44 protein-coding genes and 2 pseudogenes are annotated in these 48,117 nt (G+C 70.1%); 23 read left to right on the forward strand and 23 right to left on the reverse strand.

The window, feature by feature from the left end; all coding sequences use genetic code 11:
- Positions 1-165: 165 nt before the first annotated feature.
- Positions 166-1,704, reverse strand: coding sequence for an amino acid permease (locus tag JWP54_RS12625; protein ID WP_297372610.1), 1,539 nt, complete (start codon positions 1,702-1,704; stop codon positions 166-168).
- 129 nt (positions 1,705-1,833) lie between these two features.
- Positions 1,834-2,238: a hypothetical protein gene (locus JWP54_RS12630; protein WP_297372612.1), complete on the reverse strand. Its 405-nt coding sequence runs from the start codon at positions 2,236-2,238 to the stop codon at positions 1,834-1,836.
- A gap of 183 nt (positions 2,239-2,421) precedes the next feature.
- Here JWP54_RS12630 and JWP54_RS12635 point away from each other — a divergent pair, with 183 nt between their 5' ends.
- The 4 genes from JWP54_RS12635 (at position 2,422) to JWP54_RS12650 (ending at position 6,827) form a co-directional block, all read left to right on the forward strand.
- On the forward strand, positions 2,422-3,114 hold the full coding sequence (locus tag JWP54_RS12635) for a response regulator transcription factor (RefSeq protein ID WP_297372614.1): 693 nt from the start codon (positions 2,422-2,424) through the stop codon (positions 3,112-3,114).
- A 34-nt stretch (positions 3,115-3,148) separates the two neighbouring features.
- Positions 3,149-5,218 (forward strand): histidine kinase, encoded by a 2,070-nt coding sequence (locus tag JWP54_RS12640; RefSeq protein WP_297372616.1) that lies wholly within the window; start codon positions 3,149-3,151, stop codon positions 5,216-5,218.
- Between the two features lie 112 nt (positions 5,219-5,330).
- Positions 5,331-6,092, forward strand: coding sequence for an SDR family NAD(P)-dependent oxidoreductase (locus JWP54_RS12645; protein ID WP_297372617.1), 762 nt, complete (start codon positions 5,331-5,333; stop codon positions 6,090-6,092).
- A gap of 180 nt (positions 6,093-6,272) precedes the next feature.
- Positions 6,273-6,827 (forward strand): type 1 glutamine amidotransferase domain-containing protein, encoded by a 555-nt coding sequence (locus JWP54_RS12650; RefSeq protein ID WP_297372619.1) that lies wholly within the window; start codon positions 6,273-6,275, stop codon positions 6,825-6,827.
- Between the two features lie 166 nt (positions 6,828-6,993).
- On the opposite strand, the gene JWP54_RS12655 is transcribed toward JWP54_RS12650, so the two are convergent.
- The gene (locus JWP54_RS12655; protein ID WP_297372622.1) at positions 6,994-7,794 is read right to left on the reverse strand and encodes a fructosamine kinase family protein; all 801 of its coding nucleotides are present in this window, start codon (positions 7,792-7,794) and stop codon (positions 6,994-6,996) included.
- 394 nt (positions 7,795-8,188) lie between these two features.
- Between JWP54_RS12655 and JWP54_RS12660 the strand changes: the two genes are divergently transcribed.
- Positions 8,189-8,452 (forward strand): hypothetical protein, encoded by a 264-nt coding sequence (locus JWP54_RS12660; RefSeq protein ID WP_297372623.1) that lies wholly within the window; start codon positions 8,189-8,191, stop codon positions 8,450-8,452.
- Positions 8,453-8,552: 100 nt separating this feature from the next.
- Here the strand turns inward: JWP54_RS12660 and rpsO are convergent, their stop codons facing one another.
- Positions 8,553-8,822 (reverse strand): 30S ribosomal protein S15, encoded by a 270-nt coding sequence (gene rpsO, locus JWP54_RS12665; RefSeq protein ID WP_066594293.1) that lies wholly within the window; start codon positions 8,820-8,822, stop codon positions 8,553-8,555.
- Positions 8,823-9,095: 273 nt separating this feature from the next.
- On the opposite strand from rpsO, the gene JWP54_RS12670 reads away from it, so the two are divergent.
- Together JWP54_RS12670 and JWP54_RS12675 are read left to right on the forward strand one after the other, a co-directional pair.
- Complete coding sequence (locus JWP54_RS12670; protein WP_297372627.1) at positions 9,096-9,524, forward strand: hypothetical protein; 429 nt, start codon at positions 9,096-9,098, stop codon at positions 9,522-9,524.
- A 30-nt stretch (positions 9,525-9,554) separates the two neighbouring features.
- Positions 9,555-14,594 carry a DUF4011 domain-containing protein gene (locus JWP54_RS12675; RefSeq protein WP_297372629.1) on the forward strand — a complete coding sequence of 1,680 codons (5,040 nt, stop codon included), beginning with the start codon at positions 9,555-9,557 and terminating at the stop codon, positions 14,592-14,594.
- A gap of 102 nt (positions 14,595-14,696) precedes the next feature.
- Here JWP54_RS12675 and JWP54_RS12680 read toward each other — a convergent pair whose 3' ends face one another.
- The 5 genes from JWP54_RS12680 to JWP54_RS12700 all read right to left on the reverse strand — a co-directional run bounded on the left by JWP54_RS12680 (position 14,697) and on the right by JWP54_RS12700 (position 19,040).
- The gene (locus tag JWP54_RS12680) at positions 14,697-15,374 is read right to left on the reverse strand and encodes a maleylpyruvate isomerase N-terminal domain-containing protein (RefSeq protein ID WP_297372631.1); all 678 of its coding nucleotides are present in this window, start codon (positions 15,372-15,374) and stop codon (positions 14,697-14,699) included.
- A 248-nt stretch (positions 15,375-15,622) separates the two neighbouring features.
- Positions 15,623-16,618 (reverse strand): dihydroxyacetone kinase subunit DhaK, encoded by a 996-nt coding sequence (gene dhaK / locus JWP54_RS12685; protein ID WP_297372633.1) that lies wholly within the window; start codon positions 16,616-16,618, stop codon positions 15,623-15,625.
- Between the two features lie 40 nt (positions 16,619-16,658).
- Positions 16,659-17,357 carry a dihydroxyacetone kinase subunit DhaL gene (dhaL, locus tag JWP54_RS12690; protein ID WP_297372635.1) on the reverse strand — a complete coding sequence of 233 codons (699 nt, stop codon included), beginning with the start codon at positions 17,355-17,357 and terminating at the stop codon, positions 16,659-16,661.
- Positions 17,354-18,181 (reverse strand): HAD-IA family hydrolase, encoded by an 828-nt coding sequence (locus JWP54_RS12695; RefSeq protein ID WP_297372636.1) that lies wholly within the window; start codon positions 18,179-18,181, stop codon positions 17,354-17,356. Before JWP54_RS12695 ends, dhaL begins: the two co-directional genes overlap by 4 nt.
- Before the next feature lies 1 nt (position 18,182).
- Complete coding sequence (locus tag JWP54_RS12700; RefSeq protein ID WP_297372638.1) at positions 18,183-19,040, reverse strand: class II fructose-bisphosphate aldolase; 858 nt, start codon at positions 19,038-19,040, stop codon at positions 18,183-18,185.
- A gap of 164 nt (positions 19,041-19,204) precedes the next feature.
- Between JWP54_RS12700 and JWP54_RS12705 the strand changes: the two genes are divergently transcribed.
- Positions 19,205-20,785 (forward strand): Na+/H+ antiporter, encoded by a 1,581-nt coding sequence (locus JWP54_RS12705; protein ID WP_297372639.1) that lies wholly within the window; start codon positions 19,205-19,207, stop codon positions 20,783-20,785.
- Between the two features lie 102 nt (positions 20,786-20,887).
- Here the strand turns inward: JWP54_RS12705 and JWP54_RS12710 are convergent, their stop codons facing one another.
- Complete coding sequence (locus JWP54_RS12710) at positions 20,888-22,009, reverse strand: AI-2E family transporter (protein WP_297372641.1); 1,122 nt, start codon at positions 22,007-22,009, stop codon at positions 20,888-20,890.
- Between the two features lie 273 nt (positions 22,010-22,282).
- Here JWP54_RS12710 and fdhA point away from each other — a divergent pair, with 273 nt between their 5' ends.
- The 3 genes from fdhA (at position 22,283) to JWP54_RS12725 (ending at position 25,827) form a co-directional block, all read left to right on the forward strand.
- Entirely contained in the window at positions 22,283-23,500 is a 1,218-nt protein-coding gene (fdhA, locus tag JWP54_RS12715) for a formaldehyde dehydrogenase, glutathione-independent (protein ID WP_297372643.1), read from the forward strand.
- Positions 23,501-23,716: 216 nt separating this feature from the next.
- Positions 23,717-24,481, forward strand: coding sequence for an NTP transferase domain-containing protein (locus tag JWP54_RS12720; RefSeq protein ID WP_297372645.1), 765 nt, complete (start codon positions 23,717-23,719; stop codon positions 24,479-24,481).
- Between the two features lie 152 nt (positions 24,482-24,633).
- Positions 24,634-25,827 (forward strand): molybdopterin molybdotransferase MoeA, encoded by a 1,194-nt coding sequence (locus JWP54_RS12725; protein WP_297372647.1) that lies wholly within the window; start codon positions 24,634-24,636, stop codon positions 25,825-25,827.
- A gap of 20 nt (positions 25,828-25,847) precedes the next feature.
- Here the strand turns inward: JWP54_RS12725 and JWP54_RS12730 are convergent, their stop codons facing one another.
- From JWP54_RS12730 to JWP54_RS12740, 3 genes are all read right to left on the reverse strand, one after another.
- Complete coding sequence (locus tag JWP54_RS12730; RefSeq protein ID WP_297372649.1) at positions 25,848-26,384, reverse strand: 2'-5' RNA ligase family protein; 537 nt, start codon at positions 26,382-26,384, stop codon at positions 25,848-25,850.
- 98 nt (positions 26,385-26,482) lie between these two features.
- Positions 26,483-27,292, reverse strand: a complete 810-nt coding sequence (locus JWP54_RS12735; RefSeq protein WP_297372651.1) for an HNH endonuclease signature motif containing protein — start codon at positions 27,290-27,292, stop codon at positions 26,483-26,485.
- On the reverse strand, positions 27,195-27,779 hold the full coding sequence (locus tag JWP54_RS12740; protein WP_297372653.1) for a hypothetical protein: 585 nt from the start codon (positions 27,777-27,779) through the stop codon (positions 27,195-27,197). Before JWP54_RS12740 ends, JWP54_RS12735 begins: the two co-directional genes overlap by 98 nt.
- 209 nt (positions 27,780-27,988) lie before the next feature.
- Here JWP54_RS12740 and JWP54_RS12745 point away from each other — a divergent pair, with 209 nt between their 5' ends.
- Complete coding sequence (locus JWP54_RS12745; protein WP_297372655.1) at positions 27,989-28,303, forward strand: DUF6457 domain-containing protein; 315 nt, start codon at positions 27,989-27,991, stop codon at positions 28,301-28,303.
- A gap of 94 nt (positions 28,304-28,397) precedes the next feature.
- Here the strand turns inward: JWP54_RS12745 and JWP54_RS12750 are convergent, their stop codons facing one another.
- On the reverse strand, positions 28,398-29,285 hold the full coding sequence (locus JWP54_RS12750; protein ID WP_297372657.1) for an SDR family oxidoreductase: 888 nt from the start codon (positions 29,283-29,285) through the stop codon (positions 28,398-28,400).
- Positions 29,282-29,731, reverse strand: coding sequence for a nuclear transport factor 2 family protein (locus tag JWP54_RS12755; RefSeq protein ID WP_297372658.1), 450 nt, complete (start codon positions 29,729-29,731; stop codon positions 29,282-29,284). Before JWP54_RS12755 ends, JWP54_RS12750 begins: the two co-directional genes overlap by 4 nt.
- 66 nt (positions 29,732-29,797) lie before the next feature.
- On the opposite strand from JWP54_RS12755, the gene JWP54_RS12760 reads away from it, so the two are divergent.
- Positions 29,798-30,436, forward strand: coding sequence for a TetR/AcrR family transcriptional regulator (locus tag JWP54_RS12760; RefSeq protein ID WP_297372660.1), 639 nt, complete (start codon positions 29,798-29,800; stop codon positions 30,434-30,436).
- Between the two features lie 6 nt (positions 30,437-30,442).
- Here the strand turns inward: JWP54_RS12760 and JWP54_RS12765 are convergent, their stop codons facing one another.
- The 3 genes and pseudogenes from JWP54_RS12765 to JWP54_RS12775 all read right to left on the reverse strand — a co-directional run.
- Positions 30,443-32,806, reverse strand: a complete 2,364-nt coding sequence (locus JWP54_RS12765) for an FdhF/YdeP family oxidoreductase (protein WP_297372663.1) — start codon at positions 32,804-32,806, stop codon at positions 30,443-30,445.
- 173 nt (positions 32,807-32,979) lie between these two features.
- Complete coding sequence (locus tag JWP54_RS12770) at positions 32,980-34,848, reverse strand: FAD-dependent oxidoreductase (protein WP_297372665.1); 1,869 nt, start codon at positions 34,846-34,848, stop codon at positions 32,980-32,982.
- A pseudogene (locus JWP54_RS12775) lies at positions 34,841-35,821 on the reverse strand (molybdopterin oxidoreductase family protein); the annotation flags it as partial. The pseudogene JWP54_RS12775 and the gene JWP54_RS12770, both read right to left, overlap by 8 nt.
- On the opposite strand from JWP54_RS12775, the gene JWP54_RS12780 reads away from it, so the two are divergent.
- Complete coding sequence (locus JWP54_RS12780) at positions 35,781-35,984, forward strand: winged helix-turn-helix domain-containing protein (RefSeq protein WP_297372667.1); 204 nt, start codon at positions 35,781-35,783, stop codon at positions 35,982-35,984. The pseudogene JWP54_RS12775 and the gene JWP54_RS12780 sit on opposite strands and share 41 nt — an antisense overlap.
- A gap of 146 nt (positions 35,985-36,130) precedes the next feature.
- Here the strand turns inward: JWP54_RS12780 and JWP54_RS12785 are convergent, their stop codons facing one another.
- A complete protein-coding gene (locus tag JWP54_RS12785; RefSeq protein ID WP_297372669.1) occupies positions 36,131-37,009 on the reverse strand; it encodes an LLM class flavin-dependent oxidoreductase in 879 nt (292 codons plus the stop codon).
- A gap of 268 nt (positions 37,010-37,277) precedes the next feature.
- Here JWP54_RS12785 and JWP54_RS12790 point away from each other — a divergent pair, with 268 nt between their 5' ends.
- The 5 genes from JWP54_RS12790 to JWP54_RS12810 all read left to right on the forward strand — a co-directional run bounded on the left by JWP54_RS12790 (position 37,278) and on the right by JWP54_RS12810 (position 41,350).
- Positions 37,278-37,925: an SDR family oxidoreductase gene (locus JWP54_RS12790; protein ID WP_367274223.1), complete on the forward strand. Its 648-nt coding sequence runs from the start codon at positions 37,278-37,280 to the stop codon at positions 37,923-37,925.
- Positions 37,926-37,981: 56 nt separating this feature from the next.
- Positions 37,982-39,166, forward strand: coding sequence for a M4 family metallopeptidase (locus JWP54_RS12795; protein WP_297372671.1), 1,185 nt, complete (start codon positions 37,982-37,984; stop codon positions 39,164-39,166).
- Positions 39,167-39,270: 104 nt separating this feature from the next.
- Positions 39,271-39,537, forward strand: coding sequence for a protealysin inhibitor emfourin (locus JWP54_RS12800; RefSeq protein WP_297372673.1), 267 nt, complete (start codon positions 39,271-39,273; stop codon positions 39,535-39,537).
- A gap of 67 nt (positions 39,538-39,604) precedes the next feature.
- Positions 39,605-40,852, forward strand: coding sequence for a cobalamin-independent methionine synthase II family protein (locus tag JWP54_RS12805; protein ID WP_297372676.1), 1,248 nt, complete (start codon positions 39,605-39,607; stop codon positions 40,850-40,852).
- Positions 40,853-40,924: 72 nt separating this feature from the next.
- Complete coding sequence (locus JWP54_RS12810; RefSeq protein WP_297372678.1) at positions 40,925-41,350, forward strand: pyridoxamine 5'-phosphate oxidase family protein; 426 nt, start codon at positions 40,925-40,927, stop codon at positions 41,348-41,350.
- 45 nt (positions 41,351-41,395) lie between these two features.
- Here JWP54_RS12810 and JWP54_RS12815 read toward each other — a convergent pair whose 3' ends face one another.
- From JWP54_RS12815 to JWP54_RS12825, 3 genes are all read right to left on the reverse strand, one after another.
- Complete coding sequence (locus JWP54_RS12815) at positions 41,396-41,824, reverse strand: hypothetical protein (RefSeq protein WP_297372680.1); 429 nt, start codon at positions 41,822-41,824, stop codon at positions 41,396-41,398.
- A gap of 238 nt (positions 41,825-42,062) precedes the next feature.
- Positions 42,063-42,434 (reverse strand): FKBP-type peptidyl-prolyl cis-trans isomerase, encoded by a 372-nt coding sequence (locus JWP54_RS12820; RefSeq protein ID WP_297372682.1) that lies wholly within the window; start codon positions 42,432-42,434, stop codon positions 42,063-42,065.
- A gap of 174 nt (positions 42,435-42,608) precedes the next feature.
- Entirely contained in the window at positions 42,609-43,820 is a 1,212-nt protein-coding gene (locus tag JWP54_RS12825; RefSeq protein WP_297372684.1) for a PrsW family intramembrane metalloprotease, read from the reverse strand.
- A 163-nt stretch (positions 43,821-43,983) separates the two neighbouring features.
- Here JWP54_RS12825 and JWP54_RS12830 point away from each other — a divergent pair.
- The 3 genes and pseudogenes from JWP54_RS12830 to JWP54_RS12840 form a co-directional block, all read left to right on the forward strand.
- A pseudogene (locus JWP54_RS12830) lies at positions 43,984-45,546 on the forward strand (DNA-3-methyladenine glycosylase 2 family protein); the annotation flags it as partial.
- Between the two features lie 66 nt (positions 45,547-45,612).
- Entirely contained in the window at positions 45,613-46,488 is an 876-nt protein-coding gene (locus JWP54_RS12835) for a fumarylacetoacetate hydrolase family protein (RefSeq protein WP_297372692.1), read from the forward strand.
- On the forward strand, positions 46,478-47,257 hold the full coding sequence (locus tag JWP54_RS12840; protein ID WP_297372686.1) for a glycosyltransferase family 2 protein: 780 nt from the start codon (positions 46,478-46,480) through the stop codon (positions 47,255-47,257). The genes JWP54_RS12835 and JWP54_RS12840 overlap by 11 nt, the downstream gene beginning before the upstream one ends.
- Positions 47,258-47,294: 37 nt before the next feature.
- On the opposite strand, the gene JWP54_RS12845 is transcribed toward JWP54_RS12840, so the two are convergent.
- Positions 47,295-47,687: a hypothetical protein gene (locus tag JWP54_RS12845; RefSeq protein ID WP_297372689.1), complete on the reverse strand. Its 393-nt coding sequence runs from the start codon at positions 47,685-47,687 to the stop codon at positions 47,295-47,297.
- Positions 47,688-47,930: 243 nt separating this feature from the next.
- On the opposite strand from JWP54_RS12845, the gene JWP54_RS12850 reads away from it, so the two are divergent.
- On the forward strand, positions 47,931-48,117 hold a 187-nt coding region (locus tag JWP54_RS12850), incomplete at its 3' end, for a transposase (protein WP_297372690.1).

The raw sequence follows: 48,117 nt of genomic DNA on the forward strand, positions 1-48,117 counted from the left end.
ACCGTCTCGACCAGTACTGGGCCGAGCACCCCGAACGCTTCAGACGGCGCCCGACCGCACCACAACACCCACTAAAAACCGGAATCAACACCCGCCTGCTGTCTCAGACAGGTTGACAACTTCCGTGCGCCGGACGCAATTGTCCGCAGCGGGAACAGTCGGGGGCTACTCGCCCTCGAGCGCCCGCTTCTCAGCTTCGAGCTCTTCCCGTTCGGTGGCGTCGACTATGCGCTTGGCGTCGATACCCACCAGCGAGTGGCGGCGGCCATAGGCGAAGTAGACGATGAAGCCGAGCAGCAGCCAGACCGCGAATCGCGCCCAGGTGAGGGTCGTGAGGTTGAGCATCAGCCAGAAGCACAGCACAGCCGAGAGGATCGGCAGGAACGGCGACCACGGCACCTGGAAGGAGCGCTTCAGATCGGGCCGCTTCTGGCGCAGCACCACGACGGCGATGCTCACGAGCACGAACGCGGACAGCGTGCCGATGTTGATCATCTCTTCGAGCACACCAACGTCGGTCAGCCCGGCGATCAGGGCCACGGCGGCACCGGTGATGATCTGGATGCGCACCGGCGTGCGCCGCTTCTCCGAGGTGACGCTGAGCCAGCGCGGCAGCAGGCCGTCGCGGCTCATGGCGAAGAGCACCCGCGACAGACCGAGCAGCAGGACCATGATCACCGTGGTGAGGCCCGCCAGGATGCCGATGGAGATGACCTGGGCGGCCCAGCCGGCGCCGACGGCCACGAAGGCGGTGGCGAGCGACGCGTTGGGGTCGTCGGCGAGCACGGTGTACGGCACCATGCCGGTGAGGACCAGGCTCACACCGACGTAGAGCACGGTGACGATGGCCAGGCCGGCGAAGATGCCGCGCGGCAGGGTCTTCTGCGGGTTCTTGACCTCTTCGGCGCTGGTGGCGACCACGTCGAAGCCGATGAACGCGAAGAACACCAGGGAGGCGCCGGCGAGCAGGCCGAAGATGCCGTACTGCGCGGGCGCGGCACCGGTCATGAACGAGAACAGCGACTGGGTCCACACGTCGCTGCCGACGCCATCCGTGGTGGGCACGGACTCGGGGATGAACGGCGTGTAGTTGGCCGGAGTGATGAAGAAGGCGCCGACCACGATGACGAAGAGCACGATCGCCACCTTGATGATGGTGAACACACTGGCCACCCGGGCGGACAACTGGGTGCCCAGCACGAGCAGGGTCGTGAAGATGGCGACGATCACGAAGGCGCCCCAACTCACCTGGAGTCCGGCCACGTCGAGGGTCGACGGGATGTCCCAATTCCAGAGTGCGAAGACGTTGCTGAGGTAGATGCCCCAGTACTTGGCGATCACGGCCGCGGCGGTGAGCATCTCGAGGATCAGGTCCCAGCCGATGATCCAGGCGAGCATCTCGCCGAGGGTGGCGTAGGTAAAGGTGTACGCGGAACCGGCAACGGGCACCGCGGAGGCGAATTCGGCGTAGCACATGATGGCCAGGGCGCAGGTGATCGCGGCGAGCACGAAAGCGAGCGTGACGGATGGTCCGGCATAGCTGCCGGCCGCCTTGGCGCCCACGGAGAAAATGCCGGCACCGACGGCGACGGCGACTCCCATGACCATCAGGTCCCAGGTGCCCAGGGTGCGTTTGAGGCTGTGCCCCTTTTCCAGGGAATCCGCTATCGATGACTCGATGCTCTTCGTACGCCAGAGACTCATGAGGAGGGTTCCGTTCCGTCTAAAGCTCAAGTTTAGGGCGACCCGTTCCCCAGCGGCAGACCAAAAGTCCCTACCGGACTCCCCCTCGCGGTGCAGGGCCCGGCAGAGACTTTCGATGGTGGCCGAGGGTCACCGTACCCCGGCCGGCACCGGCGTACGACCGCGCATCAGGATCAGCACGATCGCGAGCACGGCGAGCGCGATGCCCACCGTCGCTGCGATCACGGCCGCCGCCGGCACCCCCGGCACGAAGAAGGCCGGCAGCGCGGTCAGCGTCGACAGGGCCCGGGTGGCGATGATCGTCCAGCTGGGCCACCCCGCTCCGCGCCAGGCGAACGGCACCAGAACCACGGTGATCGCGCCGAGCCCGATCGCCGTCGCCGCCACCACGACCGGCAGGAGGGCGTCGGAGGCGAGTTGGCTGATGCCCCCGGCGATATCGGCCAGGCCCAGCAGCGCGGCCAGGACCAGGCCCACCTTCGTGGTGGTTCCGGTGGCCCCGGGGGCCTGGGTGTCCAAAGTGTTCGCGTTCATGATCATCCTTCCTGTTGGGGCATCCGCCGGATGCCGATCGGTTACCACCGACTCTCTCCTGCGACGAGCGTTGGACCCACAGGGCCTGCCCGCCTCCGCGCCGGACGAACCGGGAAGAATTGACCGGTACGGATAGGGGCCTGCCCCCACTCGCCGGTACCCCAAGCCGGTCATACTCGCTGCATGATGCACACAGAGGCCGGTGCGGCGGCGGGGGCAGACGAGGGCGCTCACCCGCAGGCGAAGCCCATCCGCGTGTTACTCGCTGACGACCATCCGATGATCCGGCGGGGTCTGATGTCGCTGCTGTCGACCCTGCCCGGCGTGGTGGTGGTCGGGCAGGCGGGGAACGGCCGTGAGGTGCTGCGCGAGGCGGCGGTGGCCCGGCCGGATGTCGTGGTCATGGACCTCCGGATGCCTGGAGTGGATGGCGTGGAGACGACCAGGCTGCTCGCCCGCGACCACCCCGACGTCGCCGTGCTGGTGCTCACCATGTTCGACGAGGACCAGCTGATCAGCGAGGCGCTCGCCGCGGGCGCGCGTGGCTATCTGCTGAAGGGCGCGGAGCAGGACGAGATCGAACGGGCCATCCGCGCGGTCGCGGCGGGCGACGTGATCTTCAGTGCCACCGTCGCCGACCGTGTCCTGCGCAGCGCGACAGCCCCTGCGCCGGCGCTGCCCGCCCTGAGTCACCGCGAGGGTCAGGTGCTCGACCTCATCGCCTCCGGGCTCGGCAACGACGCGATCGCCCGCCGGCTCTCACTCGCGCCGAAGACCGTGGGCAACCACATCTCGTCCATCTTCCTGAAGCTGGGCGTGGCCACTCGCAGCGAGGCCATCGTCCTCGCCCGCGAAGCCGGCCTCGGACGGCGGTGAGCGCCGTGATCGGGCGCGGCCGGATGCTCGCGGGGTGGTCCGCGCTGCGGCGCCCCCGGGCAGCCCGGGCACTGCTACTCGGGCTGATCGGTGTGGGGTCCTGCTGCTGGCCACCGTCGCCGTAGCGGCGCTGGCCCTCGACGCCGACTGGACCGACCTGGTCGACAGCTACACCGTCACCAACGTGGTCTTCGGCCTCGCTTTCGGGGTGTCCGGCGGTTTGATCGCCTGGTCCCGGCCGACGAACGGGGTCGGCTGGATCTTCCTGGCCGGCGCGGTCGGGCATCTGGTCACCGCCGCGGCCGGCGTGGTCATGTTCTACGGCATCGAGTCGGGCTGGCCGGAGGTCGGCAGCCGAATGCTGGCGAGCGTCTACATCGTGGCCTGGCAGGTGGGGATCGCCGGGCTCTTCCCGCTGGCCTTGTTGTTGTTCCCCGACGGCCGGCTGCCCTCGCCGCGCTGGCGCCCGCTGGCCTGGCTGATAGTGCTGTCCATGCTGTTCCAGATGACCACCGGCGTGGTCTCCCGGGACCCGTCCGGTCCGCCCCGTGCCCAGACGTCGATCCTCTCCGTCGGTCTGGTCCTGCCGACGATCGTCGAGGCCGCCGGCGGTATCGTCGCCTCCGGCGTGTTCGTGGCCTGCATCGTGTCCCTGGTGCTCCGCTACCGACGCGGCGACGAGCAGACCCGGATGCAACTGCTGTGGGTCATTCTCGCCATCGTGATCCTGGGCGTGGTCAATGGCCAGCGCTTCGTCACGGGCAACGGGCCGATCCTGTTCCTGCTCACCTCGGTGCTCATCCCCCTGTCCATCGCGATCGCCATCGTGCGACACGGGCTGCTCGACATCCGCCTGGTGCTCTCCCGCACCCTGTTGTACGTGCTGGCCGTGTCGACGCTCGTGGCGGTCTACGCAGGACTCGTCGCCGGTCTCTCGCTCGTGGTGCCGGCCGCCTTCGGGCGCACGGTGGCGATCGGGGCCGCCATCGTGGTGGCGCTGGGCTTCAACCCGCTGCGCCTCTACCTTCGGCGGCTGATCGACCGGGCCTTCTACGGCACGAGGGCCGATCCGACGGCCACCATGGTGTGCCTGGGCGAGGGCCTGCGCTCCACCGGCGACCTCGGCGACGTCATCGAGCATGCCCGGCTGGCCTTGCGGATGCCGTACCTGGCCCTGGTCCCGGCGCTGGGCGACCGGATCTACGAGTCGGGTATGCCGCCGGCCGAGGGGAACACCCGACCGGCCGGCACCGACGGGAGGCCGGGCGGGCCGCACACCGAGGTGCCGTTGACCTACCGCGACCGGGTCGTCGGCCGACTCCTGGTCGGGCTGCGGCGAGGGGAGCGGGTCCTGCACGAGGACGACCGCCGAGCGATCGCCCTCATCGCCGCGCCCCTCGCCGTTGCCCTGCATGCGGTCGGCCTCACCGAGCAGGTGCAGGCCGCTCGCACCGCCGTGGTGGAGGCGCGGGAAGAGGAGCGGGTGCTGCTGCAGCGCGAACTGCACGACGGTTTGGGACCCCTGCTCACCAGTGCCGCGCTGCAGGCCGACGCGACCTCGAACATCCTGCGCACCGACCCGGACACGGCGGAACAGTTACTGCGCACCGTGCGCGAAACCGTGCGGCAGGCCCTCAAGGACGTGCGCCGGGTGGTCTACGGGCTACGCCCCATCGAATTGGACGAACTCGGCCTCGTCGATGCCCTGCGCCAGCGCACCCGGCAACCGGTGATCGTCGGCGAGCGCACCATCGAGTTCGTCGTGCGCGCCGAGGCCTTGCCCCCGCTCACCCCGGCCGTGGAACTGGCCGCCTTCCGGATCGCCATGGAGGCGGTGTCGAATGTGCTGCGGCACTCTGAGGCCACCCGGTGCGTGATCACCGTGAGCGCCTCAGACGAGACGCTGGCCCTCACCGTGACCGACAACGGCATCGCCGGCAACGGCATCGCCGGCAACGGCGGGACCTCGACGCCGGGCGATGCCGGGGTGGGCTTGCGGTCGATGGCCGAACGCGCGGAGGAACTCGGTGGATCGGCCACCGGCGGACCGGCACCGAGCGGCTGGCGGGTGCGGCTGGAAATTCCTATGCCTCCGCCGGCTTGAACGAATCCTCTGAGAGAACAGCAAGAACCCCCGAACGGGGAGTGCGACCGGGTGCTCTGCACGTTCTCTTGCGCGTGTCCCAGCCGGACACGCCATCGAAGAAAGTGTGCGCTTGAACTCCAACGGATTCCAGGACCAGGTCGTCTTCATCACCGGAGGAGCCTCGGGGCTCGGGCTGGCCGCGGCCCGCCGGTTCGCCGCCGAGGGCGCCACGATCGCCATCGCCGACCTCAACACCGAGGCCGCCGAGACTGCCGCAGCGAAGTTCGCCGGCGCGATCGCCATCACGGTCGACGTGTCCAGGCCCGAGCAGGTCGAGGCCGCCTTCCAGACCGCGATGGAGAAGCTCGGCAAGGTCAACGTGATCTTCAACAACGCCGGCATCGACGGCAAGCAGCAGCGCCTGCACGAGATGGACCTGACGAACTGGGACCTCGTTTCCCGCGTCAACGGCGACGGCGCATTCTTCGTGCTCAAGTACGGCATCGCGGCGCTCCTCGCCTCCGGCGGCGGCAACGTGGTCAGCACGGCGTCCACCGTTGGCCTGGCGGCGCAGGAGCACATCTCCCCCTACTCCTTCACCAAGGGCGGCCTGGTGAACCTCACCAAGTCGGCCGCCGTCGAGTACGCCAAGGACAACATCCGCATCAACGCCGTGGCCCCGACCGCGGTGCGTAACCCGCTGGTGGAACACTTCATCGACAGTGCCGAGGACCCCAAGGCCATGCACGAGCTCATGGAGAACTTCAACCCGATCCCCGGCATGCCCACCCCGGATGACGTCGCCGACGCTGTACTGTTCCTCGCGTCGAACGAGGCCACCTGGATCACCGGCCACACCCTCCCGGTCGACGGCGGCTACCTCGCCCGCTGACACCGCTGCCGGCCGAACGTCGGCTGGGTGAACCCTCACGATTTCGTGAGTATCGACGGGCGGCCCTGCGGTCGTGGCTATGGTGTGTCGGGGAGGCCGGTCGGCCTCCCCGACTTTCGTTGGATCGACACCCGACTCCGGATCGACTCCGTTGTCTCGACGCAGAATGAGGAGAACACCATGACGACCACCGAACTTTCCGGCAAGCGCATCGCCTTCCTGCTCACCGACGGTTACGAGGACAGCGAGCTGTCGAGCCCCTGGCAGGCCGTGACGGATGCCGGCGCCACGGCCGTTCTCGTCTCCCCGGCCGCCGAGAGCGTCACGGGAAAGAAGGGCCATTCGCAGTATGTGGACCTGGCCGTCGCCGACGCGAAGGCCGCCGACTTCGACGCCCTCGTGCTACCCGGCGGCGTCGTGAACGCCGACCACCTCCGCACCAATGAGAACGCCGTCGCGTTCACCCGGGCCTTCTTCGAGGCGCACAAGCCGGTATCGGCCATCTGCCACGCCGCCTGGATCCTGATCGAGGCTGGCGTGGTCGATGGGCGCACCCTGACCTCCTATCCGAGCCTGAAAACCGACCTGCGGAACGCGGGCGCGACCTGGGTCGACGAGGAGGTCGTGGTGGATGCCGGCCTGGTCTCCAGCCGCACCCCGGATGACCTGCCCGCGTTCAACGCCAAGGTGATCGAAGAGATCAGCGAAGGCGCGCACGCCGGCCAGACGACGTAGCCATCCGGTCGAGCCGCGAGTTGCCGCAAGTTCCCCGTCACCGGCGCTCAAGGGGCGTTTCTTCGCAACTCGATGGAGGCGCGTCCCGTGACTCGCGCCAAATGACCCCTTCAGGCGCGTCCAAGGGGAAATTCGCGGCAAGTCAGCGGCCGGGCTGGTCCCGCGGCTAGTCCGGGCGGGCGGTCGCGGGCAGTTGGAGGACCGCTTCAGCGGCCTGCTCGAGCGCCCGGCCGTAGGCGGTACCGTGGCCGGCGGCATGCACGGCGAGCGGATGCAGCTGGTACAACGGCGTCCGCGCCCGCCAGCCCGGGCGCAGTGGCGCCGCCGACTCGTAGCCGGCGAGGATCTCATCCAGGAACGGGCAGCCGAACAGGGCCAGCATCGCCAGGTCCGTCTCCCGATGGCCACCGTGCGCGGCAGGGTCGATGAGGACGACCCCGTCCGCCGACCAGAGCACGTTGCCGGTCCAGAGGTCGCCGTGCACCCGGGCGGGCGGGGCGCCGTCGTCGAAGTCACCGGCCCCGATCCGGGCGCAGCCCGCGTGTACGGCCTCGGCTTGCCGGGCCGTGATGCCGCCGACGTCGAGGGCGATGTCCAGGTAGGGCAGCACCCGGTACCGCGCGTAGAAGGCTCCCCAGCTGGGTTCGAACGCGGCCGGAAGACTGCGATTGCCGATGAACAACGGGCCGCTCCAGTTGTCGGGTGGCGCGCCGAACGCGGCGGCACCGGCGGAGTGGGTGACCGACAGCTCGGCACCGAAGGCCCGGGCGGCGGCCGGAGTGGGCGGGACCTCGTCGACGCTCTCAAGCACGATATGGCCGGGCTCCAGATCGAGCACCTGTGCTGTGCGCACTCCCCCGGGCACCGCCAGCCAGGCCAGACCGGCGGCTTCGGCCTCGAAGAAACCGGACGGTGCGCCACTGCGGCGCTTGTCGAAGCCCCGGGGGTCGCCGGCGAACTGGTTCATCCCTCCACTCTTGCCGTTTGCGCGCTCCGGCGCTACCTGCCACCCGGACGGGCCTTTCAAGAAGGACAAAGTTCGCAAATAAGGATCGGATGTCCAATCCCATCCTTTTCCAGTCACTTTTTCCTTTTGAGGGTGCTTTCCAGCCGGCCTCCGCGCCGACCTCGAGGTCGACCCGGATGCATACGTCCGCCTGGTCAGTGCCAGCCGGACAGCGGCGGAGGAAACCAGTCGACTGCTGCGGGACTCGATCAACGGCGCCCGCGCCGCCGGGCACAGCTGGGACGCCATCGGCGGCCTGCTCGGGGTCAGCCGCCAGGCCGCGCAACAACGATTCTCCTCGGCGAGCCAGCCTCCTGCGGCGCCGTCCGGCGAATCGGAGCATCCGCGCCGTAAGGTGCTGAGCCCGGTCACGGCGTTCGATGAGATGGCCCTGCTGGCCATCGAGGGCCGCCGCGGCTGGCACGTCGTGGACTACGGCACGATGTACCACGTGCTGGAGTCATCCGACCGGCCGTGGGAGCACCGCAGGCTGCCGTGGACGCCGGGCAGCTCGGCCCGACGGCACCTCGAGGCCGAGGGGTGGCGGTTGGTGCGGGAAACGACCTTCCCCTGGGGGTACTACACCCGGCCGCTGGACCTCCCGGCCGACCCCGCCTGACCGGTCAGCCGCATCCGGGCGCACAAAACGGGCCCCCACCTGAAAGGTGACGGCCCGTTTCGAAGAAGATCGCGTTATCAGCGAACCATTCGGCTACTACCTAGCGGCGCAGGCCGAGACGCTCGATGAGCGAGCGGTAACGGTTGATGTCCACGTCGGACAGGTAGCCGAGCAAGCGGCGACGCTGACCAACCAGGAGGAGCAGGCCACGACGCGAGTGGTGGTCGTGCTTGTGCTCTTTGAGGTGCTCCGTGAGGTCGAGAATGCGCTGCGTGAGCATTGCAATCTGGACTTCGGGGGAACCCGTGTCGCCTGGGTGGGTAGCGTACTTTTCGATGATCGCCTTCTTAGCATTAGCTTCGAGTGCCATAGATGGGATCCCCTTTCTCTCACTGCGCGGTGCTCGGGGCAGAATGCCTGAGCTCTCTTTATCCGCGGCCGTTGAACGGCAACCTCAAGATCTTAGCAGAGTTGGGCCGGACCCGGCGGATGGTGGCGGTCCCCCTGTCTTCGAAGCCCCGGACACACCGCCCGGGATGCCGGAGGATGCGCACAGCGGCCGCGCACTCGTCGATGATTGACTAGTCCCCCGCGTGGGGACGCCAGCATCACCGGCACCGCGTACGATACAAGGAGTATCCCGATGGAATCGATCACCCCGGACTCGACCGCACCGGAGCCGACCGCCCCGGTCGCCGCTCCGGACGCCGCTCCGGCCACGCCGGAACCCGGCACGATCAGCCTCTCGCTCACGGCCACGCCCGTGCTCAGCTACGCCCTCGCGCACAACCGCATCAACGTGGTCGGCCGGGTCGGGGTCGACAACCGCGGGCCCGCCGTGCGGGAAGCCGTGCTCCGACTCGAGGTCGTCAGCAACGGCGCCACCCTCGGCACCGCCCGCGATCTGCTCGTGGACCTGGCAGCGGAACGCACCGCGACCTTCACGGATGTCTCCCTCACCGTCGACCCCGCCGCCATGCTGCTCATCGAGGAACAGCGCCCCGCCGCAATCCGGGCCAGCCTGCTCGTCGCGGGCGTCACCGCCGCCGAGGCCGGCGAGCCGATCCTGTAGCTCGCCGCCCAGCAGTGGGTCGCCCAGCCGGTGGAACTGGCCCTGGAGATGCTCTCCGCGCACGTGCTGCCGAACCACCCCGAGGTCGCCACCCTGCTCGGCGAGGCCGCCGAGCTGCTCGAGGCCCGCACCGGGTCGGCGACGATGCCCGGCTACCAGTCCGGCCCGGAACGCGTCGACCAGGTGGTCGAGGCGATCTTCGGCGCCATCCGGGCCCGCGGCATCCGCTACGCCACCCCGCCGGCCAGCTGGGCCGACGACGGCCAGAAGGTGCGCACGCCCGGCGAGGTGCTCGGCACCGGGCCCACCGCCGGGGCCGGCGCTTCCGGCGGCGTGGGCACCTGCCTCGACACCGTGGTCGTGATGGCCGCCGCCCTTGAGCAGGCCGGGCTGCACCCCTTGCTCTGGGTCGTCGCCGGACACGCGTTCCTCGGCTACTGGCGCGAGGAGGAGACCCTCGGGGCGCCCGCACTCACCGATGTCGCCGAGGTGATCAACCTCATCGACCTCGACCTGATCCGGCTCGTGGAGACCACGCAGGTCACCGATCGCACCGCCGGCAGCCCGCTCACGTTCGCGCAGGCGCAGCGCTCCCCCTACCTGGAGTGGCTGACCGACCTCGGCACCGTGATCGGCGTGGTCGACGTCGTGCAGGCGCGGCGCACGCACATCCTGCCGCTGCCGGCGCGCACCGTGGCCGGCGACGGCACCGTGATCGTCACCGAGTATCGGCCCGCCGACGCGGCCGCCGTCGGAACGGCCGCACCTGCCGCCGGTTCGACGGAGGCCACTGCCGCCGCGACGTCTCACGATTCGGCGACCACCCTCGCGCCGACCACCGGCACCACCGGCCCGGCCACGCCGCCCCGCATCACGCCGCCCCGGATAACACAGTGGAAGAACGCGCTCCTCGACCTGAGCCTGCGCAACCGGCTGATCAACTTCACCGCGCGCGGTGCCCTCGCGCTCACCGTGCCCGACCAACACCTGGCCGGCGTCGAGGACCTCGTCAACGGCGGCACCGGGCTGACCCTGCTGCCCGCCGACCGGATGTCCACGACCGACCGCGAGCGCGGCATCCGCTTCGGCCGGGACCTGCCGGTCGACCAGCTCGCGGCCGTGCTCGCCGACAAACACGCCGTGTACGCCGATGTGACCGACGCCGCCTACGCCACGAAGCTGCGGGCGCTGGCCTACAAGGCGCGCACCGTGGTGCAGGAGACCGGCGCCAACAACCTCTACCTGGCGTTCGGGTCGCTGGTCTGGACCTCCAACGACCGGCAACTGCGCAGTCCCCTCGTCCTCGTGCCCGTGGTGCTCGAACCGGCCGGCCGCGGCGGCGACTACCGGGTGCGGTTGGACGAGGCCGGCGCCTCCACCCCCAACTACTGCCTGCTCGAGAAGCTGCGCCAGCAGCACGGCCTGAGCATCCCCGGGCTGGCCAGCCCCGCCGACGACGCCACCGGAATCGACCTGGCCGCCGCGTTCCGCGCCACCCGCGAGGCGCTGCTGGCCGCCGGCCTGCCCTACCGCGTCGAGGAGACCCTCGACCTGTCGATCCTGCAGTTCGCGAAGTTCCGGCTCTGGAAGGACCTCGACGAGAACTGGGCGAGCCTGGCCGAGAACTCACTGGTCAACCACCTCGTACACACCCCCACCCAGCCGTTCGTCGACCCGGTGCCGCTGCCCGATACGGTCGACCTGGACGCCCTCGGCGCCGAATGCCCGGTGCCCGGTGACTCCTCGCAGCTCGCTGCGGTGGCCGAGGCCGTCGCCGAACGCACCTTCGTGCTCGAGGGCCCGCCAGGCACCGGCAAGTCGCAGACCATCACGAACCTGCTCACCCGAGCGGTCTACGAGGGCAAGAAGGTGCTCTTCGTGGCCGAGAAGCGCGCCGCCCTGCAGGTGGTGCAGGCCCGGCTGAACGAGGTGGGCATGGGCCCGTTCGCGCTCGACCTGCACGACAAGGCCAGCAAGCCGGCGGCCGTGCGCGCGCAGATCCGCCAGGCCCTCGAGCACAATGTGAGCGTGGACGGCCAGGGCCTGAAAAACGACCTCGACGTGCTCGGCACCGCCCGGCGCAGCCTGGCCAGATATACCGACCGGCTGCACGAGCAGAACAGCGCCGGCCTGTCGTTCTACTCCGCCCGCACCGCCGTCCTCACCGCCGACGACGACGTGCGGGCGCTGCCCCTGCCCGCCGACCTGCCGGCGCGCATCACGGCCGACGAGCTCACCGAGCTGCGCCGGCTGCTGCGGGACCTGCCTGACGTGACCGATCCGGTGCGGCCGCGGCCGCAGCATCCGTGGGCGTTCGTGACCGCTCCGCCGCCCGCGCCGCTGGACCTGGCCGCGGTGGCCCGGGCCGCCGCCGCCCTCGACGAAGCCCTCGCTGGGCTCCTGTCCGCCGACGCGACCGGACCCGCCGCCGCCGTCGTGGCCACGGCCGCCAGCCCCAGCGAGTTCGTGACCCTGAGCAGCCTCGCCGGCACGGACCGCGTTGCCCTGGCCACCCTCGACGGCACCCGCACTCCCGCCTGGATGGCGGCCGCTGCCGCCGCCGAACAGGCGGCCGGCGCCTTCGTGCAGGCGGAGCACCCGGCGCTGACCCTGCTCGCACCCGGCGCGCTGGGGCTTGACGCCGCGGCCCTGCACCGGGATGCCCAGGCAGCGGATGCGGCGGGCTATTTCGGCCGCCGCGGCCGCCGCAAGGCCGTGCTCGCGCGCCTCACCGCCGAACTACGGCCCGGCGCGAAGCTGCCCCTGGGCTCCCTGTCCACCGTCACCGGCCAGCTCGCCGACAGCCAGGCGCAGCTGACCAGCCTGCGCCGGGCGGTGCGCGCCGTGGCCGGTGTGAGCATCGCCGACGACTGGAACCCGCTGGAAGGCGCCGCTCAGTCGAACAGCGCCGAGCAGACCGGGCCCGACGAACTCGCCGCCCGGGTGGCCTGGCTGCGTTGGGCCGGCGGCGTCGTCGCCCCCGGCCACCCCGAGCTGGGCGCCGACTTCGTGGCCGCCCTCCGCGACTACCTCGAGGACACACCGGAGCCGGATGTCGTCCTGTCCGCCGCGCTGGACCGGGCGATGCTCGCGCTGCAGGCCGTGCTGACCGCCACCGGCGCCGGGCCGGCCGCCGTGGCCGGCTGGGCCGCTGACGGCGGCCTCGTGGCCGTGTGGACGCGCGGCGCCGAGGAGCGGGACGCCCAGGCGCCGGGCCTGCCCACGCTCACCAAGTGGGTGGCCCTGCTCGAGCACCTGGAGCCGCTGACCCGGCTCGGGCTCACGGCCGCACACACCGCGGTGCTCCGCGGCGAGGTGGACGCCGACGACGCCGGCCTGGCGCTCGAGAAGGGGCTCGCCACCGCATCCGTCACCGAGCGCGGCCGGGCGACCGCACTCGGCCAGTTCGACGCGGCCGCCCAGAACCGGTCGATCACCCGCTTCACCACCGCGTCCGGCGCGGTCCGCCGGCACCTGCCCACCTTCATCCCATACAGCGTGCTGCGCCGGCGCACCATCGGCGCCGTCCGTTCCGCCGCCGACGGAGCTACCGCGACCGCCAGCGATACGGGTGCCGCGACAGCGGACAGTGCAGCGGCAGCGAACACCGCCGCCCGGCTCGGCCTGCTCGGGCGCCAGCTCGACCGCCAGCGCGGCGGCATGGGGGTGCGCGAGCTGATGCACGAGTTCGGCGACCTGATCACCGACATCATGCCGTGCATGCTGATGAGCCCGGAATCCGTCGCCCGGATCTTCCCCGCCCGGGCCGACCTGTTCGACATCGTCGTCTTCGACGAAGCATCCCAGGTGCGGGTGTCCGACGCCGTCGGCGCGATGGGACGGGCGCGCTCGGTGGTGGTCGTCGGCGACAGCAAGCAGATGCCGCCCACCTCCTTCGCCGAAGCCGCCATCGGCTCCGGCGAGGAAGACGGCGACACCCTCGAGTTCGTGCGCGACGAGGAGTCGATCCTGTCCGAGTGCGTGCAGGCGCAGGTGCCCAGCAAGTGGTTGTCGTGGCACTACCGCAGCCAGGATGAATCGCTCATCGCGTTCAGCAACCGGGCCTACTACCGCGACCGGCTTTCCTCGTTCCCGGCGCCGCACCACGGCGGCGGCACGGAGGCGCCCGGCGATTCCGCGGGCTACGGCGTGAGCCTCCGCCGGGTCGACGGCGAGTTCCTCCGCAGCGGCACGGGCAAGAACCTGCGCACCAACCCGGTCGAGGCGAAGGCCATCGTGGCCGAGATCGTCGCCCGGTTCGCCGCCGACCCCGACGGCGTCCCGTCCATCGGTGTGATCACGTTCAACGTTCAGCAGCGCGCCCTCATCGAGGGGAGCCTTCGCGACAGCGGGGACGACCGCATCATGCACGCTCTCGAGAGCGAGCGCGACGGCCTGTTCGTGAAGAACCTCGAGAACGTGCAGGGTGACGAACGCGACACCATCCTGTTCTCCACGGCGTTCAGTGCGGATGCATCCGGCCGGCTGCCGCTGAACTTCGGACCGCTCAACCTGCCCGGCGGCGAGCGCCGCCTCAACGTGGCCATCACCCGGGCCAGGCGCCAGGTGATCGTCTTCAGCAGCTTCGATCCGCAGGACCTGCGCGCCGAGGAGACCATCTCCGCCGGGGTGAAGGACCTGCGCGCCTACCTCGACCTCGCCGCCGGCGGCTCGGACGGGCTTGCCAGCCCGCTGCGGCAGTCGGCCGCGCTGGACCGGCACCGGGAGGAGATTGCCGAGGGACTGCGCGAGCGTGGCTTCGCGGTGCAGACGGATGTGGGACTGTCCGACTTCCGGGTCGACCTCAGCGTCGCCACGACCGGGTCGCCCGAGCATCCGGTGATGGCCGTGCTGCTCGATGGCCCGACCTGGGCCGCTCGCCGTACCGTCTCGGATCGCGACGGACTGCCCGTCGAGGTGCTCTCCCGGCTGATGGGCTGGCCCGCGGTCGAGCGGGTCTGGATGCCGGAGTGGCTGGGCGAGCGCGATGCGGTGCTCGACCGCCTCGCCGAGCAGCTCGACGCCCTCGACGCCGCCCGCCAGGCGAGGGAGTCCGCCGCGCTGGTGTGACTGCCCGCGGCGGGCCGTGCGCAGCGGAGACACAACCCGCGTTACGGGACACACCCTGTGCCACGGGCGCGCGGCACAGCAGGGCGCGGCACAGCGGTCGGGTCAGAGCACGGTGAAACCGGCGGGCAGCGGCGCCCGGCCGGTGGCGGCGCGCAGCAACGGGGCGGCGACTCCCTGGCGGGCGGCCAGGTCGGCGAGCACCTGCAGGGTCGCGGCGGCGGCGGCCTCCGGCACGGTCTGTTCGGCGGCGGGCACGCCCTGGCTCTGCAGCAGGTCGCTCGTGTGCACGGTGAGCTCCAGGGTGCGGGATGGCAGGTACTCGGCGATGCGGATACGTCCGGCCGGGGTGTCCGCCGGTTCGTAACCGTCGAGGGCGGCCACCCGGGCCAGCACCCGGGCGGCGAGCGCGGCGACAGCGGTCGCGGGGCGGGCGCCGAGGGTCGCGGCGGTCTCCCGGCCGCGCTGCGCGATCAGCTCCGGCGTGCCCGCGGCGAGCGCCCGCTCGAAGTAGGCCGCCGGGCTGATCACCTCGACGGGTGCGATGGTGCCGGCCGCATCCTTGTCCGCCGCCAGGTCGAGGTACGTCTCGATGGTGAGCAGTGCCCGGCTGGTGTGCCCGACAAGGTCGCGCACAGTCCACTCCCCCAGTCCCACCTGGGCCCAGACGTCCGACTCCCCGGCCGCCCGCTCGGCGATGCCCGCGGTCACCGAGACGAACCACCTGGTTGCCGCCTCAAAAGCGGGAACAATCTCTGGCCAGTCCCGCGGAGTCTCACTCATGCCGCCAGAGTAGCGGCACCGCGCCCTGCCGGTATAGGACTGGCCAAGTCGGGCCTTCCCCAGTCCGGGGCTCCCCCAGCACCCGCATCCGTTCGAAGCTCGCGGCGCACACCCACAATGGCCGAGCACACCCCATGGACCGGGTGCGCTCGGCCGCCGCCCCGAGCGGGCGTCCCGGCCCACACGGAGTCTCGGCCCGGCGCCGCAGGAAGCCAACGCCGGGCTGCGCTCAGTCAGCCGGACTGCGCTCAGAACACCCGGGCGGCGATCTCCGCCGGCGCCTGCAACAGCGCCTCGATCTCGTCGTCGAGCCGCACCAGCGTGAGGGAGGCCCCGGCCATGTCGAGCGACGTGCAGTACTCGCCCACATAGCTGCGGCCTACGGTGATACCCAGCTCGGTGAGCCGTTCGTGGGCGTGCCCGAACAGGATGTACAGCTCGCTGATCGGTGAGCCGCCGAGCCCGTTGATCATCAGGGCCACCCGGTCGCCGGCCACATAGGGCAGGTCCTTGACCACGGCGTCCAGCAGCTCGTCGGTCATCTCGTTCGCCGTGGTGAGCTTGGCGCGGCGCCGGCCGGGTTCGCCGTGGATGCCCACGCCCACCTCGATCTCGTCCTCGCCGAGCTCGAACAGGGGCGACCCCTTGGCCGGCGGCGTGCACGAGGTGAGGGCGATACCCATGGTGCGGGTGACGCTGTCCACCTTCTCGCCGATCCGGATGAGCTCGTCCAGGTCCGCGCCCTGCTCCGCTGCCGCACCGACGGCCTTCATCACGAAGAAATTGCCGGCCACGCCGCGGCGGCCCACGGTGTAGGTGGAGTCCTGCACGGCGACGTCGTCGTCGATGAACAGGGTCTTCACGTTCACGCCGTCGGCGGCGCTGAGTTCCTGCGCCATTTCGAACGCCATCCGGTCGCCGGTGTAGTTGTTCACCAGAAGCAGCACGCCCTTGGGAGAGGCCAGCAGTTTCGTGGTCTCGTAGACGTAGTCCATCGGCGGGGCGGAGAAGACGTCGCCGGGGCAGGCGGCGTCGAGCATGCCCTTGCCGACCGTCATCACGTGCGCCGGTTCGTGACCGGATCCGGAGCCCTGGATGATCGACACCTTGTCGGGGTTCGGGGAATCTGTCCGCATGATCAGGTTGTAGGCGGGCACGTACGTCAACGTGTCGGGGTTGGCCAGCGCGATGCCCTTGAGCATCTCCGGGACGTACTGCTTCGGGTCGTTGACGAACTTCTTCATGGTTCCCTCTCTTCGCGATGCGGTGCTCGGCTGGTCCGGGTCAGTCGGTGGAGCTCGTCGGACGCTCGGCCGGCGGGCCGGTGTGCTGCCCGCCGGCGGATGCCGCCGCCCGCGCATCCCACTCGGCGCTGAGCCGCTCCAGGATCACCGCCACCGCCACCGCGCCGGGATCCGGCGAGCCGATGCTGCGCTCCCCCGTATAGCTGGCCCGGCCACGGCGGGCCTGCAGCATCGACGTCTGGTCGGCGCTTCGCCGGGCCACCTTCGCCAGACGCCGCAGCGTCGGTGCCGCATCGGTGCCGGCCGCGACGTCCTCCTCCAGGGCATCCGCCACCGGCACGAGGGCGTCCAGCAGGGTTTTGTCCCCCACGTCGGAGTTGCCGCGGGCCTTGATGCCGTCGATCGCGTTGCGCAGCATCGCCAGGGCCTCGGCGCCGTGCACCTCGCCGGTGTCCTTGACGGCGATCGACGCCCGCAGGAAAGCGGTGCCCCAGAGCGGCCCCGAGGTGCCGCCGATACGGCCGGAGATCACCATGCCGACCTTCTTCAGGAACGCGCTCGGGCTGGACCGGTCGAAGCTGTCCCAGTCCGCCAGAACGATCTCGAAGCCACGGGCGAGCGAGTAGCCGAAGTCACCGTCGCCGACCACGGCGTCGAGGTCGCCGAACTCCTTCTCGTTGTCGACGGCGGTCTGCGCGATGCTGTGCACCACGAATTCGGTGGCGGCCAGGCTGGTCATGAGGTCTCGCTTTCTGGGTGGGCAGCGGCGGGGTCGGCAGCGGATGGCCGGGGTGCGCCCTGCAGGATCGCGGCCAGGTCGGCCAGGCGCACGTACCCGTCGGGGCGGCGGCCGGCCGGATCGGCGAGGACCTCGGCGGCGGGACCGGCCGGGTCGCCGAGGGACGAGACAACGAGCGCGGCACCGTCGAAGTCCTCCTCGGCTGTGTAGCTGCTCACCGTCACCAGGGTGGCCAGGCCCGCGGCGAGCGCCGCCTGCAGCCCGTTGGCACTGTCTTCGATCACCAGGGTCTCGGCGGGGTCCACCGCCAGCTCGCGCAGCGCGTGCAGGTAGATGTCGGGGGCGGGTTTCTTGGCGGGCACAATATCGCCCGCGAACACCCGGAACCGCTCGGCCAGCTCCGGCCCGACGGCATGGCTGAGCACGGCGCGCACCGATTCCTCCGCCGAGGTCGACGCCACGGCGAGGGTCCAGCCGGCGGCGGCGGCTTCTTCGGTGATCCGGCGGATGCCCGGCCGGCCGGGCATCACCCCGGCGGCCACCCGTTCGGTGTAGATCGCGGTCTTGCGCTTGTGCCAGGCCAGGAGGGCGTCGCCCCAGGTGTCCGGGTTCTCCGGCAGGCCCAACTCGGCGGCGACCTGGGGGGTGAGGATGCTGCGCATCCGTTCCTTGCCGCCGCCGATCTTCACCTTCTCGGCGTAGTCGGCGTCGCTCCACTGCACGGGCACCCCGAACTCGGTGAAGGTCTGGTTGAAGGCCGGCAGGTGGCCGTCCCGTTCGGTGTCGGCGAGCACTCCGTCGCAGTCGAAGATCAGCGCCGGCATGTCAGGCCTTCCCCGCGCTGCCGAACTGCTCGGCGAGGCCCCGGGTGAGGTTGACGATGTCGGTGCGCACCTTCGCGAACAGTGACGGCGGGTCCCACTTGTCGCGCGCCTGCGCATCCGTGAGGAACGACAGGTTCGACTTCATGTAGGTGATCTTCAGCGCCGTCGAGATGTTGACCTTGGCGCAGCCGCGGGCGATGAGGTCGGTGAACTGCGCGTCGGTCATGCCGCTGCCGCCGTGCAGCGCGATGGGGATCGGGTGCGCGGCGACGAGGTCGCTCACCCGCTGGAAATCCAGGACCGGTTCCCGCTTGTAGACGCCGTGCGCGTTGCCGATCGCCGGCGCGAACACGTCGACGCCGGTGGCCTCGAGGAACCTCAGCGACACGTCGAGGCTCTGCCTGGCGGCCTCGGTGTCGCTGCCCACGCCGTCTTCGACGCCGGTGATCGACTCGATCTCACCCTCCACGTGGGCGCCGAAGGTGCGCGCCTGCCGAACCACTTCGATGGTCTGGCGCTGGTTCTCCTCCGAAGGCAGGGTGGACGCGTCGAACAACACCGAGTTCCAACCGCGCTCGAGGCACTCGGTGATCACGTCCCGGTCCGGGCAGTGGTCAAGATGCAGCGCCACCGGCACGTCGATGCCGGCGGTCATTGCTGTCCACATGGCGAAGAGCACGTCGGAGCCGATCGACTTGACGGTCTTCACGGAGGTCTGCACGATCACCGGTGAGCGGGCTTCGACCGCCCCGGCCAGTACCGCCTCCATCGTCAAGTCGTTGACGATGTTGATCGCGGGAACGCCGTACTTCTCGGCGAACGCACGATCGACGATGTCTTTGAGAGTGCTCACGGCCATGTGCGCCTCGCTTCCTCGCGTGTTCTGGGGATGGTAGGCGCGAACCCGCCAACCGGCAATGCAGCCGGTGACGCCGGTTGGCCGCGGTGGCCGGCGCCGGGGCGCGGCGCCGGTACCGATCCGGTGCGGGGACGGCCCCGCGCTCCTCACGCATAATTGTCGCTATGGACCCTGTCAGCACCATCGTCTGGATCGTCGTCTTCGTGGTGGTCACCGTCATCGTGACCGGCTTCTCCCGGCGGATCGGCTGGTCGGCACCGTTCGTGCTGGTGGTCGTCGGGGCGGCCGCGTCGTTCCTGCCGTCGGTACCGCGTATCGAACTCGAGCCGGAGCTGGTGCTCTACGGCCTGCTGCCGCCGCTGCTGTTCGCGGCGGCCATCCGCACGTCGGTGGTCGACGTGCGGGCCAGGCGAGACGGCATCCTGCTGCTGTCGGTGGGTCTGGTGGCCTTCACGGTTGTCACCGTCGGACTCACGGCCTGGCTGGTGGTGCCGGCGATCACGCTGGCCGCCGCGTTCGCGTTCGGCGCCGTCGTCGCACCGACGGATGCCGTCGCCATCACGGCCATCGCCGGGCGGCTGGGCTTGCCGCGGCGGGTGGTGACCGTGCTGGAGGGCGAGAGCCTGCTGAATGACGCCACCGCCCTGGTGGCCCTCAACGCGTCGATCGCGGCCATCCTGAGCTCCGTGAGCCCCCTCTCCGTGACCGGCGACTTCGCGGTCGCGGTCGTCGGCGGGGTGGGCGTGGGGCTCGCGGTCGGCTATGTGCTTGCGATCATCCGCCGGCAGTTGCATGCTCCGGTGCTGGACACCAGCCTGTCGCTGGTCACGCCGTACCTGGCGTTCATCGTCGGGGAACTCGTGCACGGCTCCGGGGTGCTCGCGGTGGTGATCGCCGGGCTGTTCCTGGGCTACCGGGCCCCGGTCATCCAGTCGGCGGAGGCCCGGATCGCGGAATCGATCAACTGGCGCACCATCCAGTTCCTGCTGGAGAACGCCGTGTTCCTGTTCATCGGGTTGAACCTGGAGTCCATCCTCGAGGGCGCGATACTGACCGGCACCGGGTTCTGGGCGACGGTGCGGATCTCGCTGGTGATTTTCGCCGCGGTGCTCCTGTCTCGGTTCGTGTGGATGGCGATCACCACCTCGATCTACCGGTACGGGCCGCGGCGCCTGCGGGAGCGGGGCTGGAGCTGGCGCACCGGGGTGGCCGTGTCGTTCGCCGGAATGCGCGGCGTGGTCACCCTGGCGGCGGTGTTCCTGCTGCCGCCCGAAACTCCGCAGCGGGAGCTGTTGCAGCTGCTGGCGTTCGTCGTGGTGGTCGGCACGCTCCTGCAGGGGCTCGCCTTGCCGTGGATCATCCGCCGGTTGCGGTTGCCGCCACCGAACAAGTCGCAGGAGCGGATCGAGGCGCAGATGCTGCTGGCGGAGGCGCAGACCGCCGGCCTGGCCCGGCTGGACGCCGAGGTCACCGACGCCGACGAAGCCCGGGTGATCGGCCGGTTGCGCACCAACGCCGTGTTCCTGGCCGATGCGCTCGACAACCCGGCACCGAATGACGCGGAGCCCCTGCCTGCCGCGTACAACCGGCTACGACGGGCCATGATCGAAGCCGAGCGGGAGGCCGTGCTGGCCGCCCGGGTGGAGGGACGCTACCAGGAGCCGGCCATCCGGTCGGCGCTGGCCTTCATCGACGTGGAGGAAACCGCCCTCAAGGCCGGCTCGCCCAAGCGCCTCGAGAACTGAGCCGCCCGCTCGCGGCGTGCGTTCGTGCTCGCTGCGTGCGATATTGCACGCATTAAGCCACGCAACGAGCATTTTCACGTGCTGCGAGCGATATCCTCGCAGCTAGGTGAGCGCAGGGCGCGGGGGAAGCGCGGGTTCGTTCCAGGTCTTGGCGATCGCCCAGCCCACGGCGGCGATCGGCACGGCGAGCACCGCACCGATGATGCCGGCCAGGATGGTGCCCGCGGTGAGCGCGACGAGGATGACCAGCGGGTGCAACTTGAGCGACTGGGCCATCACGACGGGCTGCAGGAAGTTGCCCTCGAGCTGGTTCACCACCACGACGATACCCACGACGATCAGGGCGACGACCCAGCCGTTCGCCACCAGGGCCACCAGCGCGGCCAGAATACCGGCCACCGTGGCGCCGATCAGCGGGATGAATGCGGTCATGAAGACGATCACGGCGAGGGGCAGCGCCAGGGGTACCCCGAGAACGGCCAGCCCGATGCCGATCGCGGCCGCGTCGACGAAGGCCACGATGGCGGTGCCCCGCACGTACCCGCCGAGCACCCGCACTGAGGTGGTGCCGATCCGGCGGCCGCGCGCCAGGCGTTCGCCGCGGAACGGCTTGAGGAAGAAGTTCCAGATGACGTCGCCGTCCTTGAGGAAGAAGAACAGGATCACGATCACGAGCACCAGCCCGGTGATGAACTGGCCGGCAGCGGACACCCCGGCGATGGCGCCGGAGCCGAACTGGCTGCTGGTGAGGAAGTCGATACCGGCGTTCTTGGCGTCCTCGATCTGGCTGGCGTCGATGGCGAGCGGGCCCTCGGCTAGGTAGGTCGACAGCTCGTCGATGCCATCGGATGCGCTGGTGTACAGATCGCTCCACTGGTTCTCGACGGCGAAAACGATGAGGGTGACGATCCCGCCGAACACCACGATCGCGGTGAGCAGGGTGACCCAGGTCGCCAGGATGGCCGACAGCCCGCGACGGCGCAGCCATCCCACCACCGGGCTCAACGCCGAGGCGAGGATGATCGCGATCAGCACGGGGATGACCACGAGCTTCACCTGCACGAGGACGAAGACGATGACGGCCACCAGCGCGAGCGCCATCAGAATCTGGGCGCTGCGAAGGCCGAGCCAGCCCAGCTTGTCGGTCAGCAGGGTTCGTAACGTCGTCGGACCGGTGGTCTGGGCAACGACCTGGCGGGAGCCGGAGTTATCGGAAATTCGCATGTCACCACCCTAAACAACGTTTCGCGACATAGCTCGATAAAACGCGCCGGGACACCGCCAGAGGCGTTTTTGGGGTTCGACAATCACACGATACACACGTTTCGGGTACCCGACACCCGAGGAATTCCCAGTGTCCTGGAGTGCCATGGAGGATGTCCCAGCGGGATCCGAGGCTCCGGACGAACCACCGAGAAACACCATGAGGATGCCGTGCACCCGCAAGCGCGGACCGGTCGGTTCAGGCATCACACCAGGTATCAAGGAGGATACAAAATGGCAGGAAACAGAGCAGTCGCCTACGAAGGACCGGGCAAGGTCGATGTCATCGACATTGATTACCCCACCTTCGAGCTGAGGGACGGACCCGGGGTCAACCCGGCCAACATCGGCCGCCAGGTTCAGCACGGCGTGATCCTGAGAACCATCACCACGAACATCTGCGGCTCCGACCAGCACATGGTCCGGGGGCGCACCACGGCTCCGACGGGCCTGGTGCTCGGGCACGAGATCACCGGCGAGGTGGTCGAAGTCGGCCGCGACGTCGAATTCATCAAGGTCGGCGACATCGTATCCGTCCCGTTCAACATTTCTTGCGGTCGCTGTCGCAACTGCAAGGAGCGCAAGACCGGCATCTGCCTGAACGTGAACCCGGACCGCCCGGGCAGCGCGTACGGCTATGTCGACATGGGCGGATGGGTCGGTGGGCAGTCCCAGTACGTGTTGGTGCCCTACGCGGATTGGAACCTGCTGACGTTCCCGGACCGGGAGCAGGCCCTGGAGAAGATCCTCGACCTCACCATGCTGTCTGACATCTTTCCGACCGGGTTCCACGGCGCCATCACCGCCGGAGTGGCTGTGGGCTCAACGGCCTACATCGCCGGCGCCGGACCCGTGGGACTCGCTGCTGCGGTGTCGGCCCAGCTGTTGGGAGCCGCCGTCGTGATTGTGGGAGATCTCAATCCCGAACGCCTGGCGCAGGCGCGCAGCTTCGGTTGCGAAACCGTCGACCTCACCAAGGGTGAGCCTCAGGATCAGATTGAACAGATCCTGGGTGTGCCCGAGGTGGACGCGGCGGTGGACGCCGTCGGCTTCGAAGCACGGGGGCACGGCAAGGATGCCGAGAAGGAGCAACCGGCGACGGTGCTGAACTCGCTGATGAAGATCACGGCAGCCGGTGGCGCTCTCGGCGTGCCCGGTCTCTACGTCACGGGTGACCCCGGTGCGGGGACCGAGGAGGCCAAGGTCGGTTCACTGTCGCTCAGCCTCGGCACCGGTTGGGCGAAGTCACTGTCGTTCACCACCGGCCAATGCCCGGTGATGAAATACAACCGGCAGTTGATGATGGCGATCCTGCACGACAGGGTGCAGATCGCCAAGGCTGTGCACGCACAGCCGATCAGCCTCGAGGATGCCCCGCGCGGGTACGCCGAATTCGATGCGGGTGCGGCTACCAAGTACGTGCTCAACCCGAACGGCTACCTCAAGGACTGAGCCGGCTCCATCCGGGCCGACTCGCCCTGAGACCACCGGCAGGCGACATCCGGGACCGGGCGGCACCAGCCGCCCGGTCCCGCTTGCCGTACCGGCACGCCGCGCCGGATGCGGGCGCCGGACGCGGGTGCGGGCGCCCGCGGGTAGCCTGATCTGGTCGCCGCACGCGGCAGCCCCGGCGACACCGCCCGTCAACCCGATCCTCTGGACCCCGCCATGCCCCCAGAAACTCAGCCGGCTCGCCCGGGCGCCGGCGCGGCCGTGCACTGGGACGCGCTTATCGTCGCGGGCGGCCGGGCCGAACGGCTCGGCGGCATCGACAAGACCGCCCTGGTCTGGCACGGCCGCAGCCTGCTGGAGGGCGTGCTGGGCGCTGCCGCCGGCGCACGGCGGATCTGCGTGGTCGGCTCCGACGCAGTCCTGCCCGCAGCCGTGCTGCGAACGGTGGAACGACCCCGTTGGGGCGGCCCTGCCGCGGCCATCATGGCCGGGCTCCACGCGCTGGCGGGTGCGTCGGAGGACGCCGGGCCCGCATCGGCGCAGGCGGACAACGCCGCCGACACGGCCGCTGGCACCGCAGCGGCCGAGAACACAACCGGCGCCGACTGGGTCGTGGTGCTCGCCGGCGACCTCGTGCGGGCCGATGAGGCGGTCTCGACACTCCTGGCCGGGCTCGACAGTCTCCTCGCCTTCCCGCAGGTCGGAGCCGACGCGGGTCAGCTCGCTGACGGCCTGATCAGCGTCGATTCCGGTGGCCGGCGTCAGCCGCTACTCGCTGTCTACCGGCGCAGAGCCCTGGTCTCGTCAGCGGGCTTGATCGGGACCGCCGAGAACCTGTCGGTGACCACCCTCATCGGCGGCCTCCACCTGGTGGAACTGCGCCTGCCAGATGCCCTCGGCGACGATGTCGACACCCCGGCGGACGCCGCCAGGCTCGGCATCGTCCTGCCTCCTCCGCCCGCGCGTGCGGAGTCTCCCTGAGAGCAGCGGTGAGTGGCTAGCCTTGACCTAGGCGACCCGTCGCCGATGATCCGCAAGGAGCCAGCAATGCCCGCGATCCACTCCGGCCGTCCCGTCCGCTTCGGCGAGGCCGGCATTGTCGCCGGCCGTCGTGTCGACCGGTTGGCCCGCTGATGGAGTGGCTGGAGGCCCGGGCCGCCGTGCACCGCCTCGGCACGGAAATGCCCCGTAGCACGGAGACCGTCCCCCTGCTCGAAGCAGCCGGGCGCACGCTCGCCACCGTGGTGCACTCGCTGACCGCCCTGCCGGGCTTCGCGTCGTCGGCCATGGACGGGTGGGCCGTCAACGGCGACGAACCCTGGCTGCTCGGCGAACCGATCCTGGCCGGCGACCCGCCGTCCACCGAGCACCTCGCACCGGGATCCGCCCGGGCCATCGCGACCGGTGGGTGCGTGCCCGCCGGAACCCACGGCATCCTGCGCTCGGAACATGGCGCGGTGCGGCGCGCGCCCACGGCAGGCATCGCGGCCACGCTCGTCCGGTCGGCGGACGCCGGCGACGACGAGCCCGCGCCCGGCGAGCACGTGCGGGCCCGCGGCGAGGAGTGCGGGCTCGACGAACGCATGCTCGACGCCGGCTGCCTGCTCACCACGCCGCGGGTGGCCCTGGCCGCGGTGACCGGCCACGACACCCTCACCGTGTCGGCGCTGCCCACCGTGGAGTTGCTGCTGTTGGGCACCGAGGTGATCGAGTCCGGCGTCCCCGGCCCCGGCCAGGTCCGGGATGCCTACTCCCCCGAGTTTCCGGCACTGCTCGGCAACCTCGGGGTGCGGCTGACCGGCATGCGACGGCTACCGGACGATCTCGACCAGACCGTCGAGGCGGTGCGCTCGAGCACCGCGGCCCTGGTGATCAGCACCGGCGGAAGTGCCCGCGGCCCGGCCGACCACGTGCGCGCGGCTCTCACCGTGCTCGGGGCCACCGTTCTCATCGACGGCGTTCGGATGCGACCCGGGCACCCGGTGATGGTCGCCCGGCTGGCCGATGGCCGGCTGATGCTCTGCCTGCCCGGCAACCCGCTCGCGGCGATGCTCGTGCTGGCCAGCCTCGGGGTGCCGCTGATCGAGGGGATGCTTGGCCGGCCGTTGGCCCCCCTCGGCCGGATCGAGCTGGCGCAGGACGTCGCCAACCTCAGCGGGTCGACCCGTCTGGTGGCCTATCGGCACACGGCCGACGGGGCTGTCCCGACCGCCCGGCAGGGGTCCGGCATGCTGCGAGGACTGGCCGAGGCCGACGGTGTGGCCATCGTCCCGTCCGGCGGCGCCTGTGCTCCGGAGTCGGTCGCCACGCTTCCGCTGCCCTGGTAGACCGGGTCGACTCCGCTCGTTCAGGCTTCCGTCGGGGTCAACGGGGTGAGGGACTTCGTCTCCCCGTTCCAGAACCGCGCGGCGACGCACCGCCCCGGTGCCGGTGGTTCTCCCAGGACGTCGAGGGCCTCGGCGACCTGACCGGCGCTGATGCGTCGGGCCAGGGTCACGTGCGGTGTCCATCGGTCGGGCTGGGTGAGTTCCACCGCGCCGGGTGCGCGGTCGAGAACGGCCCGGTGCAGCGCCAGCAACTCCGCCGACATCACCACTGGGCGGGCGAGCACGAAGCGACCGGAACCCGCCTGGAAGAGCAGAACGCCGGAGACGCGGATCGCCACGGGCAGTGGCGCGCGCGCACGTTGCTGGTCGGGGCTGAACACGGCCGTCAGGGCAGCGGTGGGCTCGATGGCCGGGCCGGCGGCGAGAGTGAGGTGCGGCCGATTGCTGGCGTCCGGATGCCGGCCCAGATTCGGCAGCCCTGCGGCCTGCAACATCGCCCACTCGGCTCGGAACGCGGCCTCGAAGGCCGGGTCGAAGGTCAACTCGATGCTGCGCACCCTGCCATCATGCCCCGCCACGCACGAACACGAGGGTGCGGCGCCGCTTGTAGACGACCGAACGACGGGTTCGGAACGGTGGGTTCAGACGCGCGCTTTCAGAATGGTGGGTCTTCGGGCGAGTCGCTCGGCCGGAGGGCGTCCGGGGCTTCCGGTGGTTGGGGTGCCTGGGTGGCGGGCGGGCCGAGGTAGGTCTCCGGGTGGGTGCGGTGGGTCAGCCCGGCCGGGGAGGTCCAGACCAGCACGCCGCCGGGTTCTTGCTCCACGGCCCACAGGGTGTGGTGTTTCAACCGGTGGTGCGAGCGGCAGAGGTGGGCGAGGTTGTCGTGGTCGGTGGGTCCGCCGTGTTCCCACGAGGTGGTGTCGTCGAGGTCGCTGCGGGCTGCCGGCCGGGTGCAGCCGCGGAACCGGCAGGTGCCGTCCCGCAACCGCAACCACCGGCGCAGGTCCGCCGGGACCGCGTACGGCTCGTTGCCGACCGAGAGCACCGTTCCGGTCTCCGGGTGGGTGAGCAGCCGGGTGAAGCTCGGCGCTCCGGCGGCGATCGCCCGGGCCGCCGCGGCGGGGATCGGCCCGTAGCCCTCCAGGAAGCCGGGGGCGTCACTGGTGCCCATTGCGGTGAGCACCGGGACGGTCACCATGACCGACCCCCGGATGCCGCCGCCGGTGCCGGAGGGGGTGACGCCGTCCAGCAGCAGATCGCCGATCGCGTCGGCGCAGATCTGGGCGATCGTGCGGCGCTGGTCCTCGGGGATGCCCTCGTTCTGCCGTTCACCGGCCTGGGTGGCCGTCGTGACGCTGGTCAACCGGTCATGGGCGGCCATCGTCTGCTGCGCGGTGCCGTACCAGGTCAGGGTGCCCATCCCGTCGGGCCGGCCCTCCCACCACACGACCCGGGTGGCCTTCATCGGACCGGCGAACATCGACGCCTCGCCCGATCAGGCTCTCCGCGGTGCGCTCCGCGAGGTGCAGGGTGCAGGCGACCTCGCTGGTCACGGTGCGGCGGGCGACTTCTTGGTCTTCCCAGGCGGTGATCTTCCGCGGGCTGGCCTGCGCATCCGTGAGGACCTGGCCGGCAGCCATGCCGGGATACTCGGGGTTGAGCAGCTTCGCGTTGACGGGGTCGGAGCTCCATTCGCGCAGCTCATCCAACGCCCGGGCCCGTTTCGCACTGGCCCGGGCGATCCCCTGATGCGCTTTCGCCGCCTTCGCGAGAGTGGCCTGAGCTTGCTCCTGTAGCGTGCGCCGCCGCCGGTCAACCTGGTCGCGGGCACCTTCCGGACCGCCCGTCGAGGGTGTCGCGTTGGTACCGGGGTCGGCGCCGCTCTGCTCGCGGGGGTGGTCACCGGGCCGGTCGTCCGGATCACCTGAGAACTGCTCTGCGGGTCTGCTCATACCCCCATGATCGCACCACTCACCGACACTGCCACCCGCCCGAAAGCGGCAGTGGAAAGGCCACCTGACCGGCCGCTTGTGGAGGAGTGGCCGGAGTGGAATCGGCCGGAAGGCACGCTCGTGCGGCGCCGGGTGATTGCCGTCCGTCACCGTCGGTGCTACTCCTGAAGCACGAATCGTTTCGCCGTTCTACGCCCAGAGGAGATCCCATGAACAACCCCGCCGCCGACCCACACGCCCTGGATGACCTCAGCCGGCGGTTGGCCCAGGCCCTGCAGATTCTGGACCTGGAGGTCGACCACGTCCTGCTCCTGAGTCTGGCCGACGAGACGACGAAAGCGGTTGGCCCAGGCGGCGGCCCGATCAGCACGTTCCTGGTCGGCTACGCGGCGGGGATGACGTCGACTTCCGGTAAGCAGGAATCGACAGATGCGGTGGCACGGGCGGTAGGCGTGGCCAGGCAGGCGACCGAAAAGTCCGGCGACGGCGGCATCGAGGACGGGTGGACGCACACCGCGCAGTGACCGCGATGTGCACGGTGCGGACCCCTGTTTCACCGGGCGAACCCCGACATTCCCGGCACGCGTTTCGCGTCCGACTTTCGTGGCGGATCTTGCTCTACCGCGCCGCCGGCTGCCCTTCCTGCCGGTAGCTCGCGACGAAGCCGTGCACGAAGGTCTGCAGCGCCGTCGGCTGAATGCCGAACCGGTCAGACAACTGACTCATATCCAGCGGCGTGTCGTAGGTTTCGAGTGCCGTGAGGAGGTCGACCAGCATGGGCGGCAGACCTGGAACCACGGCCCCCATCGGTACGAAGGACACGGGGATCTCCCGACCCAGTTCGTCTTCGAAGGCGGCGATGACATCGCGCCACGACACCGGCTTCGGACCTCCGATGACGAGTGTCTGCCCAGCCGCATCGTCATGGTCGAGCGCGGCAAGCGCATACCCGGCCACGTCCGCCATCGACACCGAGGAATGAAGACGACGACCTTCTCCCACGAGAGTCACAGGCCGGCCGGCGAGGGCCGGGAGGCCAACCGCCGCCACCGGAAGCAACTCGAAATAGAGGTTTGGTTGCAGTATCGTGACCCGCATTCCGCTCTCATGCAGCCGCTGTTCCGCTGTGGCTTTGGCGCGCAGGAACGGCGAGGGGCTCTCCAAGGCCGCGCCGAGTGCTGAGATGAAGATGAATCGCTTGACGCCGTGGGCAGCCGCGGCATCGATGAGGTTCAGGTTGCCGGTCCGGTCGACGGATTCGACGGTGTCCGAGCCACCCCTGGCCATGGAGTTCGCCGTCGTGATGACGGCTTCCGCGTCTGCACAGGCCTCGGCGAGCGATGGCGGATCTTTCAGATCGCCAACCGTGAGGCTTGCGCCTGCGGCGGTCAGTCCAGGGCTTTCTGCCAGGTTGCGCACCAGCGCACGCACTTCCTCTCCGCGAGCGAGTAATGATCTCGTGATCAGTCCACCCAATCGGCCGGTTGCTCCGGCGACGAGGATCATGATTCTCCCTTCCAGTGGCTGCCGGACCCGGCGTGCACTATTCGATAGACGGCGGCATTGACATCGCCTGTCGACTGCTCAACGGTCTCCAGGTAGAACCGCATTCGAGTGAAGAATCCACCCGCCGCGGCGAAGATCATCACGCCTCGCATGAGGTGCGGGGTGCCGTCCAACCGGGTGCCGCGGTGCTCCCATTCGGTCCACGCGGTGTTGCCGTCCACCACGGATGCGGTCACCTCCACGCGCAGGTCGGGGACCGCTGGGAGGATGCGCTCCCAGTTCAGGCGAACCTGCTCCCGCCCGCGAAAACCTCGCAATGGATGAACCGGGGTCTCGTTCACATAGTCCGGAGCGAAACAGCTGACGATCCCGTCCACGTCATGGGCGTTCGTGGCCGCGACGACCCGGGCCACGAGTTCGGCCACGCCAGGTTCTGAATGTGGCATCCTTTGCACGATGCACCACCTTTGAGTACAGTGAACTTTACTTATTACCGGATTATGGAACCATATATGGACACAGTCAAGAGCCCCCGAAGCTACAATTCGGCGAGCCGGCAAGCCGCCGCTCGCCGGAACTACGATGCAATCCTCGACGCCGCCGGGTACCGATTCATCGAGGCGGGATACGCAGGAACGACGATCGCCGCGTTGGCGGACGAGGCCGGCGTATCCGCCGAAACCATTTACAAGGTGTTCGGCGGTAAGCCCGGAATCGTACGGGCGCTCTACGAGCGGGGACTGGCAGGGCGGGGCCCGACCGCCGCCCACGATCGCTCGGATGCCATGCGAGAACAGGAGTCGGACCCGCATGTCCTGATGCGCAAATGGGGGGAGTTGACGGCAGAGGTGGCAGGGCAGGTCAACCCTCTCCTGCTTCTCGTGCGTTCCGCAGCGGCGACGGACCGGAACATGGCAGCGTTACTCGAGCAGAGCCACGATGATCGCCTGCAGCGGATGCGCCATAACGCGCGGTTCCTGGTAGAGCGGGGATACCTGCGAGAGGACGTCAGCTTCGAGGAAGCGGTGGATGTGATGTGGCTGCACAGCTCACCGGAGCTCTACGACCTGCTCGTGCAGCGGCGCGGCTGGGATGCCGAACGCTTCGGGCGTTACGTCGGCAGGTCGATGGCTGCGGCGCTCCTGCCCTGACGGTGTTCATGCCGGGGTCGCGACCTCGGCAGTGCGGGCAGGCTCCAGCCGCACGATGACGGCCTTCGATACGGGCGTGTTGCTGCCCTCGGCGAGATGGCCGAGCGGCACGAGCACGTTCGCCTCCGGATAGTAGGCCGCTGCGCAGCCCCTGGCCGTCGGATACGCCACCGCCCGGAACCCGCGCAGCACCCGCTCGACGCCGTCCGGATAGACGCCGTGAACATCCACCGACTGCTCGTCGGCCAGGCCAAGCGCCACGAGGTCGTTGGGGTTCACGAACACCACGTGGCGGCCCTTCTTGATACCGCGGTACCTGTCGTCATGCCCGTAAATGGTGGTGTTGAACTGGTCGTGCGAGCGCAGGCTCTGCAGGATCAGGGTGCCCTCCGGCCGGTCGAGGTACTCGAGGTCGTTCACCGTGAGCATGGCCTTTCCGGTGGGCGTGGGGAAGGTGCGGGAATCCCGCGGCCCGTTCGGCAGCAGGAAGCCGCCGTCCTGGCGGATCTTGGTGTTGTATTCGGAGCAGCCAGCGACCACGTGCGAGATGTGCTCGCGAATCAGGTCGTAGTTGCGCTCGAAGCCGGCCCAATCCACGTCGACGGAGGTGCCGAGCACCTCCCGGGCCAGCCGGCTCACGATGGCGACCTCCGAGAGCAGCGTCGGCGACACCGGCGGCACCTGGCCCCATGACGGATGCACCGCGCAGACGGTGTCCTCCACCGACACGAACTGCACGCCGGTGGCCTGCCGGTCGATCTCGGTGCGGCCCATGGTGGGCAGGATCAGCGCTTCGTCACCGACGACAGTGTGCGATCGGTTCAGCTTGGTGGAGACCTGCACGATCATCTCCGCTCCGTGCATCGCCGCCTCGGCCGCGTGGGTGTCGCTGATCGCCGACACCAGGTTCCCGCCGACGGCCATGAAGAACTTGATCCGGCCATCCCGCAACCCTTCGATGGTCTGCACCGAGTCGGTGCCGTGCTCGCGGGGCGGGTCGAAGCCGAACTCCGCCTGGATGGAGTCCAGGAAGGCCGGCGGCATCTGCTCCCAGATACCCATCGTGCGGTCGCCCTGTACGTTGCTGTGGCCGCGGATCGGCGACGCCCCGGCCCCTGGCTTGCCGATGTTGCCGCGCAGCAGGAGCAGGTTGATGATCTCCTTGATTGTGGCCACGCCCTTCTTCTGCTGCGTGAGCCCCATCGCCCAAGTGATGATCACCTTGTCGGCACGGAGGTACCGTTCGGCGAGCTCATCGATCTCCGCGGTGCGCAGGCCCGTCGCCTCGAGCACGGCCGCCTCGTCGACCTTGGCCAGGTGCTCGGTCAGCTCCGTCAGGCCCTGGCAGTGCTGAGCCAGGAAGTCGTGGTCGAGCACCGTGCCGGGATTCGCGGCCTCGGCCGCGAGCACCCGCTTGGACACCGCCTGTAGCAGGGCCATGTCACCGCCGAGCCGGATCTGCACGAACTGGTCCGCCATGTCCGTGCCGCGCCCGATGATGCCCTTCACCCGTTGCGGGTTCTTGTACCGCTTGAGGCCGGCTTCCGGCATGGGGTTGACCGCCACGATCTGCGCCCCGTTCTCCTTCGCCTCCTCAAGGGCGGTCAGCATCCGGGGGTGGTTCGTGCCCGGGTTCTGGCCCATCACGATGATGAGGTCGGCCTTGCCGAAGTCGTCGTACGTGATGGTGGCCTTGCCGATGCCGATGGTCTGGCCCATCGCCCAGCCGGAGGACTCGTGGCACATGTTGGAGCAGTCCGGCAGGTTGTTGGTGCCGTAGGCGCGCACGAAAAGCTGGTACGCGAACGCGGCCTCGTTCGAGGTGCGACCGCTGGTGTAGAACGCGGCCTGGTGGGGCGACTCCAGGGCGTTGAGCTTGTCGCCGATCACCCGGAACGCGTCCGCCCAGCTGATCGGGCGGTAGTGGTCGTCGCCGGTGGCCTTGTAGACGGGTTCGGTGAGCCGGCCCTGCATGCCCAGCCAGTACTCCGTGCGGCCGAGCAGGTCGCTGACCGGATGCTCGGCCCAGAATTCGCTGCCGATCGTGATCGGGGTGGCCTCCCAGGTGACGGCCTTGGCACCGTTCTCGCAGAACTCGAAGGTCTTGCGGTGGGTGGGATCCGGCCAGGCGCAACTCATGCAGTCGAAGCCGTCCTTCTGGTTCATCGCCAGCAGGGTCTTGCGGCTGCGATTGACACCCATCCCCTCCAGCGCCGGGATGGTGGAGTGCAGCACCCCGGGGACGCCGGCCGCCCAGGATCTCGGTGAGCCGATCTCCAGGACGCCCTCACCGGCCACCTCGGCATCGTCGAGGTGTACCGGGCTCGGTTCGTTCGCCGTGGGGTGGCTGGCGATTCTCTTGGGCGACATGGCGGGCATCCCTTCGACGGCCGGAGAACGGCACTCGCCGACGCCCGGAACCTTCCTGGAGTTACCCCTTCAGGGCTATCAGCATCCCAGCCGGAAGGCAAGTGCATCCCGCCCACCGAGCTGCGCCGAATGGCCCCTTCGGGTGCGGCAACTCGCGGCGCCGTTCGACGCGATCAGGCGACGCCCTGGGCGGCGAAGCGCTCGAGTACCTCCCCGATCCGGCCCTTACAGCCGCCACAGCCGGTCCCGGCGCGGGTGGCCGATCCGATGCAGGCGACCGTGTCGTTGCCGGCCTGGGCGGAGGTGGTGATCGCCTCGACGGTGACGCCGTTGCACCAGCACACCGTGGCATCCGGTGCGAACGCGTCGCCCGCGGTCGCCGGGTCGTAGTCCGGCCCGTCGAAGCGCAGCAGCACCGACCGGTCCGCCGGCAGTTCGCTGCCGCGCTCGTACAGCAGGGTCAGTTCGGCGCCGGTGCGCGGCATGCCCACACAGACGAAGGCGGTGAGGATGCCCGCACGGGTGATCATCTTCACGTACCGGCCGTGCTCCGGGTCGGCCCACTGGGACACGCTGAGCGGGGCGGGATCGCCCGCGCCACAGCCGTGCGCGTGCGCGTCGGTTTCGGCCAGGGCCGCGTCGAACGGGTCGGCGGAGGTGTCCCCCGCGGCAACAACATCGATGCCCTCGGCCTTGAGCATCACGACGGATGCGGCGGGCCCGGCCGCGAGGACCGGCGCCGGCTCCGGGGCAGCCGCTGACGGCACGGAAGTTACGGGCCCGGCGGTCGCCGGCACAGCAGTCGACGGCACAGCAGTCGACGGCCTAGCAGTCGACGGCCTAGCAGTCGTCGGCAGAACGGTCCCCTGCGGTGCGATCGCGGCCGTCAGCCCGGATCCACGCCCGACCCTGCTCCCCGCCGTGATCTCCGCGGTGAAGCGCGCCGCGAGCCTGTCGGCCTGACGCCAGCCCGGCCCGATCAGGCCGCTCGGCCCACCGGCCGGCGCCATCCGGGCACCGTTCCAGGCGGCGCCGAGGTCGGCGTCGGCGGGGCGGGCGGCCACGTGCGCGCAATCCCCGATGGCGGAGATGGCCGAATCCGCCCAGCTTCGCAGCGACTCGTCGACCAGGATACCCGTGGACACCGGCAGGCCGGCCAGGTGCGCGAGTTCGGTGCGGGCGCCCACGCCGCAGGAGAGCAGCAGCAGGTCACCGCTGATCTGCTTGCCGTCGGCGCAGATCAGTGCCTCGAAGCGCTCCACACCGTCGTCGTCGTGGGAGAAGAGCACGCTCTCCGCGCGGGCGTGGTTGACCATGCTGACCCCGGCCCGACGGGCGCTGCGGGTGAGCACCGAGCCGGCGCCGCGGTCGAGGTTGCGGTTCATCGGGATCTCACCGTGGTAGACCACGCAGATCTGCGCGCCGGCGGCCGATGCCGCTAGCGCGATCTCCATGCCGAGCATCCCGGCGCCGAGCACAACGATGCGCTGCCCGGCCTGCACGGCGGCCAGCACGATGGCGGCATCGGCCAGGTCCCGCAGGGCGCTGACGCCGCGGGGCAAGGGCGCCTCGGCGGAGTCGAGGGCGGCGGCATCCGCGCCGGGCTTCATCAGGCCGCGGCGCACCCGCTTGACGCCGTCGAGGGTGGGCACATTGGCGCGGGCACCGGTGGCCGGCACGAGCCTGTCGTAAGGCAGCGAACTGCCGTCGCTGAGGCTGACCGTGCGGATGGTGCGGTTCACAGACGTGACGTTGGTGCCGGTGAGGACGCGCGCACCCGCCGCGGGGGCCCGGCTGCCGTCGGTGAGGTCGAGGGTGTCGCGGTCGGTGCGGCCCACGGCGTAGTCGGCCAGCAGCACCCGGTTGTAGGCGTGTTCCTGCTCGGCACCGACGACGGTGAGGTCGGCCAGACCGGCTTCCACGAGCGGGAGCAGCTCGTCGACGAATCGAGAGCCGACCGGGCCGTAGCCGACGACGACGATGCGCTCCGGGGCGGCCCGTCCGGCGGCGCCGGGGATCCGGGCAGAAGTGTGGTCAGGCATCCGCCATCACCCTCTCGTGGTCGGGAGCCGGCCGGTCGGGCGCATCGATCGCCCGCACCCGCACGGCGGTGCGCTTGAACTCCGGCATGCCGGAGACCGGGTCGGTGGACCCGGCGGTGAGCAGATTGGCCCGCTGGTCGGCCGGGAAGTGGAAGGGTAGGAACACGGTGTCGGGCCGGATGTCGGCGCTGAGCTGGGCACGGCAGCGCACGATCCCGCGTTCGTTGGCCAGTTCGGCCCAGCCGCCATCGGTCAGGCCCAGGCCCGCCGCGGTCGCCGGGGGCACCTGCATGCGCGCCTCCGGCTGTGCGCCGGCCAGCTCGGGTACCCGCCGGGTCTGCGCGCCGGACTGGTAGTGCTCGAGCAGCCGGCCGGTGATGAGGGTGAGGGCTCCCTGCGTCTGGGCCGGTGCGGCCACGGCGCGGGCCGTGACGGCGACGATGCGCGCCCGGCCGTCCTCGTGCGCGAAGCGGTCCAGGAACAGTCGCGGGGTGCCGCCGGATCCGGCCGGGTACGGCCAATAGCCCGGCTCCCCCGCGTCCAGCAGCGCGTAGTCGAGACCGGAGTAGTCGGCGATGCCGCCCGCGGAGGCCCGGCAGAGCTCATCGAAGACCAGGCCGGGTTCGGCGCTGTAGACCCCGGGGGCGTCGAGGCGCCGGGCCAGTTCCTGGAAGATCCACAGTTCGCTCCGGACCCCGTCCGGTGGGTCGATGGCGCGGCGGCGACGGAGGACCCGCCCCTCGAGCGAGGTCATCGTGCCCTCCTCTTCGGCCCACTGGGTGACCGGCAGCACCACGTCGGCCAGGGCGGCGGTCTCGGAGAAGAAGAAGTCGCAGACCACGAGGAAGTCCAGGCTCAGCAGGCCCCCACGCACCCGGTCGGCATCCGGCGCCGACACCACGACGTTCGCGCCGTGCACGAGCAGGGTGTGGATGCCGCCGACGTCGCTGACGCTGCTGCGGGCCCTGCTCGCCGCCCGCGGGTCGGTGCTCTCCCGCGCCGACCTCACCGCGGCGCTGCCCGAGATCCAGGACGACCACGCCGTCGACGTGGCCATCAGCCGGCTGCGCCAGGCCCTGCCGGTGCCGGCGCTGATCGCCACCGTCATCAAGCGCGGCTACCGCATCGACGTCTAGCTGCTGCCCTCGCGCCCGCGCCTGCGCCCGCGCCCGCGCGCCCACGCGATCTCGCGAGATGACACTTGCGGCCCCTCGAAACGCCCGGAACTGGCCCCAACTGGCAACTCGAGCAGGGCTGAGGGCGGGCGCTCGCACCAGGCGGCTCAGCCCAGGCGGGCGGCTACCTCGTCGAGGACCGATTCCCTGCCGGCGTAGATGCCGTCGGCGCGGGGCCAGTGGCTGATCACGTCGGTGAAGCCGAGGTCGGCGGCCCGGCCGACGGCGTCATCGAACGCGCCGAGGCTCTGCAGCGAGTACGCTCCGCCGCTGTCCAGCGACAGGTGCCGGTCGAGCGTGCCCGGGTCCCGGCCGGACTCCGCGAGAGTGTCCTCCAGCCGGTGCACCAGGGCGGTCACCTTGCTCCACCATTCCTCCCCCACGGCCCCGTCGGCGCCGGTGGTCACCCAGCCGGCGGCGTGTTCGGCCACCAGTTTCAGGCCTTTCGGCCCGTTCGCGGCGATCACGAACGGCAGCCGGGGGCGCTGCGCCGGCCGGCCCACCATGCGCGCATCCACCGCGGTGAACCAGTCGCCGGTGAAGCTAAAGCCTCCCGCGCCGGGTTCCTCGTGACGCAGGAGCAGGTCCAGATCGCTCACGAACTCGGCGAACCTGTCGTGCCGCTGTCGTGGTGTGAACTCGGTCTGGCCGAGCACGAACGCATCGAAGCCGGTACCACCGGAGCCCACCCCGAGCGTGAAACGCCCGCCGGAGATGTCGTCGACGGTGGCCAGTTCCTTGGCGAACGGCACCGGATGCCGGAAGTTCGGCGAGGCGACGAAGGTGCCGAGCCGGATCCGATCGGTGACCGCCGCGGCGGCGGCCAGGGTGGGGATCGTGGCGTGCCAGGGCTGGTCGGCCAGGCTGCGCCAGGAGAGATGGTCATAGGTCCAGGCATGGTCGAATCCATACTCCTCGGCGCGCTGCCACCTGCGGCGCGCCGCCGGCCACTCGAACTGGGGCAGGATCACGATTCCGTAGCGCATACCCCGCAGTCTACGAACCGGCCCCGACCCGCATTCGACCGACCCGCGCCACCACGGCCGGACGGTGCTATGAATGGTGCGTTCGTCTCAGCCGGCTCGTCTGCGTCTCCCCGCCCATAGACCCCATGATCCTGAGGACCGCAAAGGAGCACCCGATGGCATCACCGTTGACCCCGGACCGGTTCGCCGGCCAGACCGCGATCGTCACCGGAGCGGGCTCCGGAATCGGCAAGGCGACGGCCGTGCCCTTGCCCAAGAGGGCGCCCGGGTGATCGCCGGCGATGTCGTGCCCGCCCGGCTGCAGGAGCTCGTCGACCAGTACGGCGACCTCGACATCGTCACCGTCGACGGCGACATCAGCCGAGAGGACACCACCACCAGGCTCGTCGCCGCGGCGAAGGGCCGCATCGACGTCGTGGCGAACGTGGCCGGCATCATGGACGGTTTCCTGCCCGCCGGCGAGGTCGACGACGCCACCTGGGAGCGCGTCTTCGGCATCAATGTGACCGGGATGATGCGCCTCATCCGGGCCGCCCTGCCCGTCATGGCCGCCGGCGGCGGCGGCTCCATCGTCAACGTCACCTCCGAGGCCGGCCTCCGCGGCGGCGCCGCCGGCGTCGCCTACACCGCCTCCAAGCACGCTGTGATCGGACTCACCCGCAATACCTCGGTGATGTACTCGGCGCAACACATCCGTTGCAACGCCGTCGCGCCCGGAGGCGTGCAGACCAACATCGAAGCGCCGATGCTGTCGGCCCTGGCCGGCTCGGTGCTGGGCCCGGTGTTCCAGCACGTGTTGCCGCCGGTGGCGAGCGCCGACCAGCTCGCCGCGGCCATCACCTGGCTCGCCAGCGCCGACTCCGCCAACGTCACCGGGATCGTCCTGGCTTCCGACGGCGGCTGGTCGGCGGTGTGACGGACGCGCCAGAGGAAACGGATGCGAATGTCGGAGCGTGCTGGCAGACTCTCCGCATGACAGGCACAGACAGCACTCACAGCCCCGTCCCGTTCCCCGGCCGCCGGGACCCCCGGACGCCCGCCCACACCCACGCCTCCGGTCACGCCCCCGCCTCCGGTCACGCCCCCGCCGTACGGTGCGGCATCGTGCCGCCGTACCTCCTGGCGCGCCTGGCCACCGTCGACGATCCGCGCTTCTCGGGCGCCGCGGAGGCCGCCCGGCGTTCCCTGCGCGTCGACGACCCGATCCGCAGCCTGCGATCGGCCGCACCGCACGCCACGGCGCTTCCGGTCCCGCCCGCGGCAGTGCCCGGCGTCACGCGGCGCACCATCAGTGATGCCCAGCACCTGCAGACCCTTCCCGGCCGGGTCGTCCGCACCGAGGGCCAGCCACCCGCGGCCGACGTGGCCGTCAACGAGGCCTACACGGGCCTCGGCGACACGCACCAACTGTTCTGGAGCCGGTACCAGCGCGACTCCATCGACGGCCGCGGTCTGCCGCTGGACGCCACCGTGCACTACGGCCAGTCCTACGACAACGCGTTCTGGGACGGCGAGCGCATGGTGTTCGGCGACGGCGACGGCGAAGTGTTCAACAGGTTCACGATCTCACTAAGCGTCATCGCCCACGAACTCACCCACGGGGTCACCCAGTACAGCGCCAACCTGGTCTACCAGGGCCAGTCCGGCGCCCTGAACGAATCCGTCTCGGACGTGTTCGGCGCCCTCGTCGAGCAGTACGCCCTGGGCCAGGACACCGCGGCGGCCAGCTGGCTGATCGGCGCCGGGCTCTTCACCGATGAGGTGCAGGGCCAGGCGCTGCGCTCAATGAAGGCACCCGGCACGGCATACAACGACGACGTGCTGGGCACTGACCCGCAGCCGGATTCGATGGACGGCTACGTGGACACCGAAGACGACTACGGCGGAGTGCACCTGAACTCCGGCATCCCCAACCGGGCGTTCTACCTGGTCGCCGATGCGCTCGGCGGCAACGCCTGGGACGCGCCGGGACAGATCTGGTACGACACCCTCACCGGGCCGGACCTCACCGCCACCGCCACCTTCGCAGTTTTCGCCCGGGCCACCGAGACGGCCGCCGTCACCCGCTACGGCCGGGGCTCACTCGAGCACGAGGCGGTGCGCACAGGCTGGGACGGCGTCGGGATCGCCCTGGATCCGCTGCGGGCTGCGTCCTGACCGGTCTCGAATCCCGCAGGCGGACAGCGGGCCGCTGACTGGGAAGGCACTGCCGATCGTCGCGGCATCCCCGATCGTGACGCCGCCGGACGTAGCATGGGGCCATGAAGGTCATCGTGTCACGCAGCGGAGGGCTGGCCGGACTCCGCGTGACCTGGGACGTGCAGGTCGACGAACAGCCGGATGCGGCGGCCTGGGTGCAGTTCCTCCAGGAGCTGCCCTGGGATGAGGCCGAAGACACCACGCCGGCCCCCGACCGGTTCGTGTACCGGATCCGGTGCGCCCCGCATGAGGTGGTCCTGGCGGAACCGCAGGTGCACGGCGCGTGGCGGGACCTGATCGACCGGGTGCGCGCCGCGAGCGAACGCTGACGGCACCTCGTTACGACCGGCCGTAACAAACCGGTGCCCGGCCGGGGCCGCTTGGGATACTGACGGGATGACCTCCGCGAACCACATCCCCACCAGTCACGCCGGCAGCCTGCCCCGGACCGAGGCGCTGCTCGCCGCCAACGATGCCCGCCTGGTCGCGGCCGTGGACGGCCTCACCCTCGACAACCCGGACGGATTCGAGCCGCTGCTCGAGGGTGCGGTCGTGGACCTGGTGCAGCGCCAGGTCGATGCCGGCCTCACCCTCCCCGGCGACGGCGAGTTCGGCAAGGCGATGTCGAGCGCCGTGGACTACGGCGCCTGGTGGTCGTATTCCTTCCAGCGCCTCAGCGGGCTCGAACTCGTGCCGGGCGGACCGTTCTCCGGCGCCCCGGTGCACTCCAGCCCCGGCAATGTGAAGCTGACCACCTTCCCCGACCGGCGCGACTGGACCCTGTTCGCCGACGCCTACGGGGACCCCAAGAGCGGCATTTCCGTCGGCGACCGGGCCCCGGCCTTCCCCTCCGCCACCGGGCCGGTGACCTATACCGGCCATGCCGCGATAGCCTCCGACATCGCCAACCTGAAGTCGGGCCTGACCGCGGCCGGCGTCGAACAGGGCTTCATCACCTCACTCTCCCCCGGCAGCGCCTCACGGATCGGCAACGAGTACTACGCCACCGAGGAGGAGTTCATCTGGGCGACGGCCGACGCGATGCGCGAGGAATACCTCGCCGTGATCGATGCGGGCCTGATCCTGCAGATCGACGACCCGTCGATCGCCGAGAACTGGGACCAGATCAACCCGGCCCCCACCGTCGAGGACTACCTGGCCTTCACCCGTATCCGCGTCGACGCGCTCAACCACGCCCTTCGCGGCCTGCCGGCGGACCAGATCCGTTTCCACCTCTGTTGGGGCAGCTGGCACGGACCGCACACCACCGACCTCGAATTCCGCTACCTCGTCGACACCATGCTCGAGATCAACGCGGGCTCATACTCGTTCGAGGGCGCCAACGCCCGCCACGAACACGAATGGCGGATCTGGGAAGACGTCACACTGCCGGAGGGCAAGACCATCGTCCCCGGCGTCATCGGTCATGCCACCAATGTCGTCGAGCACCCCGAACTGGTGGCCGACCGGATCGAACGCTTCGCGAACGTGGTCGGACGCGACAACGTGATTGCCTCCACCGACTGCGGCCTCGGCGGCCGGATCCACCCGCAGATCGCCTGGGCCAAGCTGGATTCCCTGGTCGCGGGCGCCGAGCTCGCCACCACGCGGCTGTGGGGCAAGTCCGCCACCACCATCCGGTAACCCGCCCGCAACACACCCGCGGCTTCCGCGCCGGTAGTCGCCGAAAAGGCGGCAAAGTGGGAGCATGGGGACATGGACATCAACGACCCTGATCCGGTCCGTATTCTGAGCGCGGACGAATGCTGGGAGTTGCTGCTCTCCTCGAGCTTCGGTCGCCTGGCGGCCAGTGTCGCCGACGATATCGAGATCTTCCCGCTCAACTTCGTCGCCGCTGACCGGAAATTGTTGTTCCGAACGGCGGAGGGTACCAAGTTGCTCGCCCTGACGGTGAACAACAAGGTCGCCCTCGAGACCGACGACATCGGCCGGGCCGACGCCTGGAGTGTCGTCGTCAAGGGAATCGCCCGGATGCTGGACACGCAGGCCGAGATCGACGCGGCCAATGCCTTGCCGTTGCACCCGCTGATCCCCACGCTCAAGTACATCTGGGTCGAGATCACCCCCACCGAGCTCACCGGCCGCCGGTTCACGCTCGCGCCGGAGCCGGAGCGCTACTAGGCCGCAGGTCGCCCGGCCGGCCCGAGACGTATCAGCGTGCGCCGGTCAGGCCTGGGCGGTCATGCTGGCACCGGAGCGGCCGATGAGCATGAGCACAGCGGTTCCGTAGGCGTCCTCGGCGGTCGCCGCATCGAACACCTCGTCGACGGCGTCCACGTGCACCGTGACCCGGTACCGGCCTTCCCCCTGCCGGTGCAGCGAGCGGAACGTGCCGCGCAGCAGGCTGCGGAGCTGGTCCTCCCTGGGCAGCCACAGCGCGTCCTCGAGGGCGAGCGAGTCAAGCGCCCACTCCGTGGTGCCGTTGAAGCCGAGGATCGTACCGGTGTCGAACTCGTGCGCTTCGATGGTCATCTCGCTGACCGTGAACACCTCGGAGTCGAAGCCGGGCCGCTCGATCCGAAAGGAATCCCCGGAAACCGGACGCCAGCGCAATCCGGCCTGCTGCAACGCACGGGCACAGTCGATTGTGATCATGACCCATTATTGCCGCGCCGGAGGACGGAACGCGAGAACATCCCGTACTCACACCGGCCCATCAGCCGCACAAAGAGCAGGTCATGCCGGTTTCGGCGCGAACCGTGCAGGTACGTGGCGTGCCGGGCAGCAGAAAGGGCCCGCTTGTGAAAGCGGGCCCTGACGACGATGTGCCCCGGAGCGCGGTCAGCAGCCTCCGGGGCCACTCCTCACGAGGATCGCAGGTACGTGGCGGGTCTCAGCTGACGCCGAGCAGGTCGATCACGAAGATCAGGGTCTTGCCGGAGAGCCGGTGACCGGAGCCCGCGGGGCCGTAGGCCAGGTGCGGCGGCACGGTCAGCTTGCGTCGACCGCCCACCTTCATGCCGGGAATGCCCTGCTGCCAGCCGGCGATGAGGGAGCCGAGCGGGAAGTTGATCGACTGCCCCCGGTTCCAGGAAGAGTCGAATTCTTCGCCGGTGTCGTACTCGACACCGAGGTAGTGCACGTCGACGGTGGCGCCGGGTGTTGCCTCTGCGCCGTCGCCCACGACGATGTCGACGGTGTCGAGCTGTTCGGGCGCGGGGCCCTCCGGGAAGTCGAGTTCTGGCTTGCTGTTCAAATCAGTCATGAGTCCATCCAACCCGATCCCGGCCCGTGCTGCCTACCCCGAAATTCCCCCTTGCGCGAACGACGAACCCAGGTGCATTCTTAATGCATAGAAACTCGCCGCTCCGGGAGAGTTGTCGGCAATGCCACACCACCGGGCGGCGAGTTTTCTCGTTCAGAGGGCGAGACCTTATCGTCAGCCGAGAACCTCGGCCCGGTCCGCGGCCAGCAGGCCCAACAGCCGGGCCTCCTCGATGTGGTCCGCGGATGGTCCGGGCCGGCCCGGTCGAGCCGGGCGACTGTGCCCACTCACCAGGCGGTGCCGCACGGACGCCAACCGGGTCGCATCCACGATGAAGCGGTTCATCGCGAGCCGGCGCGCCGGCGGCTGCGAGTGCGCCCAGGCGCGGGCCTGGCGCCGCCCGCGGGTGGTGGCGAGCATCTCCACCTCCGCGGGGGTGAACCAGCCGACCGCGGCGTAGTCGCCGAGTCGTTGCACGGTCAGTTTTTCTTCGTGCCGGCGCAGCAGGATCATCGTGAGGATCGCGCCGAGGAACATCGGGACCTGCACCAGGAAGTAGTAGCCCACCAGCGACTCGTTGGTGGTGAGGAAGAAGAACGCACCGTTCCACAACGCGTGCAGCAGCACCGCCGCAACGAACCCGATCAACACGCTACCGAGGTAGCCAGATCCGGACGCACGCCGGGCGGCCAGGCCGAGCGCAAAACCGGTGCAGGCGGTGAAGAGCACATGCGCGAACGGCGACAGCACCCCGCGCAGCAGGAACGTGACGCCGAGGGTGCCCAGGCCGCCCTCGAGCATGGCGAGGCCGAAGTACTGGATATTCTCCGAGAACGCGAAGCCCGCCGCGATCATGGCCGCGTAGACCACCCCGTCGATCGGGCCGTTGAACTGGCCTCGGATGATCCAGAACAGCAGCAGCAGGCCGAAGCCCTTGGCTGCCTCCTCCACCAGCGGCGCTTGCACGACAGCGGACATGAAGTCACCGCCCGGACTTCCCGCGCCGCTGACTGCGATCACGATCTGCAGGCCGAGGTCGAAGATGAGGGCAGTCACGATCGACACCCCGGCGCCCCACAGGAAGGCGAACCACAGGGCAGGGCGCGGTTCCGGCTCCCACCGGTCGACCCAGCGCACCGCCAGAACGACCAGGGTCAGCGGCACGAGCGCGAGCACCAGGCAGATCCCCACGGCGGCGGCGCCGAGGAACGTGGCCATGTACACCAGCACCAGGATCACGGCCAGCGCGCCGACCACGATGCCGATGCTGGTCAGGACGACGGTGACCGTGCTGGCGCGTCGCACCGGTGCGCTCCAAACGGGACTGGAAATGGGGGCATCCTGTGCGGGCACGGCGGCGGAACGGCCGGTCGGGTCGAGGGTCATGCCCGTCAGTTTAGGGGGACGTCACCGATTCGGCAGTCCCGACGACGGCAGAGATCGCGGTGTCCGAATTCCGCTACCGCTCGCGTTGTGGTCGTGTCAGGCTGGACGGGTGACTTCAGCGACCCACCCGACGTCCCCCGTCGAAGCCCGCGCCGGCGCCTCGCTGCGGGGACGGGTCGACGACCCGGTCTTCGCCGAGCGGTATCGGGCGATGTCGTCGCGGGACGCGCGCTTCGACGGCCAGTTCATCACGGGTGTGCATTCGACGGGGATCTACTGCCGACCGAGCTGCCCGGCCATGACGCCCAAGCCGGGGAATGTGTCGTTCTACCTCACGGCGGCGGCGGCGCATGAGGCGGGCCTGCGGGCCTGCAAGCGGTGCCTGCCCGAAGCCGTGCCGGGGTCGCCGGCCTGGAACATCCGCGACGATCTCGCGGCCAGGGCGATGCGGCTGATCGGCGATGGGACGGTCGAGCGTGAGGGCGTACTCGGACTGGCCCGGCGACTGGGCTACACGCCCCGGCACCTCGCCAGGGTGCTCGTGACCGAGGTCGGCGCCGGTCCCCTCGCCCTGGCCCGCGCCCACCGCGCCCAGACCGCACGGGTGCTGCTCACCAGCACCGACCTCCCGGTGACCGACGTGGCTTTCGCGGCCGGCTTCGGCAGCGTGCGGCAGTTCAACGACACCATCACCGCCGTCTACGAGCGCACCCCCTCCGCCCTGCGGGCCGGCGCCAGGCTGTTGGGCGCCCACGGCTCGCCGGTCGGGCACAGCGCGGCACCCGGCTCGAGCATCCGCCTGCTGTTGCCGGCCCGCGCACCCTTCGACGGGCGAGGCCTGGTGGATTTCCTGGGAGTACGCGCCGTGGCCGGCGTCGAGCGCTCCACCGCGGCCGGGTACGAGCGCACCGTGCGCCTCCCGCACGGCGGGGCAACGCTGCAGCTGTCCCTCGCGGGCACGGCCGCGGCACCGGCCGTGGCCTGCGTGGCCCGGCTGGACAACCTCGCCGACCTCGCTCCCCTCGTGAGCCGGGTGCGCCGATTGTTCGACCTCGACGCGGATGCCCAGGCCATCGATCGCGCACTGGCCGACGATCCGGCGCTGGCCGGATCGGTGCGACACACCCCGGGCATCCGGGTGCCCGGGAGCCTGGACCCGGAGGAGACGCTGTTCCGGGCACTGCTCGGCCAGCAGGTGTCGGTGGCGTCCGCCCGAACCGCCCTCGGCCGGCTGAGCGCCGTCCTCGGTGAACCCGTCACCGGCAGCGCGTCGCCCGGTGGCCCACTCCACGGCGGCCCGGGTCCCCTCCGCCCCGGCCCGACCGATGCCCTCGACCTCACTGTCGCGCCGGCCCTCTTCTTTCCCACCGCCGCCAGCATCGCGGTGCACGGCCGGGACGTGCTGCGCGGCCCGGCCGCCCGCGTCGACGCGATTGTGGGCGTCGCCGAGGCCCTCGCCGCCGGCGACCTGGTGCTCGACGTCGGCGAATCACGGGACGACTTGCAGGCCAGGCTCACCGCCCTGCCCGGGATCGGCCCGTGGACGGCCGGGTACGTGGCGATGCGGGTACTCGGCAGTCCGGACATCCTGCTCACCAGCGATCTCGCGCTCCGGCAGGGCGCCGACCGGATCGGGCTGCCCGCCCGGGCCGCCGACCTCGCCGCGCACGGTATCCGGTGGGCCCCCTGGCGCAGCTACGCCGGAATGCACCTCTGGCGCGCGGCGGGCGATCCGCGACCGGCCGGGCAGAATGGTGCCCCGGCGAGGGGAATGCGCCGTTACGCTGATCAGGTGAAGTTTGCGCATCTCAGAGTCGAAGGCCAATCCACCCCCCGTCTTGCCATCGTGGTGGACGACACCGCTTTGTTCGTCGACGAGGTCGTGGACGACGCCCCTCGGGACCTGCAGGAGCTCATCGAGAAAGGCGCGCCGGAATTCGACCGGGTGCGGGCGCTCACCGCGAACGCTCTGACCCATGGCGCCAGCCTCACCTCGATCGATGACCTGCGGCATTCCTCCGCCGTGCTCCGGCCCCCGCAGATCATCGCCATCGGCGCGAACTATGCCGCCCATTCCTCCGAGCTCAAGCTACGCAGCGAGACCGCGGCCACGGTCTTCTCGCTGTGGCCGAACTCGCTCACCGGGCACGAATCGATCGTCACCTGGCCGACCGACCTCACCACCCAGGTCGACTACGAGGCGGAGCTCGGTGTGATCATCGGCCGGCCGGCCCGCAACGTGTCGGTGCGGGACGCCCTCGATTACGTCTTCGGCTACACCGTCGTCAACGACATCACCGCGCGGGACCTGCAGTTCTCCGAAGCCCAGTGGTCGCGCTGCAAGTCGTTCGACGGGTTCACCCCCACCGGGCCGCTGGTCGTGACCGCTGACGAGATCGCCGACCCACAAGACCTCTGGCTGACCACTCACGTCGACGGGCGCATCCTGCAGGACGCGTCCAGCGGCGACATGGTGCGCACCGTCGCCGAGATCATCTCGTACCTCTCGCTCACCTCCACGTTGATGCCCGGCACCCTGATCTCCACCGGCAGCCCCGGCGGCGCCGGCTACAGCCGCAAGCCGCAGGTGTTCCTCAAGCACGGTTCGACGGTCACCGTCTCCATCGACCGCATCGGCCTGCTCACGACTCATTGCCGTGAAATCTGACCCCGCTCCGCTCCGCACGCCGATCACCATCTCGGTGGTCATTCCGGTCTACAACGACGCCCAGTTCCTGCGCACCTGTCTCCGCGCCCTCGCGCAGCAACGTCGCCGGGCCGATGAGATCATCGTGGTCGACAACGCCAGCACGGATGACTCGGCGGCTGTCGCCCTGGCGGCCGGCGTGCGCACGGTGACCGAGCCGGTGCGGGGCATCTGGCCCGCCGCCGCCGCCGGCTATGACGCGGCCGGCGGGGACGTGATCGCACGCCTCGACGCCGACTCGGTGCCGCCCGTGGACTGGCTCGAGCGCATCGAGGCCCGATTCACGCAGCATCCGGGCACCGCCGTGTACACCGGGCCCGGCGATTTCTACAATTGCGGACCGGTCACCGCGTTGTTCGGCCGCCGGATCTACATCGGCGGCTACTTCGTGTGGATGGGACTGTGGGTGGGGCACTATCCGCTGTTCGGCTCGAACTTCGCCATGCGGCGCCAGGTGTGGGCCGACAACCGCACCCGGGTTCGCCGGAGCAGCGCCGATGTGCACGACGACCTCGACTTCAGCATGCACCTGGCCCCGGACCAACCGGTCACCCTCGACCGCACCCTGCGGGTCGCGATCTCGGGCCGCCCGTTCGACACCCCGCGTGGCCTGGCCCGCCGGATCCGTTGGGCCGGCCGCACGCTGTTCTCCGGCTGGCCGGACTATTCGCCCTGGCGCATCCGCCAGGGCGCCGCGAGTCGCCGCAAGAACCCCCGTCGGGCGCGCTGAGCGGCCGATTCGCCGCGACGCAGCGGATGCGGCGCCCTCAGCGGCCGCGGGCGTACAGCGCGAGCATGTCACGGGCCAGCTGGTGCGGGGTGGTTTCGCAGGGGCTGTGCCGGGTCGGGTACACCTGCAGTTCCGCGCCGATCCGGCGCGCAAACCGGCGATGCAGCCGCAGCCGCCATAGGTCCCTCTCGCCCACGGCGATGAGCACCGGAACCGGGCTGCGGGCCAGCGCCCGGCGGGAGTCCGGGGTGTGCTTCATCAGCGCCATGATCGCATCGATGCTGCTGCGGCGCGTGCGGCCGAACCGCAGCCGGGCCAGCGCAAGCCGGCCGGGCGGGGTGTGGTTGCGGTTGGTCACGATGCCCCAGACCATCAGCGACGCGATGGTGCGCGCGGGCACCGGGCCGCTGACCGGGCCGAGCCAGCGCACCCCGTTACTTTCTTCGTAGCCCTTGATCGTGTAGTTATGTGAGGGTGTTGGCCTGTCAGGCCCGGCATGGTTCTTGCCCCCAGTCGTCCATGATCCGGGGGGTGTTGTCACCGGGCCTGACTGGCATCGAGTGATCGCTGATAGGGGCTGGACCGGGACGTGTCCCAGGCCGTTCGTAACGTGGATGCCGGGACTTGATGCCGCGGTTCAGGCCGACTTTGCGGAACCTGAGACGGAGGATTCATGATCGAGAACTACGACAGCGTCGACGTCTTCATCGGCGTGGACGTCGGCAAGGGAGAGCACCACGCGGTCGCCCTCAACCGGGCCGGCAAGCAACTCTTCGACAAGGCCCTGCCCAACGACGAGACGAAGCTGCGCGAGCTAATTACGCAGCTGAAGCGACACGGCCAGGTGTTGTTCGTCGTCG

It is taken from the genome of Cryobacterium sp. (assembly GCF_025463825.1).
GTDB lineage: Bacteria > Actinomycetota > Actinomycetes > Actinomycetales > Microbacteriaceae > Cryobacterium.

Bases quoted from the DNA above. Each gene is read 5' to 3' on its own strand.
- JWP54_RS12770 (WP_297372665.1), bottom strand. From the start codon at position 34,848: ATGCCTGACCACACTTCTGCCCGGATCCCCGGCGCCGCCGGACGGGCC.
- JWP54_RS12705 (WP_297372639.1), top strand. From the start codon at position 19,205: ATGGACCCTGTCAGCACCATCGTCTGGATCGTCGTCTTCGTGGTGGTC.
- JWP54_RS12780 (WP_297372667.1), top strand. From the start codon at position 35,781: ATGCCGCCGACGTCGCTGACGCTGCTGCGGGCCCTGCTCGCCGCCCGC.
- JWP54_RS12650 (WP_297372619.1), top strand. From the start codon at position 6,273: ATGACGACCACCGAACTTTCCGGCAAGCGCATCGCCTTCCTGCTCACC.
- JWP54_RS12670 (WP_297372627.1), top strand. From the start codon at position 9,096: ATGGAATCGATCACCCCGGACTCGACCGCACCGGAGCCGACCGCCCCG.
- JWP54_RS12630 (WP_297372612.1), bottom strand. From the start codon at position 2,238: ATGAACGCGAACACTTTGGACACCCAGGCCCCCGGGGCCACCGGAACC.
- JWP54_RS12625 (WP_297372610.1), bottom strand. From the start codon at position 1,704: ATGAGTCTCTGGCGTACGAAGAGCATCGAGTCATCGATAGCGGATTCC.
- fdhA (WP_297372643.1), top strand. From the start codon at position 22,283: ATGGCAGGAAACAGAGCAGTCGCCTACGAAGGACCGGGCAAGGTCGAT.
- dhaK (WP_297372633.1), bottom strand. From the start codon at position 16,618: ATGAAGAAGTTCGTCAACGACCCGAAGCAGTACGTCCCGGAGATGCTC.
- rpsO (WP_066594293.1), bottom strand. From the start codon at position 8,822: ATGGCACTCGAAGCTAATGCTAAGAAGGCGATCATCGAAAAGTACGCT.
- JWP54_RS12735 (WP_297372651.1), bottom strand. From the start codon at position 27,292: ATGAAGGCCACCCGGGTCGTGTGGTGGGAGGGCCGGCCCGACGGGATG.
- JWP54_RS12720 (WP_297372645.1), top strand. From the start codon at position 23,717: ATGCCCCCAGAAACTCAGCCGGCTCGCCCGGGCGCCGGCGCGGCCGTG.
- JWP54_RS12680 (WP_297372631.1), bottom strand. From the start codon at position 15,374: ATGAGTGAGACTCCGCGGGACTGGCCAGAGATTGTTCCCGCTTTTGAG.
- JWP54_RS12750 (WP_297372657.1), bottom strand. From the start codon at position 29,285: ATGATCCTCGTCGCCGGAGCAACCGGCCGATTGGGTGGACTGATCACG.
- JWP54_RS12725 (WP_297372647.1), top strand. From the start codon at position 24,634: ATGGAGTGGCTGGAGGCCCGGGCCGCCGTGCACCGCCTCGGCACGGAA.
- JWP54_RS12740 (WP_297372653.1), bottom strand. From the start codon at position 27,779: ATGAGCAGACCCGCAGAGCAGTTCTCAGGTGATCCGGACGACCGGCCC.
- JWP54_RS12765 (WP_297372663.1), bottom strand. From the start codon at position 32,806: ATGTCGCCCAAGAGAATCGCCAGCCACCCCACGGCGAACGAACCGAGC.
- JWP54_RS12795 (WP_297372671.1), top strand. From the start codon at position 37,982: ATGACAGGCACAGACAGCACTCACAGCCCCGTCCCGTTCCCCGGCCGC.
- JWP54_RS12810 (WP_297372678.1), top strand. From the start codon at position 40,925: ATGGACATCAACGACCCTGATCCGGTCCGTATTCTGAGCGCGGACGAA.
- JWP54_RS12760 (WP_297372660.1), top strand. From the start codon at position 29,798: ATGGACACAGTCAAGAGCCCCCGAAGCTACAATTCGGCGAGCCGGCAA.
- dhaL (WP_297372635.1), bottom strand. From the start codon at position 17,357: ATGACCAGCCTGGCCGCCACCGAATTCGTGGTGCACAGCATCGCGCAG.
- JWP54_RS12695 (WP_297372636.1), bottom strand. From the start codon at position 18,181: ATGCCGGCGCTGATCTTCGACTGCGACGGAGTGCTCGCCGACACCGAA.
- JWP54_RS12800 (WP_297372673.1), top strand. From the start codon at position 39,271: ATGAAGGTCATCGTGTCACGCAGCGGAGGGCTGGCCGGACTCCGCGTG.
- JWP54_RS12745 (WP_297372655.1), top strand. From the start codon at position 27,989: ATGAACAACCCCGCCGCCGACCCACACGCCCTGGATGACCTCAGCCGG.
- JWP54_RS12635 (WP_297372614.1), top strand. From the start codon at position 2,422: ATGATGCACACAGAGGCCGGTGCGGCGGCGGGGGCAGACGAGGGCGCT.
- JWP54_RS12655 (WP_297372622.1), bottom strand. From the start codon at position 7,794: ATGAACCAGTTCGCCGGCGACCCCCGGGGCTTCGACAAGCGCCGCAGT.
- JWP54_RS12815 (WP_297372680.1), bottom strand. From the start codon at position 41,824: ATGATCACAATCGACTGTGCCCGTGCGTTGCAGCAGGCCGGATTGCGC.
- JWP54_RS12700 (WP_297372638.1), bottom strand. From the start codon at position 19,040: ATGGCCGTGAGCACTCTCAAAGACATCGTCGATCGTGCGTTCGCCGAG.
- JWP54_RS12710 (WP_297372641.1), bottom strand. From the start codon at position 22,009: ATGCGAATTTCCGATAACTCCGGCTCCCGCCAGGTCGTTGCCCAGACC.
- JWP54_RS12785 (WP_297372669.1), bottom strand. From the start codon at position 37,009: ATGCGCTACGGAATCGTGATCCTGCCCCAGTTCGAGTGGCCGGCGGCG.
- JWP54_RS12825 (WP_297372684.1), bottom strand. From the start codon at position 43,820: ATGACCCTCGACCCGACCGGCCGTTCCGCCGCCGTGCCCGCACAGGAT.
- JWP54_RS12805 (WP_297372676.1), top strand. From the start codon at position 39,605: ATGACCTCCGCGAACCACATCCCCACCAGTCACGCCGGCAGCCTGCCC.
- JWP54_RS12820 (WP_297372682.1), bottom strand. From the start codon at position 42,434: ATGACTGATTTGAACAGCAAGCCAGAACTCGACTTCCCGGAGGGCCCC.
- JWP54_RS12755 (WP_297372658.1), bottom strand. From the start codon at position 29,731: ATGCCACATTCAGAACCTGGCGTGGCCGAACTCGTGGCCCGGGTCGTC.